Origin of the sequence: Actinocorallia libanotica (assembly GCF_039525175.1) — a bacterium.
GTDB lineage: Bacteria > Actinomycetota > Actinomycetes > Streptosporangiales > Streptosporangiaceae > Actinocorallia > Actinocorallia libanotica.
In genome coordinates, this window is sequence record NZ_BAAAHH010000027.1 from 1 (window position 1) to 55,940 (window position 55,940).

Below are 55,940 nucleotides of genomic sequence, written 5' to 3' on the forward strand. Positions count from 1 at the left end.
CCCCCGACCTGCGGAAGCAGGGCGGGGGCCGTTTCGCTTGGACCACCGGTCGTATGATCTTTGCCTTTGTCGGACCAGAGGGCGGGAGCCAGCGGTGAGGGTGGGGATCTCCGGGACGCACGGGACCGGGAAGACGACGTTGGCCGAGGCGCTGGCCGGTCGGTTGGCCGGGCACGTGATGGCGGAAGAGCCGTACCACCTGCTCGACGAGGAAGGGTATGAGTTCGGGTTCCCGCCGTCGGCCGAGGACTACCGGGTGCTCTTCGCCCGCTCGATGGCGGGCCTGGGCTCGCCGCAGGACGCGATCGTCTTCGACCGCACTCCTGTGGACTACCTCGCCTACCTTGCGGTGACCGGTGTCGATCCCGAGGACCTGGTCGGTGCGGCGGCGCTCCGGTCGGCGTTCGCGACCCTCGACCTGCTGGTCGTCACACCCATCACCGCGGAGACGGAGCGGGTGCTGCCCCGGGCCGAGATGCCCCGGCTCCGGGCGGACATGAACGACGCCCTCCTCGAACTCGTCCACGCCGACCCGTTGGACGCCTGGGCGGATGTTCCGGTCCTGGAGCTCGACGGTCCGCTCGAGGGACGGCTCTCCGCCGTCCTCAAGGCGCTGGGCGTTCGGCCCCAGGAGCCCTGACGGTTCGGTGTGCCCATGGTGTCCTCGGTCATGTAGAGGACGGCCGGCTCATAGCCGGATACCGAGGTCACGGGGACGCTGTCGCTCTCCCATGCGGAGATCCGGGCCGGAACCACCCCGGAGTTCGGCCGGATCGGCAGCCGGGCGTGCCGCAGGTCGTGCGGCCGCTCGGCCTGGACGGACTTGAGCTCGGACGGAGAAGCGGCAGGTCGAGCATGTCCGGTCTTCCACGTGGGCCTTGGGGGCGTGTCAACCTTTGGCGGAGCTCGCCGCGTGTCTGCAGGCACCGGTTCCCGGTCGGGGGACCTGCCTGAGGGAGTGTGTGTGGACTTCGTGGAGTTCGTGCGGCTGCGGGGGGACCGGCATCTGCGTACGGCGGTGCTGCTCACCGGGGACTGGCAGGCGGCGCAGGATCTGACGCAGACCTCGCTGGCCAAGCTGTACCGGGTGTGGGACCGGCTGGACACCGGCTCTGAGCCGGACGCCTATCTGCGCAAGATCATGGTGAACACGCAGCGGAGCTGGTGGCGGGCGCGCTGGAGGCGGGAGGCTCCGCTGGCGGCGGTGCCCGACCGGGCGTCGGACGACGACGCCGCGGAGCGGCAGGCCGTGGCCGAGGTGGTGCGGCGGGCGCTGCTGACGCTTCCGCCGCGGCAGCGGACGGCGCTCGTGCTGCGCTACTTCGAGGACCTGTCGGAGGCGCAGACGGCCGAGCTCATGCGGATCTCGGTCGGCTCGGTGAAGACGCACGCCCACCGGGGGCTCGCGGCGCTGCGGGCGACGCTTCCGGACGATCTGCTGGTGGCTGTCAACGAAGGAGCGGAGCGCGGGGGTGTGGAGCGGTGACAGTGTCTCCTGACAGGAACGAGGAGTACGGCATGGCCGAGCTCAAGCATCTGCTCATCGCCGCCAGCGAGGACCGGCCCCCGGGCATCGATCTGCTGGACGGCCTGGACCTTCCCGCCCGTCGCGGCCCGGTCCGCCGCCGCGGCGCCCTCGCCGGCCTGATGACCGCGGGGGCGGTCGCCGCGGGTGCCGCCGTCGCGCTGACCGTGGTCGGGACGCCGCAGAGCGCCCAGGCGACGGTCCTGAAGGCCGTCGAGCGCAACGAGGGCAAGCCTTACCACGTCGAGCTGGTCACCCAGGCCTCGCCCGGCGGGGACCCGTTCCGGCTGGCGGGCGACTTCAACCCCGAAAACGACACGGGCCGCCTCGAATCGCCGGAGGGTGGCCAGATCATCATGATCGGCGAAACCGGGTACCAGAAGCTGCCCGCGTCCATGCAGAGCTCCAAGGGCATGCCGAAGCTCGAGGCGAAGGCCTCGAAGGGCTCCGGCATGGACGAGGTCCTGCCGAAGGTGCCCAAGGGCTGGAAGCCCGTCATGGTGCCCCTCGGGGAGAACGCCTGGCTGAAGCTGCCGATGGACCACGTCAGCTGGGGCTTCGGCTCCTCGACCCGGTCCTTCGCCCAGGACCCGCAGGGCGAGCTGGACGCCATCCGCGAGGCCGACCAGGTCAAGGAGGAGGGCCCCGTCGGCGGCCCGGGCTGGAAGGGCGAGCGCTACTCCTTCACCACCCCGGCGGTCAAGAAATGGTTCGGCCGCGAGTCGAGCAGCGGCACCGTCGACATCGACTCCGCCGGCGACATCCGCGCGCTCGACGTGACCTTGGCCTACCCCGACGCGAAGGGCGGGCACTCCGTCAACTTCAAGCTCACCTTCAGCGGTCACGGCACCCCCGTGAAGATCACCGCTCCCGTCACCGAGCACCTCTACACCGAGCAGTCCCTGCACAAGCTCCTCACAGGCAAGACACTCCCCGCCGACGCCTCCTACGGCATCTCCATCTACTGACGACCCGCCCCACCCCCGGAACAACACAGGAGGGCCGCCGCGCAAGCGGCGACCCTCCAGGTTCGCGCCGGGCATGACCCTGCGCTTCGTTCCAAGTTGTTTCCGTGGCTTCTGGGGCGTTTTCGGAGGCGTGACCCTCCGGATGAGGGGTTCGGGGCCGGTCTCGCCGCGGGGCGGGTCAGGGGAGCTGGGAGCACTCGACCTCGGCGCGGCGTTCGGTCATGCCCTGCTCGACCGAACGGGTGACGCAGGTGTTCTGGGCGGGGGTCAGGGACAGCTCGCCGCAGACCGTGGCGCTGGAGTAGGTACGGCAGTCCTTGGCGGGCGCGGCCGTGGCGGAGGGCAGCAGGGCCGCGCCTCCGAAGCCGGTGGCGGCCAGGGCGAGAGTAGACGCCGCGATCAGGGATTTGGCGTTCTTGCTGACCTGCATGATGTTCCTCCTTCACTCTGCTGTCTTCAACGCTATGTCCCGTTTTGGGGCCAAAGAGGTGGTCCTGGGGAACCGTGACCACTCCTTGGCATAAGGGGCTTTTAGGGAAAGCCAGCCGAGATCCATGAGCGGTTTCCGCATTCCACGGCGCATTATTCCGGGTCACGGGAGGGGGCGCGGAGATCAGGGAGATCAGAGGGTGGGGTCGAGGTCCATGTGGAGGCGGATGAGGGTGCCCGGGGCGAGGGGGAGGACCTCTACGAGGTCGCAGAGCTGGCGGACGGTCCACATGCCGTGGCCGGACGGCTGGTCGGGGGCCGGGGGGAGGTAGCCGGTGTACCAGGCGGGGGTGGCGCTGCCCGTGTCGGTGATGTCGCAGATGACGCGGTGGACGTCGCGCCAGAGGGTCAAGGAGCGGGTGCCTTCGCCGTGCTGGAGGGCGTTGGAGGCCATCTCGTTGACGGCGAAGACGAGGCGGTCGACGCTCTCGGGAGGGAGGCCGAGCTTGATGGCGTGGGCGGCGGTGAAGGCGCGGACGGCCGAGAGGTCGAGGCCGAAGTCCATGTGGACCGGAGGGGGGAAGGGGGCGGGGGGCACGGGGTGGCGCTCCCAGGAGCCCTCGGGGCCGTCGGGCGGGGTGTAGTGGGGGCTGGGGAGGACCGAGTCGCCGTACATCAGGTAGGGGTGGGTGCGCCGGGCGTCGGCGATCACGGAGACGGGCAGTGCGCGGGTGTCGTAGGGGCACACGATCCAGGCGCGGCTGCCGGCGAACGCCTTGTTGACGGCGGCCTCGTAACGGGTCCACTCGTCGTTCTCCAGCGTGTCGCGGCCGAGCCACTCCGGTTCGCCGATGATGCGGATCCCGGGGCGGTCGGAGCGGGCCTCGACGTACCGGTGGTAGGCGGCCAGCGTGCGGCCGGGGGTGCGGTACCAGTCGGACGTCCGGGCGAACTCCACCCGGTCGGCGTCCGCGCCGAGGGCCTCCCGCAGCAGGGAGATGTTGGCCGGGGTGGTGACGGCCAGGACGGCCTCCCCCCGGGCCAGGCCCTCCCGGCAGAACGGGACGGTCGAGGCGAGGAACTGCTCGTCGGTGTCGTAGATGAGGGCGTGGTGGACCATGGAGCCGTGCAGCCCGTGGAGGGGGTTCACGCGGAGCCGACCTCCTCCGCGGCGGGGACGACCAGGGCCGCCGGCCCGTCCAGGCCCGCCAGGTGGATGACCCTGCGCAGCATCTCGGGCAGGTGGGAGACCCGCAGGACCCTGCCGTCACCCAGGGAGTCGGCGGTGCGGGCCAGGAGGCGGAGGCCGGTGAGGTCGATGAACTCCAGGGCGCTCATGTCCACCTCGACGTCCCCCGGCCACGCACAGGCCGCCCGGAGGGCCTCGGCGAGCAGGTCGGCGGTCTGCAGGTCGACGCTGCCGACCACCCGCAGCACGCGTCGGCCGTCCTGGAAGGAGGGGATGGTGCGCAGGGCGCCGTGTCCGTGCAGCGGGGCGAGCTCCACCTTCCCGGGGTGGCAGTGGTCGAAGGCGGCGAGGGCGCCGGTGTCGAACAGGCGGGCGTCGTAGTGGCAGATCGCCGAGGCGGGGTTGCCGGTGAACACCTCGGTGACCCGGCTCTCGTACTCGTGCAGCAGTTCGGCTCCGGGCACGTCGCGCAGCGCCCAGCCCATCTCGCCGGTGACGCGCAGGCCGGTGTAGCCCTCTTCGAGGCTGCCGCGCACCGCGTCGCGCAGGTTCTGGATCATGGTGTCGGGGTCGAAGCGGCCGGAGGCCAGGTAGCTCTCCCGGACGGTGACCACCTGCAGCTGTCCGCGGGCGCAGGCCGCGTCGACGTCCACCCGGGCGGCGCGCAGCCAGTTCCGTACGGTCTCGGGGCTGCTCTGGTCGGCGAAGTACAGGACCCGCTCGCCTAGGGCGAGCCCATCGGTCATGTACCGGACCGCCACCCGGCGGTTCTCAGCGTCGTCACCGAACACCAGGCACAGGTGGTCGCCGTGCCCCGCCTTCTCGACGGGGTGCTCCCGGTCTGTCGTTCGGTTCGCCATCGCTCCACGATCTCGTCGGCCTGCGGCGAAGGACGGCACGTGCCCACGCGTCGGCGCCCCGGTGGCCGTCCTCATGGTCTGAGTCCTTTCCTATGCCCCATAAGGAGGGTTTATCGCCAGATTCATTGGTTTATTTCCTAAACGTGAGAAAGGTCCCTGTCGTCGGAGGTCAGGCGAAGTCGAGTTCGGGGACGACGTCGTCGCGGCCGGTCAGCCACAGGCCGAGGGCCTCGCGGGTGCCGCGGACCTGCGGAGCGCTCCTGGGGCCCGCGGGGCGGCCGCCGTCGGTCGGCACGACGCGGTGGGCGAAGACCCGCCTGTTCAGCGCGGAGGACAGGAAGAGCCCCTCGCGCAGGACCGCGGCCGAGACGGCGTCGGGCAGCTCCCGGCTCAGGCCCTGGCCGCGCACGATGTCCTGGTGGTGCACGGCGAGATCGCCGAGGAGGAAGCGGGCGGCCATCCTGGTGGTGGGGCTGGGGCGTACGGCCCAGGTGGCGGCCCAGTCCATCAGCCGGGTCCGGGGCATCTCGCGGACCCGCTCGGTCTGCCTGGCGTTCGCCTCGTCGAGCCGGCGCGCGAACGTGCGGGGGTCGCCGAGGATCAGGCCGCCGTAGGAGGCGGCGAAGTAGTCGATGCCGATCAGGTGGCCGAGCACGTCGCGGGGCGACCATCCGGCGCAGAGCGTCCTGCCGTGGTCGAACTCCTGGTCCGACAGTCCCTCCAGGGTGGTGATGACCCGGCGTCGTTCGGCGCGCAGTTCCTCGATCATGGACGCTCCTCTCGGTGGGGTTTTTCACCTTAGACATGGTTGATCCCGATAAGCGGGCGGGGGTGCCGGGCGGCACCGCGGGGGCCGAATGCCGCCGGTGCGGGAGGGCCGAATGCCGCCGGTGCGGAGGGCCCGGGGGCGGTTTCCTTGAAATGTCAACGAAACCGACCACGGGAGGAAACATGAAGGGCGCGGTGGCACTGGTGACCGGGGGAAGCCGGGGCATCGGGGCGGCGACGGCGTTGCGGCTCGCCCGGGAGGGCGCCGACGTGGTGGTGACCTACCGGGAGGGGAAGGACGCCGCCGAGGTGGTCGTCCGGAAGATCCGGGAGTCCGGCGTGCGGGGGCTCGCGGTGCGGGCCGACGCGGCGGACGCCGCCGAGGCGGCCGGGACGGTGCGCCAGGCGGTGGAGGCCTTCGGGCGGCTGGACGTCCTGGTCAACAACGCGGGGGTCGGCGTGCTGGGGCCGCTGGAGGATCTCGCCCTCGCGGACGTCGACAGGGTGCTCGCGGTGAACGTCCGCGGCGTGTTCCTCACCTCGCAGGCGGCCGCCACGGTGATGACGGCGGGCGGTCGGATCATCACGATCGGATCCTGCATGGCCCAGCGGGTGCCGGGTCCCGGCGGGACGCTGTACGCGATGAGCAAGTCCGCGCTGATCGGGATGACCAAGGCGCTCGCCCGTGAGCTGGGCGGCCGCGGCATCACCGCGAACATCGTCCACCCCGGGCCGATCGACACCGACATGAACCCCGCCGACGGCCCCTACGCCGCCGGGCAGGCGGAGCTGACGGTCGCCGGGCGGTTCGGCACGGCCGACGAGGTCGCCGCGATGGTCGCCTACCTGGCCGGTCCGGAGGCGTCGTACGTCACCGGAACCGAGCTCTCCATCGACGGCGGCCACGCCGCCTGACGGAGGAGGAAAGGCGGGCGCCGTCCGGGACGCGGACGGCGCCCGCCCTCGTCCCGCCCGGACGAGAGAAACGCGTGTTTGATCCTGTTCTCTAGAACTTTGCTCTATTTTCTGACATCTCTAGATCGCATGAGACTCGTGATGTCGGTGTGCGCGATGGTGCTGGTGGCGGGATGCAGTGCGGGCGGCGGGGGAGACGGCGCGCCGCCGGAGGCCGCCGACGCCCCGCGGAGCGCCGAGACCCCGCAGAGCGACGTGGCGGTGGCCGATCCGGGCAAGACGATCGCGCAGGCCGCGTTCGACGGGCCCAAGGGCAGGTTCGAGCTCGCCGTGGTGAGCCTCACCGCGCGGGGAAGGCTGGCGAACCTCACCCTGACGCTGACCCCGCACTACGAGGGGAAGGAATCGGCGCTGGCCTTCATCTACTTCGGCGGGAACGCTCCGGTGGTCTCGCTGGTCGATCCGGTCAACCTCAAGCGCTACCTGGTCGTCAAGGACTCCGAGGGCAACAGCCTGGGTTCGGGGAACGAGAACTACAACATCGGCCGGCCGAACACGCTGAACTACACCTTCGCCGCGCCGCCCGAGAACGTGGCGTCCGTCGACGTCCAGTTCGACGACTACCCGCCGTTCCGCGACGTCCCGGTCAGCCGATGAGGCGCCTGGCCGCCGCCTTCCTGCTGGCCGCCGCCCTGCCGGGCGCCGTCGCGGCCGCCGAACCGGGCGCGGACCCCTCGATCGGCGCGTCCCCCCTCGACCTGGCGCCCGTGGTGGCGGAGATCCTCCTGGCGGAGTCGGTGATCCCCCTCGAAGAGGAGGAGCGGACCGAGGCCGGCACCACGATCCGGATCAGCTCCGACGTCCTGTTCGAGTTCGACTCGGCGACGCTCACGCCCGCGGCGGCGGCGCACCTCGCCAGGCTGGCCGAACGGCTGAAGGGGAGCGAGGTCGAGATCGGGGGGTTCACCGACTCCCTCGGCGCGCCCGCCTACAACCGGGAGCTCTCCCAGCGCCGCGCGAACACCGTCAAGGACGAGCTCGCCCGGCTCGGCGCCACCGGCCTCACCGCCCGCGGCTACGGGGAGGCGCGTCCCGTGGCGCCCAACGAGATCAACGGCAAGGACAACCCGGAAGGCCGCGCCAAGAACCGCCGCGTGGAACTCGTCTTCGGCTCCTGACGCCTGCGCACCGCCCGCTGACGGAGCACGGTCAGCGGACGGTGCGGTGACGGTCAGCGGCGGGGCGCACAGTCGGGGCATGACGAACACAGAGGCGTTGCGGCTCGACGAAGTCCGCAAGGTGCACGGGGCCGACGGCAACCAGGTGGTGGCGCTGGCGGGGGTCACCCTGAGCCTGCCCGCGGGGACGTTCACGGCGGTCATGGGGCCGTCCGGGTCGGGGAAGTCCACGCTGCTGCAGTGCGCGGCGGGGCTGGAGCGGCCGACCGGAGGGCGGGTCTTCGTGGCCGGGCACGAGATGAAGGGCGACGAGACGGAGCTGACGAAGTTCCGAAGGGAGCACATCGGCTTCGTCTTCCAGCACTTCAACCTGCTGCCCGCGCTGACCGTCCTGCAGAACGTGACGCTGCCGCTGAGGCTGGCCGGCCGGCGTGTCGACGAGGCGCGCGCGGCGGAGGTCCTGCGGGCCGTCGGGCTGGGGGACAGGCTGTCGCACCGGCCGCAGGAGCTGTCCGGCGGGCAGCAGCAGCGGGTGGCGATCGCGCGGGCGCTGGTCGCCTCACCGTCGGTGATCTTCGCGGACGAGCCGACCGGAGCCCTGGACACCCGCAGCGCGCGGGCCGTCCTGGCGCTGCTCCAGCAGGCGGTGCGCACGTACGGGCAGACGCTCGTGATGGTCACGCACGACCCCGTCGCCGCCGCGCACGCCGACTCCGTGCTGTTCCTGGCGGACGGGCGGCTCGTCGGACGCATGATCGACCCGACCGCGGAGGCCGTCGCCGAGCGGCTGACCCACCTGGGCGACGAGCTCGTCCGCAAGGGGGCCTGAGATGTTCGCGCTGGCCCTGTCCTCCCTGCGGCACCGCACCGCCGTCTTCGTCGCGGCCTTCCTCGCCTTGTTCTTCGGCGCGGCGCTGGTCATGTCGTTCGGGTCGCTCACCGACACGGCGCTGGGCGCGGGCGTCGACGCGGCGAGCGAGGAGACCCTGGTCATCATGGGAAGCGTCGTCGGCGGCTGGAGCCTGCTGCTGGTGGTCTTCGCCGTCACCTCGACCGTCACGCTGGGCGTCCGGCAGCGGACGAAGGAGATCGCGCTGCTCAAGAGCGCCGGGGCGGTGCCCGGCCAGCTCACCCGGATGATCCTCGCCGAGGTGCTGGTGCTGGCGCTCGTCGGCGCGGCCCTGGCCGTCCCGCTCGGGACGGCGGGCGGGAACCTGGTGCTGGGGCTGCTGCAGGACAGCGGCCAGGTCGAGGCCGGGATCGCGCACTCCTTCGGCGCGGTCGCGCTCGGGCAGGGCTTCGGGATCACGCTGCTGTCCGCGGCGGGCGCCGCGCTCATCACCGCGCGCCGCGTCACCCGGATGCGGGTGACCGAGTCGATGGGAGAGGCCGCGGCGCCGCGGGCCCGGATGACCGGGTGGCGCGTCGGGGCCGGGCTGCTGTTCCTCGCCGGCGCGGCGTCCCTGGCCGTGCTGACCGTCACGCTCGGCAAGGGCGCGGGCTTCGAGGCCCAGCAGTACGCCGGGACCGCCGACATCCTCTTCGCGCTCGGACTGGCCTGCTTCGCGCCGGTGATCGTCCGGAGGCTGCCGCTGCCCGGCTTCGGCACGGCGGGCGCGCTGGCCCGCGAGACGCTCCGCGCCCGCAGCGCGCCGCTCGCCGCCGCGCTGACCCCGGTCGTGCTGTTCATCGGCATGGGCGTCGGCACCCTGTACATGCAGGACCTCGACGGCGAGGCCTCGGCCGGCCTGCTGCCCGAGGAGGGCCAGCGGACCATCGAGACCCTCAACTACGTCGTCACCGGCATGGTCTCCCTGTTCCTGTGCATCATGCTGATCAACACCCTGGTGGCCTCGACGGCGGCCCGCACCCGCGAGTTCGCCCAGTACCGCCTGGCGGGCGCCACCCCCGGCCAGGTCCAGCGGATGGCCGTCCTGGAGGGGCTGGCGGTCACCGTCGCCGGGGTGGTCTTGGGCACCCTCGCCTCCCTGGTCACCATCCTTCCCTTCTCCTACGCCCGCACCGGGACCTGGACGCCCGACCTCGACCCGTTCATCTACCCCGCGACCGTCGCCCTCACCGCGGCCGTCGTCCTGGCCACGTCCCTGCTCGCGACGCGGCGGGCCCTGGCCGTCCCGGTGGTCAGCGCGGTCGCCGTCTGACCGGCTCCGCTCCGCCCCGCCCCCGTGTACCGCGGGCGGGGCGCACGGCGTCACGGCCTCGTGGGAGAGGGGGCTCGCTCACTCCGGCCGGGCGTCCACCGGCGGTGCCTCCAGGGACGACAGGAGCGCGGTGATCTCCGCGGTGCGGGAGTGGTCCATGCGGTAGGCGCGTGCGGCCTCCGCGGCGGCGGTGGCGTGGGCGAGGGCGGCGGTGCGGTCGCCGCGGTCGCGGGCGAGGAGGGCCAGGCCCAGCCGGGCGCGGGCGCGGAGCTCGGCGGTGTACCAGCGGGGAGGGCAGTCGGCCAGGGCGCGTTCGTAGTGGGCGGCGGCCGCGGCCGCGTCGCCTTCGAGCCGGGCCGCGTCGCCCAGGCCGCACTGGGCGGCGGCGAAGGTGTTCTGGAGGCCGGCGCGGCGCGCCTCGTCCGCGGACGCGAGGTAGGAGGCGCGGGCCTCGTCGCGGCGGTCGAGGACGGTCAGGATGTCGCCGCGGCGGTACAGGATCTCCGCGGTGTCGCTCGCCGAGCGCAGCTCGCGGACGAGGACCAGCGCCTCCTCCAGCAGGTCCAGGGCGCGCGCCGGGTCGCCCGTCTCGTGGGCGACGCTGGCGAGGGCGTCGAGCGCCTGGGTCGTCCCCCAGCGTTCACCGAGCGAGCGGAAGGTGGCCAGCGCCCGGTCCATGTGCGGCTCGGTGAGCTCGGGGCGTCCCTCGAACAGGTGGAGGTAGGCGGCGCCCATCTCGACCAGCGCCTGGTTCCACGGATGCCCGACGAACTGGTGCCCGCGCCGCTCCATCAGCCGGTCGACCTCCTCGGCGCCGCCCGGCGGCCCGGCGGTCAGCGCCCACATCGCGAGCAGGAAGGGCTGCCGCAGCGGCCGGCGGATGCCGTCGAGGAGCCGTTCGCTGCGCTCCACCAGGGACGGCAGCTCCGGCACCTCCTGGTTGCCCAGGGCCACCAGCGCCACGGCCACCACGTACTCCTCGTCGAACTCCGGCGGAGGCGCGTCGCCGAGCGCCTCCAGCAGCCGCAGCCCGGCCTCCGAGCCTTCGCTGCGGATGCCGCGCAGCCACCAGTAGGCGGACAGGACGCCGATCAGCCGCAACGCCAGAGGGACGTCGGTGTCGAGGGCCCAGCGGAGGGCGGCGTGCAGGTTCTCCTGGTCGGTGTCGAGCCGTTCCAGCCAGGTCAGCTGCTCGGCTCCGCGCAGATGGCCGTCGGCTTCGCGGGCGAACTCCAGGAAGTACGCCGCGTGCGCCCGCCGCAGCTCCCGCTCCTCGCCGGTCGCCGCGAGCTGCTCCGCGCAGTAGGCGTAGATCGTCTGGAGCATCCGGTAGCGGCCGGAAGGCGTGCGCTGCAGGAGGGAGCGGTCGGCGAGGTCGAGCAGCAGGTCCTCGTCGCCGCCGCAGACCTCCCGGGCGGACACGGCGGTGAACTCGCCGGTGAAGACGCTGAGCCGGCGGGCCAGCCGCTGCTCGTCCGGGCCGAGCAGGTCCCAGCTCCACTCGACGACCGCGCGGAGCGTCTGGTGCCGGGGATTCTGCGTGCGGTCGCCGCGCGACAGGAGCCGGAACCTGTCGTCCAGGCGGTCCGCGATCTCCGTCACGGACAGCGCCCGCAGCCGTGCGGCGGCGAGCTCGATGGCCAGCGGCTGGCCGTCGAGCGCCTCGCAGATGCGGACGACGTCCTCCAGGTTGGCCGCGGTGACCGCGAAGGCGGGATTCGCGGCGGACCCCCGGTCGATGAACAGCCGGACGGCCGGGGCCGAGACGGCCTCCGCCAACGTCGCGCGGACGCTGGGCACGGGCAGCTGGCGCACCGGCCAGATCGTCTCGCCGGTGATCCCGAGGGCCTCCCGGCTGGTGGCGAGGACGCGCAGCCCGGGGCAGGCGCCCAGAAGACGCCGCGCCAGCGTGGCCGCCGCGCCGATGACATGCTCGCAGTTGTCGAAGATGAGCAGCACGGGCCGGTCACCGAGCGCGGTTTCCAGGAGCGCGGCGGGTCCGAGCCGCTCCCCGGACGGCAGGACGCCCGCCTCCCGCAGCCCGAGAGCGCCCATCACCGCCCGGGCCAGGACGGTCTCGCCCTCACCGGCGGAGACGGCCGCGAAGTCCACGAACGTCGCCCCGGCCCTGCCCCCCGCCTCGATCGCGAGCCGCGTCTTGCCCGTGCCGCCCGGACCCGTCAGGGTCACCAGGCGGCCCTCGCCGAGCAGGACCGCGATCCGCGCCAGGTCGTCGTCCCTGCCGACGAAGCTGGTGAACTGCGCGGGCACCCGTGCCCGGCCGGACGCCTCCGCCGCCCCCGGTCCGGCCGCGGTTCCCGTCCCAGGAGCCGTTCCCGTACCGATCGCCGTTTCCGGTCCGGGAACCGCGCCGAGTGAGGCGCGCGGGTCGTCCGTCGCCATCGGTCCGGCCACGGGCTCCGGTTCGCCGCGGAGGATCGCCAGGTGGACCTCCGCCAGGTCGGCGGACGGGTCGGTGCCCAGCTCGTCCGCGAGCATGCGGCGGGTCCGCTCGTAGAGTTCGAGAGCCTCGCTCTGTCGGCCCGAGCCGTACAGCGCCCGCATGAGCAGGGCCCGGGGCCGTTCGCGCAGGGGATGCGCCTCGACGAGTTCGCGCAGCGGGGAGACGAGGTCGCGGTGGCCTCCGAGCTCCAGGCGGGCCGCGGCGCGGTCCTCGACGGCGGTGATCCGCGCCTCCTCGAAGCGCAGCGCGTGTCCGCGCAGTTCGGGCGCGTCGGCGAGGGCACGGCCGCGCCACAGGCCGAGGGCCTCGTCCAGGAGCCGCGCCTTCGCGGCGGCGTCCCGCCCGGCCGCCTCGGCGACCAGGCGCAGGAACCGGTGCGCGTCCACGGCCTGGGGATCGACGGCGAGCCGGTAGCCGGCTCCCGACGCCTCGACCTCGGCCAGGCCCTTGAGCGCCCGGCGCAGCCGCGACACCTGCGACTGCAGCGCGTTCCCCGCGCCCGCGGGCGGCTCGTCCCCGTACAGGCCGTCGATGAGCGCCTCGACCGGCACCGCCTTGTCCGCGTTGAGGGCCAGCAACGCCAGCAACGCCCGCACGCGCGGCCCCCCGACGGAGATCGCGTCGCCCCGCTCGTCCCAGATCGTCACCGCGCCGAGAATCCCGCACCGCATGCGCATGACCAAGATTGTCCACCAAACGGGACGATCCCGCTCGACCCGTGCTCTTCGGCCTCGGGCCGCGTGGTCAGAGGCCGAGGACGGAGACGGGCCGGGTGCCCGGCGGCGGCTCTTCGAGGCTGCGGGCGAGGATGCCGAGGGTGGCGCGGAGGCCGGCCTCGGGGATCACGGGGAAGATGCCCGTGCCGCGGTAGGCGTCGTCGATCTGGCTCCAGTCGTAGTAGGACGTCACCAGGGTGCCGGTCTCGCTCGGCGCCAGCCGGTAGCCGTAGAGGTGGCGCAGCGGCGGCTTGATCGCGCCGTGGATCGTCCACTGGATGTGCGCGTCCTGCTCGAACTCGGTGATGATCACCGTGACGTCGTACTTGCCGAGCGGGAAGTCGTTGAGCGACTCGCGGTCCATGTGCACGACGAACGTGTCACCGGCCTTGCGCACCGGTTCGCCCTCCGCCGACTGCAGCATTCCGGAGCTGTCGATGAGAACGTGCCCGGCGGGGTCGCTCAGCACCGCGAACACCTTCTCCGGGGCCGCGGCGATCTCTCTGCTCACTTCGAAGCGCTCATTCGACATGTCCGACATCCTGGCACGCAGGGAAATGCGGTGGCCTGCCGGGCGCGACCGAAGTCGAGTTCGGAACCGGGAGCGCGAGCCCCTGCCCGGGCGGGAGTCGAGCGGTCCGAAAGGCTACGCTCGGCTGGAGCGGAGCGGGAGGCCGGTGAACATGGGGGCTGAGGCGAGAAGAACGGCGGTCCGGTACCGGCACCAGCAGCCGGTCGGGATGCTGCTGCGCGAACTGCGGGAAGAGCGAGGCCTCAGCCAGTTCGCTCTCGCGCTGCAGACCGAGGTCTCCCAACGCCACCTGAGTTTCGTGGAGACGGGCAGAGCCAACCCCAGCCCCGACCTCATCGGAAAACTCGCCGACAGGCTGCAGTTGCCGCTCCGCGAACGCAACCGCCTGCTCCTGGCCGCCGGACACGCCCCCGTCTACCGCGAGACGACCCTCGACTCCGTCGAACTGGACGCCGTACGAGCCGCCGCCCACCACATCCTCCGCGCCCACGAACCCACCCCGGCCCTGCTCGTCGACCGCCTCTGGAACGCCCTGGAGATGAACAGCGGCGTCGTCCTCCTGGCCCAGCTCGTCGACCCGTCCCTGCTGGAGCCGCCGGTGAACGTCATGCGCGTCACCCTGCACCCCGACGGCCTGGCCCGCCACATCACCAACCTGCCCGAAGTCCGCGCCCACCTCCTGGCCCGCCTCCGCCGCCAGATAGCCGTGAGCCTCGACGACACCCTGGCCGACCTGTACGACGAGGTGGCCGCCTACCCCGGCGGCACCCCCTCCCACCCCGCCCCCGCCGACACCGCCGCCGACGTCCTCGTCCCCCTGCGCCTCCGCGCCGCCGACACCGAACTCACCTTCTTCAGCACCATGACGGTCTTCGGCACCGCCGTCGACATCACCGTCGCCGAACTCGCCATCGAGTCCTTCTTCCCAGCCGACGACAAGACAAGAGAGGCCCTCAGAGCCCTCACCCCGTCCCCCGAGGACTGACTCCCTCCGGAAACGGCACTTTCACCCCCTCACAATGCCCACCAGCAATACAGACGCAGACCGTCCGCCCGAGCCCGCCGGGCCAGCCCGGCCAGATCCTCCAGGACGCCGGCCGCCATGTCGGCGTCGACACGGGCCTGCCGCAGCTCAGGAGTCCCGGACCACGATCCGGCCGAACGCGCGAGGTCACCCCGCGTCGCAGCGACGAGAGCCTCGGCCAACGTGTCCGACAGGCTGAACACGAACGGCCCCTCGCCTTCGGGCGGAGACAGCAACTCCCCGGCCCGCGGTCGCCGACAGGCCTCCGCATAGCTGCATCCCGTCATGATGGCTTCGAGCTGCGCCATGGCCACGACCGGATCGATGTTCTTGAGAAAGACCACGTCATGCGCGGCCCGACTCGGCCCCCCAACCACCTGGATCACAGCGACCGCGGTCGGGTCGTCAGCAGCGGAAAAATAGTCGCACAACGTCATATCGCCGATCCTGACACCCGCACCGCGAACCAGACCACGTCGATGGCTTATCCAGTGATCTTGTGCCAAGCCGCGTGGGAGAGGTCCATCGAAGTCGCCTCCATGGCTTGACTCGGCGTCTCCTTCGGGCGGCCCTCTACAGTTACAGCCGTGCAGAACCCTGAGATCGTCGTCGTCAGTAAGCCGTCCGGGCCGGAGGGGCCGGTGCGTACCGGGGAACTCCTGGCAAAGGACAAGGGGATGCTCACCGTCCGGTGGGAGGACGACGGGTCGGAGGAGGAAGTCCGGATCAGCGCCACCACCACGTTCATGCCGCGGGGGAGCCTGCGGCATGAGGCGTTCGCCGACCCGGGGAGGCTCGCCGAGCGGCTGCGGCAGGACGCGGTCGGGGTTTTCGCCCAGGTGCTGAGGGAGGGCGGCGGCCGTCAGCGGGCGGCGGACCTCAAGAAGCAGCTGGTCGAGCTCGGGCTCGACTCCGTGACCGTGGACAAGGCCTGGCGGCGCGCCCATAAGCGGCTCGGGGAGTTCGAGGAGGTCACCGAGACGAACAACGCCTTCCGGTGGCGGCCGGTCCGCCGTCCGGAGCCGGAGCCGGAGCCGGAGCCTGCGGCGCCCATCTCCGCCGACACGGTCGGCGACCTGGCGGAGGACGAAGAACGCCCTTCCGGTGAGGACTCCAGGGAGTCCGCGAAGCGGTGGGCGAGCGAACTGGCCCAGGCACCGGACCGGCAGAAGCTCGCGCAACTGCTGGCGCTCCCCGACGAGCTCATCGCGCACCTGCCCCCCGAGCAGGTCGCCGCCGCGTTCCGGCGCCTCTCCCGGACCGACCCCCATGTCGCCGCATGGCTGGCCGCCCTGGAGAAGGACACACCGCACGTCTGAACCAGCCCCGAACACGAACCCGCCGGGCGCTTCCGGCCGGAAGCGCCCGGCGGGAAGGCCCGTAGGGAAGTCGGTTCAGACCTCCCAGAGGGTGCTGATGGGCATGGCGCGAAGGCGGGGACCGAAGGAGAGGGTCTGGGGGCCGGTGTAGAGGACGATGCCGGTGAGGAAGTCGTCACCGAGGCGGTCGGCGAGGTGGCGGAGGCCGCGGAAGTCGCCGAGTTGCTGTCCGAATGGTCGCTTGGTAGCTGTCCGATCGGTCGCCAGTGTGCTGTCCGATCGGGCGGGGGTCAGATCGTGGGGACGATCATGGGGGTGCGGGTGACGGGGTCGGGGACGACGAGGTTGGGGAGGTCGAAGACCTTTTCGATCAGGGGGGCGGTGACGATGTCGGTGGGGGCGCCCTCGGCGACGATGGCGCCGTGCTTCATGGCGATGAGGTGGTCGGCGTAGCGGCAGGCCTGGTTGATGTCGTGGAGGACGGCGATGACGGTGCGGCCCTCGTCGCGGAGGCGGGCGAAGAGGGAGAGCAGCTGGTACTGGTGGGCGATGTCGAGGTAGGTGGTGGGCTCGTCGAGGAGGAGGTAGGAGGTCTCCTGGGCGAGGACCATGGCGACCCAGACGCGCTGGCGCTGGCCGCCGGAGAGGTCCTCGACGCGGCGGTCGGCGAGATCGGTGACGTTGGCGGCGGCCATGGCCTCGGTGACGGCGCGCTCGTCGTCGGGGGACCAGGTGGACAGGAGGCTCTGGTGGGGGTAGCGGCCGCGGGCGACGAGCTGGCGGACGAGGATGTTCTCGGGGGCGTCCGCCGACTGGGGCAGGAAGCCGATCTTGCGGGCGAGCGCCTTGGGGCGGGTGCGCGCCACGTCCTGGCCGTCGAAGAGGACGGCGCCCTCGGCGGGGGAGAGCAGCCGGACGAAGGAGCGCAGGAGCGTCGACTTGCCGCAGGCGTTGGCGCCGACGACGGCGGTGAAGGCGCCGTCGGGGACGTCGAAGGTGAGCGCCGTGGAGATCACGCGGTCGCCGTAGGCGAGCGTGAGGTTGCGGGCGGAGAGGCGAGATTTCACGATTTTTTCGTCTCTTTGAAGAGCAGCCAGATGAAATAGGTGCCGCCGACCGCGGTCGTCATGACGCCGACCGGCAGGGAGACCGGGGCCAGCAGCATCTGGGCGGCCAGGTCGGCGGTGAGCAGCAGGACGGCGCCGGTCAGGGCGGCCGGGACGAACGGGACGCCGGCCGCGCCGGCCAGGCGGCGGCCGATCTGCGGGGCGGCCAGCGCGACGAACACGATCGGCCCCGCGACGGCGGTGACCGTGGCGGTGCAGCAGACGCCGACCAGCACCACCAGCGGGCGCAGCACGTTCAGGTCGACGCCGGTGGAGGCGGCGAACTCGTCGCCCAGCACGCTCTGGTGCATCGCCCGGGACAGCACGGCCATCAGTGCGAAGAGCACGGTCAGGACGGCGATGCCGGGGCCGAGGTCGTCCCAGCCGACCCCGTTGAGGGAGCCCGCGCTCCAGCTGGTCATGGCGATCGCGACCTCGAGTTCGGCGCGCAGCACGATCCAGGAGTTCACCGCGGTGAGGATCGCGTTCATCGCGATGCCGATGATGATCAGCCGCAGGCCGCTGATCCCGGACTTCCAGGAGAGCAGGTAGATCGCCGCGGCGGCCAGCAGCCCGCCGGCGATCGACCCCGCCGCCAGCGTCCCGGCGCCGCCCGACAGCAGGACGGTCACCAGCAGCGCGCCGGTGTAGGCGCCCGCGTCGAGCCCGATGATGTCGGGGCTGCCCAGGGCGTTGCGGGTGAGGTTCTGGAAGACCGCTCCGGCGACGCCCAGCGCCGCGCCGAAGAGGAGCGCCGCCGTCACCCGGGGCAGCCGCCACTCGAGGATGACGACCGACGAGTCTCCCTGCCCGGTGAACGCGGCGAACACCTCGCCCGGCGTGGCCCAGGTGGCCCCGAAGCACAGGCCGAGCAGGCCCAGTGCCAGCGCGAGGACGATGAGCACGAGTGACGAGACGAGCGTCCGGCGTTCGATCCGGGCGGAGAGGCGTCCCGTACGCAGCACGAGAGGAGTCATAGGGCGGCGGTTCCGTAACGTCGTACGGCCCAGATGAGCACGGGGCCGCCGAGGAAGGCGGTGACGACGGCGACGGGCACCTCTCCGGTGCGCAGCAGGACCCGGGAGATGATGTCGGCGGTCAGCAGCAGGACGGGGCTCAGCACCATCGTGTAGGCCAGGAGCCAGGGGATGGAGCCGGAGGCCAGGCGCCGGGCCAGATGGGGGATGATCAGGCCGACGAAGGCGACGGGGCCGGCGACCGCGGTGGCGGTCGCGGCGAGCAGCGTGATGAGGACGAGGACCGCCACGCGGGTGCGCAGGACGTGGGCGCCGAGGGTGGAGGCGACCTGCTCGCCGAGGGCGATCGCGTTCAGCGGGCGTGCCACGAGCATGCTCCCGGCCAGGGCGACGAGGAGCACCACCAGCGGGATGAGGAAGGGCGTCTGCTCGCGTCCGGCGAGGGAGCCGATGTACCAGAAGCGGTACTTGTCGAGGACGTCCGGCTGGAGGATGCGCAGGCCCAGGGAGACGCCGGCGAGCAGCGTGCTGAGGGCGGTTCCGGTGAGGATGAGCCGCAGCGGCGAGGAGCGGCCGACGGCGTAGACGACGACCGCGGCGATCACGGCTCCGGCGGACGCCAGCAGCAGCTGGGTGACCTGGGAGCCGGCCAGCCCGAAGGAGGCACCGATCGTGATGGCGAAGGCGGCGCCGCCGGTGACGCCGAGGAGCCCGGGTTCGGCGAGGGGGTTGCGGGTCAGCGTCTGGACGAGCGCGCCCGCCGTGCCCAGGGCGGCGCCCACGCAGACGGCGAGGACGGTGCGCGGCCCACGGATGTCCCGGACGATGACGTGGTCGTTGCTCCCGGTGTAGTCGGTGAACGCCCGCAGCACCTCGGCGGGCGCGATCGCCTGCGCTCCCACGCAGACGCTCGCGCCCACCAGCGCGGCGAAGAGGAGAAGGGATCCGGCGAGGATGACGACGCGCCGGGCGAGGTCAGTCCTCAAGGTCGGCTACTCCGCGCTTCCAGTAGCCGGTGAACAGGGAGTCGAGCCTGCCCTTGCTCCAGGCGCGCAGCGGCTTGATGTCGTCGGCCTCTCCTGCGGCGAACAGGAACGTCCGCGTGTCGGGGAGGTCGAGGGCCTGCACGGTCTCGGCGAGCGAGGACCGGGTGCCGGAGCGGACGAGCCAGGTGACCGAGACGCCCGCGCGTTCGGCCAGCGGGTAGGCGTGGTCCGCCTCGTCGTCGGTCTCGATCACGAGGTGGGCGGAGGTGTCGGCGGGTGACTCCTCCAGCCAGCGGGCGGCCGCGGGCAGCGCGGTGGTGTCGACGGCGAACACGTAGTGGTCGTAGTTGTGCGGGAAGGCCTTGGCTCCGGGCGGACCGGCGATGGCGACCTCGTCGCCGACCTGGACGGTGGTCGCCCAGGCCGAGCCGACGCCGCCCTCGTGCACCACGACGTCGATGTCGAGTTCCCCGGCCGCGGCGTCGTACCGGCGCGCGGTGTACCGGCGCGCCGGCGGCGAGGGGCGCGGCCAGTCGAGGGACAGGTCCTCGGTGGGGACGGGCAGCCGGAGAGCGCCGTCCGGGTCGGGCAGGACGATCTTGAAATGGTCGTCGGCCTGGTAGGAGTGGAATCCCGCCAGGCCGGGTCCGCCCACCGTCACGCGGATGATGTTCGGCGTCACGTGGGCGCGCCGCAGGACGGTGGTGGTGCGGATGCAGATGGGGTAGCCGATGCGGACCACGCCGCTTCCCGCCTGGTGGTGGGAAGCGACGCGCTCACGGGGGTTGCTGCGATCCATGCGGGTTCCGTCAGCCCTTCAGAAGCGGGGCGAGCGCCTCGTCGACCGCGTCGAGGGTCTTCATCGCGGAGGCGTAGGTCGCGGCCTCGGTGTAGCGCAGCGGGAAGACCTTGCCGGCCTTGACCGCGGGCAGCTCCTTCCACAGCTTGGAGTCCATGGCGTACCGGACGGACTCCGGGACGGTGCCGTCGGCGCTCACCGTGTAGGTGATCGCGTCGGCCTCGCCGAAGCTCTCGGGGAGCTCCTCGATGGAGGGGTACTCGCTGACGTCCTCGCTGCCGCCGCCCTTCTCCTTCACCTCGCCGTAGTAGGTGACGCCGACGTCGCTGGGGATGTTGGTGCCCCAGGAGTGGGCGAACTCGCGGTGGAACGTGCCGGACGCGGCCTCGCCGTAGCCGCCGAGGTGCCCGAACTTCACGTCCTTCAGGACGTCCTTGTACTTCTCGCCGATCTCTTTGGCCTTCGCCTCGTACGCCTGCTTGTTCTTCTCGAAGCCGTCGAGCCGGCCGGCGGCGTCGGACTGCTTGCGGGTCAGTTCGCGCCAGGCGTCGGGCAGGGACGGGCCGATGGCGACGACCGGCGCGATGGATTCGAGCCGCTTCACGTCGACGTCGGCGAGGACGGGGGCGGGCACGCCGATGACGATGAGGTCGGGCTTGACCCCGGCGATGGCCTCGTAGTTGGTCTCGGCAGCGCTCTCACCGGCGACCTTCTCGAGCTTGTCGTAGGTGGCGCGGTCCTCGTCGGTCATCATGGGGAGGCCGCGCTGCCAGCTGGAGATGCCGACGAGGGCGGCGTCCGCCTCGATGAGGGCGGGGACGGCGTAGCCGGTGGCGACGACGCGCTTGGGGTCGGCGGGGATGGTGATCTCGCCGTTGTCGGCGGCGAAGACGCGGGTCGCCGACTTGGCGTCGTCGGACGACTTGTCGTCGGAGCCGCAGCCGGTGGCGGTCAGGGCGAGGGAGAGGGCCAGGACGCCGACGAGGCGCCAGGGCTTGCGAGAGGACATCGGGGGTTCCTTAGATACATGCAGGTGAACGGCACCGGGAGGGCCCGGAAGCGCTACTTAGGCTAGCCTTACCTTCCCTCTGGGGGATATCGGTGAGAGGTCAACCTGTGTCGGTCAGGGGACATTCCGCCTGTTCAGGATGTCGTGTCCGCTTCTTCCCGGGCCAGGGTCGCCCGGCGCAGGCCGGGCACGCACACCGCCAGCAGCAGCGCCGCGACCGCGCAGACCGCTCCGTTGACGACGGCCGCCCCGCCCGGGTTGAACCAGCGGGCCAGCGCCGCGGCCTCGGCGCCCGCCAGCACGCGCCCGGCGGTGTCCTCGGCGTTGAGCACGCCGTTGATCCTGCCGCGCAGCCCGTCGGGGGTGTGGTGCTGCACCAGGGAGTACTCCAGCACCTCGTAGACGATGCCCGCGGCGCCCGTGACGGCGAGCATCACGAGCGCGACGGGCAGCGCCCCGCTCAGCCCGAAGCCGATGGTCGCGAGCCCGCCGGTGAAGGCCGCGCCCAGCAGCACGAGCCCCGGACGGCGGGTGCCGCCGATCCACCCGCTGGTCATCGAGACGATCATGGCGCCGACCGCCGGAGCCGTGTAGAGCAGCCCCAGCACCATCTCGTCGCCGCCGAACCGCTCGTCGACGAACTCGGGGAACAGGACGGTCGGGACGCTGAACAGCGCGGTGACCGCCCCCATCGCCAGCAGCCCGCCCACGGTCGGATGCCGCACCGCGAACCGGAAGGCCGCGCCCAGCGAGGTCGCGTCCTCCCCGCCCCCGCCCCGCTTGGGCGGCAGCGGACCCACCCGGACCAGCAGCAGCACGGTGAGCGCCGTGGAGACGGCCGTGACGGTGTACGCCCACGCCGGATTCCACAGCGCGATGACGACGCCGCCGAAGAAGGGCGCGACGACGGAGCCGATATGCCCGGTCAGCGAGATGAGCGTGCCCGCCGCCGGAAGCTGCCGGGGCCGCACGAGCGTGGGCGTCGCGGCCATCAGCGCCGTCGTGCTGACCCCGTTGGCCAGTCCGTTCCAGGCGACGCACGCGTAGACGGCCCAGACGGAGGGCTCGTCGAGGAACGCGTTGGCGGCCAGCCCCACGAAGCCCAGGCCCGCCGCGGACCGGGACGCGATGATCAGCGGCCGCCGGTCCATGCGGTCGGCCACCACCCCGCCGGCCAGCGACCCCAGCAGCATCGTCAGGCTCATCACCATCACCGTGACGGCCACCCCGAACGACGATCCCGTCAGGTCGTACACCTGGTCGGAGAGCGCCACCGCGGCCATGCCGATGCCCAGCAGCGACACCGTCCGCGCGATGAAGATCGCCCGGAAGGGCGGGCTCTCCCGCAACGGCGAGGTGTCGAGCACGAAGTTACGCAGCCGCATGACCGTCCTTCTCCAAGGTTCGTGCCGCACGCGGACTCCACGCGGACGGCGGGGTTCGTGAGAGGGAAGGGTCAGTCGTCAAGGTCGGCCACACCGCGCTTCCAGTAGCCGGTGAAGAGCGAGTCGAGCCTGCCCTTGCTCCAGGCGCGCAGCGGCTTGATGTCGTCGGCCTCTCCTGCGACGAACAGGAACGTCCGCGCGTCGGGGAGGTCGAGGGCCTGCACCGTCTCCGCCAAGGCGGACGCGGCATCGGAGCGGACGAGCCAGGTGACCGAGACGCCCGCGCGTTCGGCCAGCGGGTAGGCGTGGTCCGCCACGTCGTCGGTCTCGATCACGAGGTGGGCGGAGGTGTCGGCGGGCGACTCCTCCAGCCAGCGGGCCGCGGCGGGGAGCGCCGTGGCGTCCACGGCGAACACGTAGTGGTCGTAGTTGTGGGGGAAGGTCTTGGCTCCGGGCGGACCGGCGATGGCCGCCTCGTCGCCGACCTCGACGTCGGACGCCCAGGCCGAGCCGGCACCGCCCTCGTGCACCACGACGTCGATGTCGAGTTCCCCGGCCGCCGCGTCGTACCGGCGCACCGTGTACTTGCGCGAGACGGGGGACGGGTGCGGCCAGTCGAGGGTGAGCTCCCCGTTGGGGACGGGCAGCCGGAACGTGCCGTCCGGGTCGGGGAGGATGATCCTGACGTGGTCGTCGGCCTGGTAGGAGTGGAACCCCTCCAGGCCGGGTCCGCCCACCGTCACGCGGATGATGTTCGGCGTCACCCGGGTGCGCCGCAGGACGGTGGCGGTGCGGATGCAGATGGGGTAGCCGATGCGGACCACGCCGCTCCCCTCCCGGTGGTGGGAGGCGACGCGCTCACGGGGGCTGCTGCGGTCCATGCGGAAATCCTTCGTACGTGCAGGTGGGGGGCCTCCACGGAATCGGAAGCAGCATTTAGGCTAGCCTTACCTTCTCTTGGTGGAATATCGATGGGAGGTCAACCCGTGTCGGTCAGCGGTCAATTCCCTACCGATCCGGACTGGTGCGAGGACTACGGATACCGGCTCGGCAAGCCCGACGGCATCATGGTGATGAAGTACGGGTCGACCCGGGCTCTGGCGTTCGGGGAGGGGCGCGACGACTTCCTGCACCAGCTCTACTGGTCGCCCGACGGCATGCTCGGCACCCTCTCGGAGGCGGACGGCAGGTTCGTCGGCCCCGGGGAGGCCTTCTGGGTGCGCAAGGCGGTGGGCCACGAGGTCAGCGGGGGCGCGGGCCAGACGACGTACCGCGTCCTGCTGCGGGAGGTGCCCCCGGTGCTGAAGGGCGTGCGGGTCGCGGTGGTCTCGGTGGGCGACGAGGTGGCCCGGCTCATCCAGTACCTCGCCACCGCGGGCGTCTGCGAGGACGAGGCGCTGGAGGCCCGCGCCCGCATCATGGCGGGCCTGCGCACGACCCGCGAGCTCGCCGACCGCTGCGTGGACGGGCGCGGCTTCGCGATGGTCGTGGCCCGGTCCCTGACGCGCGAGCCCGCCGACTCCACCGGGCTGGAGGAGTGGGCCGCCCGGCTGTGCACCAGCGTCAAGACCCTGCAGCGGGACTTCGACCGCGAGTTCGGCATGTCGTACACGCAGTGGCGCACCCGGCTGCGCCTCCAGGCGGCGCGGGTGCTGCTGAAGGGGCCGCAGCCGGTCACCCAGGTCGCCCACCAGGTGGGCTACGCGAGCCCGTCCGCGTTCATCCAGGCGTTCGCGAAGGAGTACGGCCACACGCCGGGGGAGTACGTGCGCCGCGGATAGGGCGCCGCCTGCGGGTCGTCCCCCGCCGCCCGCGGGCCGTCGCCCGTCAGCCGCTGAGGGTGGCCATCGCCCGCTCCGGCTCCCAGTGGGCGCGCAGCGAGGTGATGAGCCCTTCCTCGTCGACGGTGTAGACGATCACGCAGTCGACCAGCATGGTCGCGCCGTGGCCCAGCGTCATGGTGAGGGTGGCGATGTTGGCGCAGCAGGGGCCGTTGGCGAACGAGTCCTTCACATGGAACCGGATGCCCTGGACGGGGCCGACGAAGTCGTCCCAGAACTTCGCGATGCCCGCGTGGCCGCGGTGGCCCTCGCCTTCGGGGTCGAGCATGGAGGGGCCCACGGGGTCCTCCACGAGCGCGTCGGCGGAGAAGGCGGCGAGCCACTCGTCGCGTTTCCCGGCGGAGGCCGCGGTCATGGAGCGCAGGGCCGCGCGGCGGGCGGGATGGTCGCCGTCCGGCGCCTCCCACAGGACGGCCGAGGAAGAAGTCACAGCAAAACTGTAACGTGTTCTCGTTTTGGGTCAAGGGGCGGCCGTCCGATGTCCCGCCAGGACCGCGCGGGACCTGGCCGCGAGGGCGCGCCGGTCGTCGACGCCCGGGAGGGGGCGGATCGCGGGCCGGAGGTCGAGCCGGGCGGTGAGCGCGTCGGCGGTGAGCACCCGGTGGAAGGAGGCGGTGAAGGTCCCGTCGCCCACGTAGGCGGCGACGGTGGTGGGCGCGCCGCGTTGCAGATAGGCCAGGGCGACGGGGCGGACGGGGGCGCGGGCGTCCAGCGCGGCCTGGAAGACCGCGCGGCGGAAGGGGCCGCCGGCGCCGCCGCACCGGGTGGTCCCCTCGGGGAACACCATGACGGACGTGCCGCCGCGGAGCAGGTCCGCGAGGGCGGCGACGGTGCGTGGGAGCGCGTGGAGGCTCCCGCGGTCGATGAAGCGGGTGCCGCAGCCACGGGCGAGGGCGCCGAGGAGGGGCCAGCGGGCGATCTCCTGCTTGGCCAGCATGGTCACCGGCTCCACGGACAGCAGAACGAGCACGTCGAGCCAGGAGACGTGGTTGGCGACGACCAGCGTGCCGACGCCTCCGGACACGCTCAGCCCGCCTCCGGGCGCCTCCCGTCCGTCCTCGCGGACGTCGACCCGGACGCCCATCGCGTCGAGCAGGGAGCGGGCGCGGCGGCGGCGTTCGTCCGGCGCGGCGAGGCGTGCGCGCGCCGGGAGGGTCCCGGCCAGGTGGTCGGCGACGGCGGCGAGGCGGACCGCCGCCGCGGGGAGGGGGACGGACGGGCTCGCGGCGGGCAGGCAGGCGGTGGTGCAGGGCGAGACGGGGGTCCAGGCGTTCACCGCGCCTCCCCGAGGAAGTGGCGGCGGTAGCGCTCGTGGACGCCGTCCAGATCCAGCAGGACGAAGAAGTCGACGGTGCCGAAGTCCGGGTCGTGGTGCGGGGCGCCGCAGATCCAGGCGCCGAGCCGCAGGTAGGCGCGCAGGAGCGGCGGGAGGTCGGGGTAGCGCGGCGCGGCGTCGGGGACGCGGGACGGCGTCCAGGGCGTGCGGGGGCGGACCCGGAAGGCCGCGGGCGCGGCATGCCCGCCCTCGCCGAACCGCAGCGCCGTGGTCGCGGCCGCCTCCCCTTCCGCGAGGGGGACGGAGGCGCAGCCCGCGAGGTAGCGGTGCCCCGACAGCAGGGCGTAACGGGCGATGCCCGCCCACATCAGGTTGACGACGGCGCCCGTACGGTGCTCGGGGGCGACGCAGGCGCGCCCCATCTCCACCATGGTGGCGCGGACGGGAGCCGGGAGCGGGCCGAGGTCGAACTCGGTGCCGGCGTAGGAGGCGCCGCCGCGTCCCGGGGGGAGCAGGCGGTAGGTGCCGACGACGTCGCCCGTCGCCGTCTCGGTGACGATGAGGTGGTCCGCCGCCGCGTCGAACGGATCGGCGTCGTGGCCGGCGAGGAGCGTGGCGGGCCGCGCGCCCTGCTCCTGGCAGAACACGCGGTGGCGCAGCCGCTGGGCGGCGCGGACCTGGTCCTCGGTCGCGGCGATCGAGAGGGCGTAGGCGTGCCGGGCGGCGTCCTGAAGGGGGGTGACCGTCATGCGCAGCACGATCACCGGGCAGGACGCCCTCCCGGCCAAGTCCCGCGTTCCATTCCCGGAACCGCGGGTGAACCCTGTCCGCCCGGCTCAGCCGTTGACCTTGGCGATCACCGTCTCGGCGAAGCGCTCCAGCTTCTCGACCTTCTTGGCGAGGGGCTCGGTGTCGGGCCCCTTGATGTAGGGGACGCGGAAGCCGACGATGACGTCGGTGACGCCCTTGTCCTCCAGGCGCTTCACGCCGTCGGGGGAGTAGGCGTCCATGGAGATGACGTGCAGCTCGAAGGGGCGGTCGGCGGTGCCCTCCTCGGCGCGCAGGGCCGCGAGGCGGGCCAGCAGGGCGTCGAGCTCCTCGCCGTCCCCGCCGCCGTGCATCCAGCCGTCGCCCAGCCGGGCGGCGCGGCGCAGCGCGCGGTCGCTGTGGCCGCCGACGAGGATCGGGATCGGCCTGGCGGGAGTGGGCGACATCTTCACGGCGGGGAAGTCGAAGAACTCGCCGTGGTACTCGAAGTAGCCGCCCGCGGTGAGGCCGCGGACCACCTCGATGCACTCGTCCATCCGCTTGCCGCGCCGCTCCCACGGCACGCCCATCACCTCGAAGTCCTCCCGCCACGGGCTCAGCCCGACGCCCAGGGCGAGCCGGTCGCCGGTGAGGCGGGCGATCGAGCTCGCCTGCTTGGCCACCAGCACCGGCGGGCGCACCGGGAGCTTCAGCACGAACGGTGTGAACCGGATCTTCGACGTCACCGCGCCCATGGCGGCGATGAGGGTGAACGTCTCGATGAACTCCTTGTCCTCGAGGAACTCACGGTCGCCGTCCGCGGTGTAGGGGTAGCGCGAGTCGGACTCCCGCGGATACACCAGCGAGTCCGCGACGTTGACGCTGGCGTAGCCCGCGGCCTCGGCGGCCTGCGCCAGCGGCAGGTAGTAGGAGGGATCGGTCATGGCCTCGGCATAGGTGAACCGCATGGGGCCGGAGCATAGTAGAACCTGTTTCAGCTGTCTGCGGTCGTCCCGCTCAACGGTTGCGCCAGCGGCAGGCGCAGGACGAACCTGGCGCCGCCGGAGGGGCCCTCGTCCACGTACAGGCGGCCGCCGTGGGCCTCGGCGATCTCGCGGGCGATGGACAGGCCCAGGCCGGTGCCGCCGGGGTCCTTGCGACGCGCCTCCTCCGCGCGGTAGAAGCGCTCGAAGATGCGCTCGCGCTCGGACTCGGGGACGCCGTTGCCGTCGTCGACGACCTCCAGCACCGCTTCGGAGTCCCGCGCCTCGACCAGGACCTGGACCTGGCGGGTGCAGTGCCGGTCGGCGTTGGTCAGGAGGTTGGCCAGCAGGCGGGACAGCCGGATGCGCGAGGCGTTCACGGTCACCCCGGGGCCGGAGCAGCTGAGGACCTGGTGCTCGAAGGCGTGGCGCTTGAGCTCCTCCTCGAGCTGGACGCCCAGGTCGACCGTCTCGAAGGGGGAGCTCTTGCGGGCGTCCAGGTGGGCGAGCTCCAGCAGGTCGCAGACGAGGTCGTTGAGCCGCTGGGCGTCCCGCAGCACCGAGTGGAGCACCTCCTTGGCGTCGGCGTCCGGGTCGGAGAGCGCCTCCTCCAGGCGCAGCTGCAGTCCGGTGAGGGGGCTGCGCAGGTCGTGGGAGACGTCGGAGACGAACCGGCGCTGGCGCTCCACCGCCTCCTGCAGGGACGCGGCGATCCTGCGCTGCCGCTCGTGCGCCTGCTGGAGCCGCTCGTTGAACTCCTGGAGCTCCCGGGAGCGGGCGTAGATGTGGCTCTCCATCGCCTCCAGCTCCGCGCGCGTCCTCGTCCCCGCCACCCTGCGGGCCTGGCGCAGCCGCTGCAGGAAGGCGGTGACCTCCTCGACCTGGTGGATGACGTACTTCGGCTTCCCGTCCGGCCCGAAGACCGGCGCGGCGACCTCGCTCCAGTAGCGCTCCGCGAACTCGCCAGGCCGTCCGGGGACCTCGAGGTTGTACTTCAGCAGCGCCACGACATCGCGTTCGCCCGACTTCAGAGCCCGCTCCAGCGAGCAGCGCAGCGCACGGGCGCTGTGGGAGTCCGGGTCGGTGGGGTCGTCGGGGAAGAGGTCGAGGAGGAACCTTCCCACCACTTCCTCGGCGCGCCTTCCCGCCGACGCGAGAAAGGCGTCGTTGGCCGCCACGACGACGAGGTCGCCGTCGATCAGCGCGGCCGGGGAAGGACCGTCCCGGAAGACGGCCATGTAGTCGATCTCGCGATCTTCCATTCAAGGCACCCTTCGCGGAGCTTCAACGGAACGAAAACGAGGAAACGCGGCATTCCTATTCCGATTTTCGCGCCGGGTCGGAAGACTTTGCACTCCCGCCCGCACTTCATTCCCTTCTCCCGGCCGCCGGAGAGAATGGTGGAAGGAAAAACTATCTACCCGTGGTCCGCCGGCCCCGCCCGCTCCGGCGGCGCGCCGCCGCCCGGCGCGGCCGTCGCGGGATCCTGCTCCGGTACCCGCCTCCGGCGTCCCGTCCATGCTCTCGGAGGTGTCACGGTGCCCTGACATTTTCGGTTCACCTCTAGGGCCACCCGCATGACTGCGGGGATAATCCCCGGGTGTTCAAGACCCTCTTCGCCCGGGCGGGCACCTTCTTCTGGTACGCCTCTCTGGGGCTCCTGCTCCTGGCCCTCTGGATCCTGCTCAAGGACGCCTCGCTGGCGCCGGCGGCCGTCGCCCTGGCCGTCGGCGGGCTCCTGGCGATGGGGGTCTCCCTGCCCTGCCGCGAGACGCGGGTGGAGATCTCCGAGCACGGCATCGCCGGACACGGCCTCCTGCGCGTCCCCGTCATCGGCTGGAGCGAGGTCAGCAGGCTCAGCGCCACCCGCAGCCGGGGTCTGAACTACGTGCTCGTCGGCTCCTACGAGACCTCCGGCGACTTCCGCCTCGGCCCGCTCACCCGCAACGACGTCAGGCGCATCACCGAGATCTGGGAGACCCGCCCCGAATGACGGCGCGCCCCGCCCGGCACGATTTCGCGGCTCCGCCCGTTGGGATGGAGATCGCGGCTGAGGGTAGTGCTCCCTGGTGGGGCGGGGGCGGAAGGTGAGGAGAGCGGATGGAGATCACGGCGCTCGGATGGGGCCTGACGATCGGACTGATCGCGGCCCTGTTCGTCCTGGACCTGGGGATGGGCGTGCTGCGCCCGCACCACGTGGGGTTCAAGGAGGCGGCCGCCTGGTCGACGTTCTACATCCTGATCGCCCTCGGGTTCGGCGTCGTGCTGGCCACCCAGGTCGGCTGGGACTACGGCGGGCAGTACTTCGCCGGGTACATCGTCGAGAAGAGCCTCTCGGTCGACAACCTCTTCGTCTTCGTGATCATCATGTCGACGTTCGCGGTGCCCGACCGCTTCCAGCAGGAGGTCCTGACGTTCGGGATCCTGCTGGCGCTGATCCTGCGCGCGATCCTCATCGCGCTGGGCGCCACGCTGCTGTCGCTGTTCTCCTTCATGTTCCTGCTGTTCGGGCTGCTGCTGCTGTGGACGGCCGTGCAGCTCTTCCGGCACCGCAACGAGGACCCGCACGTGGACGACAACCTGCTGGTGCGCGCCGCCCGCAGGTTCCTGCCCGTCACCGACGAGTACGTCGACGGGCACATGATCACCAAGGTCGACGGCCGCCGGGTGGTGACGCCGCTGTTCATCGTCCTGGTCGCCATCGGCGGCACGGACATCCTCTTCGCGCTCGACTCCATCCCCGCGGTGTTCGGCGTGACGCAGGAGGCGTACATCGTCTTCGTGGCCAACGCGTTCGCGCTGCTCGGCCTGCGGGCGCTGTTCTTCCTGGTGACCGGCCTGCTGGACCGGCTGGTGTACCTGTCGACGGGCCTGTCGCTGATCCTGGCCTTCATCGGGGTGAAGCTGATCCTGCACTGGGCGCACGACCTCAGCGACGCGGTGCCGGTCATCACGACGCCGTTCTCGCTGGCCGTCATCGGCGTCATCCTGGTCGTCACCACGGTGGCGAGCCTGGTCAAGGTGCGCCGCGACCCGACGGCCAAGGCGCACGCCGGCACCGTCGTGGTGCGCCGCGCCCCCGGGCGGCCCGCTCAGGAGCAGGAGGAGGAGTGAGGCGGCTTCTCCGGTAGCCGGTGCAGGATCCGCTCGCCGCCCTCCAGGCAGTGCCTCCGCCCGTCCACGATGACGTCGACGGGGGCGGCGGTGCCCGGCCTCGCGTGGACGAGCACGTGCTCGTGGCTGATCTGGAAGTGCAGCCAGTGGCCCCGGTAGCGCAGGTCGAAGTCCAGCCACTTGAGGTTCTCGGGCAGGCAGGGGTGCAGCCGCAGCGCGTCGGCCCTGGTCTCCAGGCCGGTGTAGCAGCGCTGCAGGATGTCCACGGTCCCGGCCATCGCGCCCAGGTGGATGCCCTCCTTGGTGGTGCCGCCCTGGGTGTCGGCGAGGTCGGCGGCGAGCGCCTCGCACAGCAGCTCCCAGGAGCCCTCGCGGTTGCCGCGGGAGGACACCCAGGAGTGCACGACGCGGCTGAGGGTGGAGCCGTGGCTGGTGCGGGCCTGGTAGTAGGCGACGGTCTCGGGGATGGTCGCGGGGTCGAACGTGTAGCCGAGCCGCTCCAGCACGGGGGCGAGCTCCTCGACGCTCAGCAGGTAGAAGAGCATGAGCACGTCGGGCTGCTTGGACAGCTTGTAGCGGTTGGTGCTGTCGCCCTCGGCCTCCAGGATGAGGTCGAGCCTGCCGATGTTGCCGTACTTCCTCTCGTAGGCGGCCCAGTCGAACTCCTCCAGGTCGGCGTACCCCTCGAACTGGGCGAGCAGGCCGCCGGGCAGGAAGGGCACGTGCAGCCGCCTGCTGATGTGGTCCCACTGCCGCAGCTCGTCGGAGGTGACGCCGAGCCGCTGCCACAGGTCCTCGGTGTGGTGGCCGCCGAGGATCTCGTGCGCCTCCTGGACCCGGGTGAGCGTCCAGGCGGTCATGATGTTGACGTAGGCGTTGTCGTCCAGGCCCCTTCCGGGCCGGTCGGGGTAGCCGTCGTGGAACTCGTCCGGGCCCATCAAGCCGCGCAGGTGGTAGCGGTCGGCCGCGGAGTCGTACTCGGCGAGGGAGGCCCAGAAGCGGGCGATCTCGACGAGGAGCTCGGCGCCGTAGGCGGCGAGGAAGTCGACGTCGGCGGTGGCCTGGTAGTAGAGCCAGATGTTGTAGGCCACCGCGATGTTGATGTGGTACTGCCGCCGCGAGTTGTCGGCCATCCAGCGACCGGAGCGGGGGTTGAAGAACTCCCAGGGCGTCTCCTCCCGCCCGTCGCTTCCGCTCTGCCAGGGGAAGAGCGCGCCGGCCGCTCCGGTCTCGCGGGCCAGGAGCCGGGCCTGGGGAAGGCGGCGGTAGCGGTACAGCAGCAGTGATCTGGTCAGCTCCGGCACCCGCAGGTTGAGGATCGGGAAGACGAACAGCTCGTCCCAGAAGACGTGGCCGCGGTACCCCTCGCCGTGCAGGCCGCGTGCCGGGACGCCCACGTCGAGGTCGGCGGTGTTGCGCGACAGGGTCTGCGTGACGTGGAAGACGTGGAGGTTGACGGCGCGCCGCTCGGCCGTCCCGTCGTCGCCCTGGAAGGACAGGTGGAAGCGCTTCCAGAGGTGCTCCCAGGCCAGGAAGTGCTCGGAACGCAGCGCGTCGAAGCCGGGGGACGCGTCCAGCTCGATGCGGGCGGCCTCCAGCGGCTCGGAGATGGCCTTGTCCCGCGCGGTGAAGACGGTGACGATCTTGTCGGCCGTCACGGGAACGCCCGCGGAAGTGGGGAGGGACAGCTGGTGCCCCGCCTGGCGGGGGCCTTCGATGTCCTCTATGGCGGCGATGGCGGGGCGGTCGTCGCGGCGCAGAAAGGTCCGTGCGGCCATGGCGACGCGGATGTCGGACTGGTTGGTCTCGGCGACGATCCAGTGCGCGTCGTCCTGGTGGCCGGTGGCGAACTCGTGGAGGTGCTCCTTGGCGAGCGCGTCGAACGCGGCGACGTTGTCGTTGCGCACCTCTCCGTCCAGCAGGCTGCGCACGTGGAGCATCCCGTCCCAGTCGATGGGGGTGATGACGGTGCGCAGCGCCACGGTGTGCGGCCGGTTCAGGGCGACGAGCCGCTCCTGGAAGAGCCGGGTGCGCCGGTGGCCGGGATCGCGGACGAACGCCTCCCGCAGCAGGAGGCCGTGCTGCATGTCGAGGACCTCGTGCCAGTGCTCCACCTCGTACGCGCCGGGCGCGAACCAGGGGCCGTCCTCGGCGCGGAAGGTGAGGGGCAGCCAGTTCATGACGTTGACGAGGCTCTCGTCGTCCCTGGTGCGGCCGTGGACGTGCGAGGTGAGCCGGTTGTAGACGCCCGCCAGGTAGGTGGCGGGGTAGCGGACGCCGTCGGCGGTGTCCTCCGGCGCCGCGCCGCGTGTGGCCAGGTAGCCGTTGCCCAGCGTCAGCAGCGCCTCCCGGGTCCCCTCATCGGTGGGGTCGGCCTCGGTGTAGGAGAGCAGCCACTGGCTGTCGGGCGTCTCGCACAGGGAGCAGACGAGGTGCGTGGTCATGCTGCCGTGCTGCCCGGAGAAAGCCTTGGTCAAAACCGGATGTATCTCACTGGGGAGATGTTCAGCCCTTGTGGGAGCGGATGGCGTCGCGGACCCGGTCGGTGATCGCCGCGATGGGTCCGAGCAGCATGTTCTTGGTCGCCGACTCGACGCCGGGGCGCGGATGGGTGGGGGCGGTGGCCTCGGCCGCCTTCACCGCGGCGGCCATCGTGCGCAGCTGGCCCTGGCCCAGGCGGTCGCGCAGCTGGGCGAACTCGTAGCGCTCCTCGTAGCGCGCGTGGCTGAGGACGGCCATGCGCAGCCGGTCGAGCATCGACATGAAATTCGGGTCGTCGGTGTCCATCTTCTCCAGGGTGGCCAGCATCTCCTTGGCCTTGCGCTCCTCCTCGAGCCGGTCGTCGATGAGCCCGTCGCCGCCCGGCAGCGCCTTGCGCGCCGCGGGATGGACGATCTCCTCCTCCGCGGTCTCGTGAACGGCGAGCAGGTGTACCAGTTGCCCGAAGAATTCCTTGCGCTCCTGGCCTTCGGCCATCAGCGTCCGCATGAACAGCTGCCGGATCTGCGCGTGCTGCTCGACGAGGAGGTCGATGACGTCATTGCTGGTGGAGGTCTGAGCCATGGTGCTTCCTTCCCTGATGCCGGTGATCTGGCCCTACCCTGGTTCTTTTCCCTTATGGCCGGATGATCTGTGATGAAGGTAATGATTTTTTTATTGTTATTGGGGCGGTGAAAGGCGGGTAGAGGCGGGATGAATCTCATGGGTCGTATCGAAGCCATCCATCCGAAAGGAATGATCACATGGCGTTCAATCCGCTCGAACATCGCGGAATCCCCCTCGAAAAGCAGGTACGCAGCTGGCGGGAGTTGAACATCGATCCGATCGACCCCGACAACGCCGACCCCTACACCCGGTGCCGCGTCATCACGATGAACGGCATCGAGGTGGAGGCCGCCCTGTTCAACCACCACCTCAACCGGGTGTGCGCGGACATGGAGGTCAAGCAGAAGCTCGCCGAGGTGCGCTACATCGAGCAGCAGCAGCAGAAGGCGGTCAACTGGCTGCTGCCCGGCCAGTCCTCGGTGCTGGAGACGACCCTCGCCTACGAGCAGGTCGCGGTGGACCTCACCGGCTGGGTCGCCCGCATGGAACCCGACCCGTACCTGAAGCAGGCGTACGAGTTCGGGCTCCTGGAGGACTTCGACCACCTGTACCGGTACGCCAACCTCTTCGAGATGATCGAGCACCGCAAGGCCGAGGAGATCGTGGACGGCCTCACCGAGGTCATGCCGGGCCGCCCCACGATCCAGCACCACAGGCACCCGGCCGACAACCTCAACGAGCCCTACGACCGCACCACCGCGGCCCCTCTGTCGAAGCTGCACGCGCTGACCATCATGGCGGCCGAGCAACAGACCATGAACTACTACATGAACGTGGGGCCCCAGTACATGGAGCCGATCGCCCGGAGCCTCTACCAGGAGATCGGGATGGTCGAGGAGGAGCACGTCACCCACTACGAGTCGCTCGTCGACCCCGGCGAGACCTGGTGGGAGCGCCTGGTCAACCACGAGTACAACGAGTGCTACCTCTACCACTCGTTCATGGAGACCGAGAGCGACCCCCGGATCAAGGCGATCTGGGAGCTGCACCTCAACATGGAGCTCGCCCACCTGCACGTCGCGTGCGACCTGATGCGCACCTACGACGGGCGCGACCCCGAGAGCATCCTCGCTCCCGAACTGCCCACGCCCGTCACCTTCGAGCCGAACAAGCAGTTCGTCCGCGACCTGCTGGCCACCCAGATCGACCTCACCAAGCTCGGCACCGGCTACGTCTGGGAGGCGCACGAGCGCTTCGAGAAGATCCAGCGGGAGCTGATGGGCGGCCACCCGCCGGCGAGCGAGGAGGTCATCACCGAGCACCGCGACCGCATGGGCGGCGACTACCGCCTGGAGACCGAGGGTCCCCACCCGGTGGAACGCCTCCGCGACTGACCGCGCCGCGGAGGGCTCTCAGTCGCCGGTGAGGTCGCGGTGGTGGAAGGCCAGGAGGCCGAGGGCGGCCAGGGCCAGGGCGAGGGCGGTCAGGACGGTGGCCGCCAGAGGGGTGAAGGGCTCGGCGGGGACGGGGTTCAGGTGGTGGAAGGGGGAGAGGGACAGGATCCACCCGGGCCAGTCGAGGCCGGGGCCGATCATCTCCAGCAGGTAGGCGGTGAAGGCGGTGGCGGCGGGGAGGGCCACGGCCAGGCGGGGGGCGAGGCCGTAGACGAGGAGGGCGAAGCCGAGGAAGAAGGCGATGGCGGGGAGGGGGTTGAGGGTGGCGCTCAGGACGTCGGCCAGGGAGACGCCGCCGTCGGTCAGGGCGATGCCCGCCCACATGGCCAGGCCCGAGGCGAAGGCGATGAGGACCGCGCCGGCGGCGGTCAGCGCGAGGTGGCCGCCCAGCCAGTGCCCGCGGGTGACGGGGCGGGTGAGGACGGCGTCCAGGCGTGCGGCCGACTCCTCGGCCCGGGCCGCTCCGACGCGCCAGCAGGCGTACAGGGCGGTGAACAGGCCGAGCATCGTGCCCATCATGCCGACGAAGGAGAGGACGACCTTCTCGGCGTCCCAGCCGATGGCCTCCAGGGTGGCGCGGTAGGTCGGGTCGTCGGCGACGAACCGGACCACCGCGTCGACGAGCAGACCCGTGACCAGCGCGTAGGCGCAGATGCCGACCGCCCAGCCCAGCAGCATGCCCCGGGTGGTGCGCCAGGCGAACGCGGTGGGACCGCCCAGGAGGCGGTCCCGGGGCGGGCGGCTGTCCTTCTCGGTGAGCAGGGCGCCGCCGGTGTCGCGGGCGTGCCGCAGCCGGGACGCGGTCACGGCCAGGGCGGCGGGCACGAGGAGGAGCAGCGCCAGGGCGATCCAGTTCGGGTCGCGGTAGGCGTGGAGGGCGTCCATCCAGCCGTACGGGGTGGCCCAGCGCAGCCAGGCGAGCGCGTCGTCGCTGTTGGCGATCATGCGCAGCACGTAGAGGACGCCCAGGGCCACCGCGGTGAGGGCGGTGACCCGGCGGCGCATCGTGAACAGCTGCGCCAGGACGGCGGGGGTCCCGGCGAAGGTCCCGGCGAAACCGGCGACGCCCAGGCCGAAGACGACCGAGCCGCCCGGTGAGGCGTCCGCCGCCGACAGGGTCGCCGCGACGGCGGCGCCGACCAGCAGGAGCCCGCCGCCGATCACCAGGAACTGCAGGAGCAGCACCCGGCCCGCGGAGACGGGTCCGGTGAGGACGAACTCCGCGCGTTCGGACTCCTCCTCGCCGCGCAGCAGCCGCCCGGTGGCCAGCAGCGCCCAGATCGCGGCGATCGACTGCATCATCCAGCCGCCGTCCCAGGCGACGAAGCCGCCGACGGTGTCGACGGCGTGCGGGAAGCCCTGCATCATGCGCACGGCCGGGCTGTCCTGGAACTCCCCGAGCCGGGCGCGGGACGCGGCGTCGGGGTAGGTCGCCGCGTAGCTGACGGCCTCGACGAGGGCGAAGAGCGCGAGCCCGAGCGCGAGCAGCAGCACGCCCCGCCGGACCAGGCGGACCATCAGCCGCAGCACGGCGCGGTCGGCGGCGCCGGGGGCGGGCACGGCGTGGTGGGTGCGGGTCGCGGTGGTCACCGGCCGCCCCTACCTGTCGAGCCGGGCGGTGAGCCCGGTCTCCGGCCGCGCGGGCGACTCGTAGTAGGTCATGAAGACCTCTTCGAGGCTGGGCTCGTGGCTGCGCAGCTTCACCAGTCCGGTGCCGGCGAGCCGTTCCAGCAGGGGACCGGGCGGCCCCGTGAGGGTCACCCGCACCCCGTCGGGCAGCGGCTCGACCGAGGCGACGCCCGGCACGTCCGACAGGTCGGGCGCGGGGCCGTCCAGCGTCGCGTCGTAGACGGTGGCGTTCAGGCCGCGCAGGTCGGCCAGGGTGGCGACCTCGATCAGCCGCCCGTCGCGCAGGATGCCGACCCGCTCGCAGACGTCCTCGACCTCGGCGAGGATGTGCGAGGAGAGGAAGACCGTCTGGCCGCGGCGGGCGGCCTCCCTGGTCAGCGCCTGGAACTCGGCCTCCATCAGGGGGTCGAGCCCGGCGGTCGGCTCGTCCAGCAGCAGGAGGTCGGGGCGGGTCATGAACGCCGCGACCAGCGCGACCTTCTGCCGGTTGCCCTTGGAGTAGGAGCGGGCCCGCAGGCTCGGGTCCAGCCGCAGCCGCTCGATGAGCTCGTCCCGGTAGGCGGTGTCGACACGGCCGGACAGGCGGCCCAGATAGGTGAGGATCTCCATTCCGGTGAGCTGCGGCCACAGCGCCACGTCGCCGGGCACGTAGCCCAGGTGCCGGTGCGCGGCCCGCACGTCGCCGACCGGCACCCCCATGATCCACGCCCGGCCGGAGGTGGGCCGGATGAGGTTGAGCAGCAGCCTGATCGTCGTCGACTTCCCCGCCCCGTTCGGCCCGAGGAATCCGAAGATCTCCCCGCGGGGCACCTCCAGGTCCAGGCCCTCCAGGGCGACGGTACGCCCGAAGTGCTTGCTCAGCCGCTCGGTCCTGATCGCCTCGTCCGTCACCCGGCACCTCCGGTCTCGGCTTCGCGTGCCTCCAGGCTAGATCGGAGTCGCGGGAAGGGCCATGGCCCGAGGTCCCGGAGTGCGGGAAGTTCGCGGGTGGGTGGTTGGGGTAGTGACGTCCTCGACGGGGTTTTCGAGAGGGTGGGGGCGATGACGAGGACGCAGCCGCGCGGGCGGGTGGAGCCCACCCGGTACGCCGCCCAGTCCCCGCCGGTCCGGCGGGAGCCCTTCTGGGGCGGCGCGGTGCGCGGGGGCTTCGCCGCCTTCAGCCGGTTGCGCGGCGGCCACGTCTTCCATCCGTCCGGGAACATGTACGTGGCGACGCTGACGATCGACCGCGGCGACTTCCTGCGCGGCGCGGCGCGCAACCGCACGTACGAGGTGGTGGCCCGGTTCTCCCGCGCCCTGTCCCTGCCGGGCGGCCTGCCGGACATCCTGGGGATCGCGCTGCACGTCCCCACCGAGGAGGGGCTGATCGACCTGCTCTTCGCCACGACCGGCCGCCGGGTGGGGGCGCGGCACGTCCTGCTGCCCCGCCGCTCGTTCACCTCCGGCGCGTACACCACCCTGATGCCGTACGCGGTCAGGGGCAGGACGGCGCTGCTCGGCCTGTTCCCGCAGGGGCACCGGCGCGTCTCGGCCCGCCTGGACCGGCTCGACGAGGCGGTCGCCGCGGCGCCGCTGTCCTTCCGCCTGGCCAGCGCCTCCCTCCTCGGCCGCTGGCGGCCGCACGGCACCCTGCGCGTCCACACCCTCTGGACGGGAGAGGACCTCGGGGCCTTCGACCCCGAGCTGCACAACGTGCCCGAACTGCACCCGACGGGACCCTTCCAGACCTTCCGCAGAGAGGCGTACCGGGGTTCCCGCCGGGCGCGGGGGGAGTGAGCCGTCAGGTGAAGTAGCGCAGCCAGACGTACGCCCAGGCCATCACGGTGCTCAGCACGGTGACGATGACGCCGTAGCGGGTGAACTGCCAGAAGGAGATCCGGTTGCCCGTCTGGGCGGCGATGCCGATGGCGACGACGTTGGCGCTGGCGGCGATCGCGGTGCCGTTGCCGCCGAAGTCCGCGCCGAGCGCGAACGCCCACCACAGCGGTTCGCCGTCACCGGCGGGGAGCTGCGCGACGACCTCCTCCACGATGGGCGCCATCGTGGCGGTGTAGGGGATGTTGTCGAAGAACGCGCCGAGGACCGCGGAGCCGAAGAGCAGCGAGGTCGCGGCGGCCAGCGGCTGGTCGGCGAAGGTGTCCACGGCCCAGGTGCCGACCGCCTCGATGACGCCGGTGTGGACGAGGCCGGAGACCATGATGAACAGGCCGAAGAAGAAGACCAGCGTGTGCCACTCGACCTCTTCGAGGACCTCGGCGGTCTCGGCCCTGGTGACCAGCAGCATGACGCCCGCGCCGATCATCGCCACGATCGACGGCTCGACGTGCAGCACCGAGTGCAGCGAGAAGCCCGCGATGACCAGGGCCAGCACGATCATGCAGCGGACGAGCAGCCCGGTGTCCTTGATGGCGCGGCGCTCCTGCAGCGACATGATCTCGGCGGCGCGCTCGGGGTTGTACTGGAACGACCTGCGGAACATCACGCGGGTCAGCAGCACGAACACCACGAACACGATCACGACGATCGGCGTCATGTGGACGAGGAAGTCGTTGAAGCTCAGCCCGGCGCGGCTGCCGATGATGATGTTGGGCGGGTCGCCGATGAGGGTGGAGGCGCCGCCGATGTTGGAGGCGAGGATCTCGGCGATGATGTAGGGCACCGGGGAGATCGCCAGCCGCTTGCAGACCACCACGGTGACCGGGACGACCAGCATGATCGTGGTGACGTTGTCCAGGAACGGCGAGGCGATCGCGGTGATGACCATGAGCATGACCATCAGCCGGTAGGGCCTGCCCCGGGAGCGTTTGGCGGCCCAGATGGCCAGGTAGTCGAAGGCGCCGGTCTGCTTGACGATCCCGACGATGATCATCATGCCGAACAGCAGGAACAGCACGTTCCAGTCGACGCCCTCGTGCTCGGAGAAGAAGACCTCGGCGCCGGGCGTCAGGCCGAGCACGGTCATGATGCCGGCCGCGACCAGTACGATCTTGACTTTGTCTATTTTTTCGGTAGCTATAAGGCAGAATGCGACGGCGAAGATGGTGAAGGCGAGGATTGCGGTCATAGGGAGGCTCTCCTCACTCCCCCGGGGGGCCGGCCAGCGCCAGGCTCCCGACCAGCCGGTCCAGGGTCACCGCGCCCAGCAGGGCGCCGTCCTCGACCACCGCCACCAGCGGGCTGCGCAGCCGGGCCATCAGCGCCGCGACCTCCAGCAGTGTCGCGTCGGGGCGCACGGTCGCCGGCCGGCTCGCGCCCGAGAGCATGCAGTCGCCGACCGTCAGCCCGTTGATCTCCTCCCAGAAGAGGTCGGCGTGCGCCTCGTCGACCGCGCGGCTCAGCGCGGGGTCGTCCCAGTAGGCTCGGGGTATCAGGAGCCTCAGCACCTGGGTGCCGGGGAGCACCACCCGTGGCCGGCGCCGTTCGTCCACGATGATCAGTCCGGGTACCCTGCCCAGTCCCATCACCCGCACCGCGGTGGCGACCGTGTCGCCGAAGGTGACGGTGGGGACCTGGACGGCGATGTCGCGTGCCTGCATGGCTGATCCGCCTTCCGTTCGGTCTTTCGCGAGAGCAAAAAAAGAGTCATCATCAAGTCTTAAAAAACGGACGTTTGGTGACTATCCGTACAAGACCTCATTTCTCGCGGTGGTGACCCGTAGCCGGGAGGGGCGGGGATCCCGCGGCGTGCCCGAGGATGGGGGTGCGCCCGCATGGACACCGGTGCGCGCAGGGGACACCCTGGAGAGCGGGGAACGAGGAGAAGGAGAACGCCGGTGGAGTCACCGACCCGGATCCTGCTGGCCGACGACCACGCGCTGGTCCGCCAGGGGCTCCGGCTGATCATCGATGCCGAGCCCGACCTGAAGGTGGTGGCCGAGGCGTCCGATGGGGCGGAGGCGGTGCGCGCCTGCGACCCCGAGAAGGTGGACCTGGCGATCCTGGACATCGCGATGCCGCGCATGACCGGCCTGCAGGCGGCCCGTGAGATCTCCCGGCGCGCGCCCGGCGTGAAGCTCCTGTTCCTGTCGATGTACGACAACGAGCAGTACTTCTTCGCCGCGCTCAAGGCCGGCGCCAGCGGTTACGTGCTGAAGTCGGTCGTGGACCGAGACCTCATCGAGGCCTGCCGCGCCGCGATGCGCGGGGAGCCCTTCCTGTACCCGGGCGCGGTGACCGCGCTGATCCGCGAGTACCTCAGCCGGGAGGAGGGCGCGCCCGAGAGCATCCTGACGCCCCGCGAGGAGGAGATCATCAAGCTGGTCGCCGAGGGCCACTCCTCCAAGGAGATCGCCGAGACCCTGACGATCAGCGTGAAGACCGTGGAGCGCCACCGCACCAACATCCTGGCCAAGCTCGGGATGCGGGACCGGCTGGACCTCACCAAGTACGCCATCCGCACGGGGCTCGTCGAACCCTGACGGCGTCCCCCGCAGGTCGTACGCCGGTCCCCCGCCGGGTTGATCCCGCGCGGTCGCGCGCGTACGTACGCTGCGGGGATGACCGTGAAGAAGGTGGCGGAGCGGCTGAGGCGGCATCCGCAGGTCGTGGATCTGCTGTGGACTCTGCCGCTGCTGGCGTACGCGCTGCTCGTCATGCGGCACTCGCCCGAGCCGAAGATCCACCTGCTGCTGATCTTCGGGCTCCTGACGCCGCTGGTGTGGCGCCGGAGGTGGCCGCGCGCGGTGTTCACGGTCGTCGCCCTGGTCTCCTTCGCCCAGTGGCTGGCCGGGATGGCGCCGCAGGTGGCGAACATGGCGGTGCTGATCGCGCTGTACACGATCGCGACGCGGTCGAGGCTCCCCTGGGCGCTGGCCGCGGCGGGCGTCTGCGTGTTCGGCTTCTCCCTGGTGACCTTCGACGGAGACCAGTCCGTCCGCGACTCGCTGAGCGCCATGGCCACCATGACGGTGTTCATCGTGGCGACCCTCGTCTTCGGCGTGTACCTGGGCACCCGCCGCGCCTACCTGCAGAGCCTGGAGGAACGGGCCCTGCAGTCCGAGCAGGAGCGCGACACCCAGGTGCGCATGGCGATGGCCGCGGAGCGGGCCAGGATCGCGCGCGAGCTGCACGACGTCATCGCCCACAACGTCAGCGTCATGGTCGTGCAGGCTGACGGCGCCGCGTACGCCATCGACACCGACGTGGACCGGGCCAAGAACGCGCTGGAGACGATCTCCGCCACCGGAAGGCTCGCGTTGGGCGAGATGCGGAGGCTGCTCGGGGTGCTGCGGGAGAGCGACGACACCGGTGCCTACACCCCGCAACCCGGGGTCGAGCAGCTCGACGATCTGGTCGAGCAGGTGCGCGACGCCGGCCTTCCGTTGGATTTCACGGTCGAAGGCGAGCCGAAGGAGCTGCCGCAGGGATTGCAGCTCTCGGTCTTCCGTATCGTCCAGGAGGCTCTCACCAACACCTTGAAGCACGCGGGACCGGGCGCGAGCGCGCGCGTACGGCTCCGCTACGACAATGGCGCGGTGGAGATCCACGTCCAGGACGACGGCCGCGGCACCGCCATGGCCGAGAACGACGGGAAGGGGCACGGGTTGGCCGGGATGCGTGAACGCGCGGCGCTGTACGGGGGGACGGTACGGGCCGAACCCGTCCCCGGCGGCGGGTTCGAGGTGGCCGCGCGGCTTCCCGCGGGGGAGGCGGGCCGGTGATCAAAGTGGTGCTCGTCGACGACCAGGAGCTGGTCAGAGCCGGATTCCGGATGGTCCTGGACGCCCAGCCCGGCCTGGAGGTCGTGGGCGAGGCGGGCGACGGCGCCCAGGCCGTCGAGCTGCTGCGCTCGACGCGGGCGGACGTCGTGCTCATGGACGTGCGGATGCCCCGGATGGACGGCATCGAGGCGGCACGCCGGATCGCCCCCGGCGGGCCCAAGGTGATCATCCTGACCACCTTCGACCTGGACGAGTACGCCTTCGCCGCGATCAAGGCGGGGGCCGCCGGGTTCCTGCTGAAGGACGCCAGGCCCGCCCAGCTGATCGAGGCGATCCACGCGGTGCACTCCGGCGACGCGGTGGTCGCGCCCAGCACGACGCGCCGCCTGCTGGAGCGCTTCGCCGGCCACCTGCCCGAGCCGGGGGGCGCCGCGCCCGCCGTCGCGGTCGAGGGGCTGACCGACCGGGAGCGCGAGGTGATGCTCCTGGTCGCCAAGGGGCTGTCGAACGCCGAGATCGGCGAGCGGCTGTACGTGGCGGAGGCGACCGTCAAGACGCACGTCGGCCGCGTCCTGACCAAGCTGGACCTGCGCGACCGGGTGCAGATCGTGGTGTACGCCTACGAGAACGGCCTGGCGCGCGGCGCGTCCGGCTGAGGTCGTACACCACAGGTCGTAGCGCGGCGGGATGACCGCGCCCTGGAAGATCCCCCGCAGGGCGCACGGGCCGGAGACCTGAGCGCGATGGCAGCGGACCCGCCCGTCTCTAGCGTCGTTCACGTCCTGATTTCTCTCTCCGACCTCGTAGAGGAGCCAGCCGTGACCGGCATCGCCTCCAGCCCTCCCGTCCGGGAGCCGAGCCCGCCCGCGCCCGTGGTCGCGGCCGTCGACGTCGTCAAGACCTACGGGCGCGGCGACGCGGTGGTGCACGCGCTGCGCGGCGTGAACATCGGCTTCGCGCGCGGCGGCTTCACCGCGATCATGGGCCCGTCGGGCTCCGGCAAGTCCACGCTCATGCACTGCCTCGCCGGGCTCGACACCGTCACCTCCGGCTCGGTGCTGCTCGGCGGCGCCGACCTCACCCGGCTCGACGACCGGAAGCTGACGCTGATGCGCCGCGAGCGCATCGGGTTCATCTTCCAGAGCTTCAACCTGGTGCCCACGCTCACGGCGCGGCAGAACATCCTGTTCCCGCTGGAACTGGCCGGCCGCACGCCCGAGGCGCCGTGGTTCGACCGGATCGTCGACGTCCTGGGGCTGCGGGAGCGGCTGGACCACCGCCCGTCGGAGCTGTCGGGCGGCCAGCAGCAGCGGGTGGCGTGCGCGCGGGCGCTGCTGTCCCGGCCCGAGGTGATCTTCGCCGACGAGCCGACCGGGAACCTGGACTCGGTGACCGGCCGGGAGGTGCTGGAACTGCTGCGCCGCTCGGTCCGCGACCTGGGCCAGACCATCGTCATGGTCACCCACGACCCGGTCGCCGCCGCGTTCGCCGACCGCGTCGTCTTCCTGCGGGACGGCCTGATCGTCGACGAGCAGCTCCGCCCGACCGCCGACGGGGTGCTGGACCGGCTCAAGCGGCTGGAGAACGCATGATCAGGATCGTTCTGTCGCGGCTGGGCGCCCAGCGCGGCCGGCTGCTGCTCACCGTGGTGGCCGTCGTCCTCGGCGTGGGCTTCATCAGCGGGACGTTCGCGCTCGGCGACCTGATGCGCGCCGGTTTCGCCCGGGAGTTCGCCGCCTCCGCCGACAAGGTCGACGTGGCGGTGCTGCCGAAGGGAGACGGCGAGAGGCTTCCCGCCGGGATGCTGGAGAAGATCCGCGCGCTGCCGGGAGTGACCGACGCGCGGGGCCTCGTCCGCGCCGAGGCGCCGCTGCTGGGCAGGGACGGGCGCACCCACGGGCACGTGCCGACCCAGGGGTTCTCGCTGCCGACCGACGGGCCGCTGCGGCGCTACACCGTGCTGGAGGGCCGGGTCCCGGCGGCGCCGGACGAGGCGGTGCTGAACGAGAGCCTGGCGGAGGACACCGGGTTCCGGCCCGGCGAGAGCATCCAGGTGCTCGACGCCAAGGAGCGCAGGCACACCTTCCGGCTGGTCGGCGTCGTCGACGTCGGCATCGACGCGGAGCTCACCTCGCGCGGCGGGGTGGGATTCCTCGCGGAGACCGCCGTCCGCATGACCGGGCAGAAGGACTACGTCGAGATCGACGTCGCGGGCTCGGTGACGCCCGCGCAGGTCGGCGCGGCGATCGGCGGCACCGGACACGAAGTGGTCACCGGGGAGGAGCTGAGCAGCCGGCTGTCCTCGGAGGCCGGAGCCGACATCACGATGATCACCACCGGGCTGCTGGCCTTCGGGTTGATCTCGCTGCTGGTCGCCGGGCTGGTCATCGCCAACACGTTCACGATCCTGGTGGCGCAGCGGGCGAAGGAACTGGCACTGCTGCGCTGCCTGGGCGCCACCCGGCGGCAGGTCTTCGGCGCGGTCGTCGTCGAGGCGGCGCTGGTCGGGCTGGTCGGCTCGCTCGTCGGCCTGGCCGTGGGACTCGCGCTGGCCGCCGGCGGGGCCGCGGCGGTGAACGCCCTGGGCATGGACGTCCCGGTGGAGGTCTCGCTCAGCCTCCGGACGGTCGCCATCGCGCTGTCCGTCGGACTGGTCATGACGGTGCTGTCCGCGCTGCCGCCCGGCTTCCGCGCGACGAAGGTGGCGCCGCTGGCCGCGCTGCGCACCGAACCCGAGCCGGGTGAGCGCGCCTTCCGGCTGGGGCGTGCCCGCTGGGCGCTCGCCGCGCCTTCCGCCGTCGGAGGCCTGGCGCTGACCGTCATCGGGATGCGCATGGAACCGGGGGAGACCGCGATGTTCACCGTCGCGGGCGGCGGGGCGCTGACGTTCCTCGCGGTCGTCGCGCTGATGCCGCTGCTGGTGCGGGCGTTCGGCCTCCCCACGGGCGGCCGGCTCGGCCGGAGGCTGGGACTGCCGGGGCGGCTGGCCGTCCAGAACGTGCGGCGGTCCCCGCGCCGCACCGCGGCCACGACCGTCGCGCTGACCGTCGGCGTCGGCCTGATGAGCCTCTTCGCCGTGGTGGGCGCCAGCAGCAAGGCGACCGCCGACCAGAAGATGTTCGAGCAGTTCCCCATCGACTACCGGCTGCACACCGGGGTGACCGGACGCACGATCCCGCGGGGGGTCGCCGACGGGCTGCGCGAGCGGGACGACCTGTTCTCCGCGGTCACCTCGATCCGCTCCGTCGACGCGGAGTTCGGCGCGAACGAGCGGATGGTGGCGTCCATGACGCAGGGGTCGCTGGGCATCGTGGCCAAACCGGAGATGAAGCACGGCTCCCTGGAGGACCTGCGGCCGGGCACCGTCATGATCAGCGAGGGGTACGCCCTGCGCGACGGGCTCGCCATGGGGGACGCGGTGCCGCTGAAGACGGAGCACGGCACGGTGCGGGTGACCGTCTCGGTCGTCTACGCCGGGGAGGCGGGCATGCTCCCCGACATCCTCCTCCCCGAAGCGGACTTCACCCGCTACTTCGGACAGGTCGAGGACCTCGACGTCTACGTCAACCTCCAGAAGGGCGTCCCGGTCTCCGAGGCCAACGACGTCATCGACACCGCGGTCGCGGACCACCCCCGAGTCCAGGTCTCCACGGGCGCCGCGATGAAGGCCGAGTTCGCCAAGGCCATCGACATGCTCATCGGCATCTTCGCGGGCCTGCTCGGCCTGGCGATCATCATCGCCCTGTTCGGCATCGTCAACACCCTCACCCTCTCGGTGGTCGAACGGACCCGCGAGTCGGCGCTGCTGCGCGCCCTGGGCGTCAGCCGAAGGCAGCTGCGCGGCATGCTCTCCGCCGAAGCCGTGATCATGTCCCTGCTCGGCGCGGTCACCGGCGTCCTGCTCGGCACCGTCTTCGGCTGGGCCGCCACCCGCTCCCTCTTCACCAGCTTCGTCTTCGCCCTCCCCTACGGGCAGATCCTCCTCTACCTCGCCCTGGCGGTGGTCGCCGGCCTGCTCGCCGCCGTCCTCCCCGCCCGCCGAGCCGCCCACGCCCCCATCGTGGAGTCCCTCTCGGCGGACTGACCCGCTCTCCAGCACTTTCCACGCACACCACTCAGGAGCCCGAAGACCCCGGACGCCCCTACGGGGCGGTCGGGGTCTTGGGTCGTTGAGGTCGTGTGGATGGTTTTGCGGTCGTTCGGTGTGGGGTTGTGCGGGGGTGTCCGGGGTCTTGGGCTGCCGAGGTCGTGTGGGTGGTTTTGTGGTCGTTGGGCGTGGGGCCGTGTGGGGCGGTCGGGGTCTTGGGTCGTTGAGGTCGTGCGGATGGTTTTGTGGTCGTTCGGTGTGGGGTTGTGCGGGGTGGTTGGGGTCTTGGGCCACCGAGGCCGTGCGGATGGCTTTGTGGTCGTTCGGCGTGGAGCCGTGCGGGGTGGTTGGGGCCTTGGACCACCCAGGTCGTGCGGATGGCTTTGCGGCGTTTGGGGCGTGGGGATGTTCGGGGTGGTTGGGACCTCGGGCCGTCGAGGCCGTGCGGATGGCTTTGTGGCCGTTCGGCGTGGGGCCGTGCGGGGCGGTCGGAGGAACTGGGCGCTTCTGCGAGGCGGCTGCGTACTGATCCGGTGATCTTGCGTTGTTCGGTGCAGGGATCTTCGGGGAGGCCGAGGGGAGCTGGGAGCCTTCATGGGGCGTCCGCTGATCGGGGACTTGAAGTAGGGCTGTGCGGGTGGTCGGGGGTGGGCCTCCTCACGGGAGCGTTCGATGCTCGGGAGCGCGGCGCCGAGGTGGTGAGGCGACCTTGATCTTCGGTGTCCGCCGCACTGGTGTTCGGACGGTCAGGTGAGTTCGGGCGGCTCCGTGAGGGCGCCTGCCGGGTGGGGGTTTCGGGCGTTGTCGATCGGGACGGCCAGGCGGACCCGGGTGCCTCCGCAGGGGCGTCCGGTGATCGAGAGCTTGGCGCCTATCAGCAGCGCGCGCTCACGCATGCCGAGGATGCCCGAACCGTCCTTCTCCGGCGGGCCGCAGCCGTCGTCGGTGACCTCCAGGACGATCTGGCCGGGCCCGCGGGCGAGGGTCAGCCGGGCGCGGGAGGCGCGGGAGTGGCGGGCGACATTGGTGAGACCCTCTTGGGCGATCCGGTAGATCACGAGTTCGGTGTCCGGGTCGAGGTCCGGAGGGTTCTCCAGGTTCTTGGACAGCTCCAGGCCCTCCACGTTCTCGAACTCCGTGACGAGGGCGGCCAGGGCGCTGGGCAGGCCCAGGTCCTCCAGCACCCCCGGCCGCAGCCGCCGCGCCACCCCGCGCACCTCGTCCAGGCAGCCGCGGACGTTCTCGCGGACCATCCGCATCTCCTCGGTGAGCTCCGCGGGAACCCGGTCCACCACCCGTTTGAGCTGGAGCAGCACCACGGTCAGACTCTGCCCGATCTCATCGTGTAGCTCCCGCGCGATGCGCTGCCGCTCGGCCTCCTGCGCGGCCAGCACCCGGGCGGTGCTGCTGCTGCGGTCGGCTTCGAGCCGGTCGAGCATGGCGTTGAAAGTGGCGACCAGATGCCCGAGATCACCGTTGCCGCCGGTTTCCATCCTGTCCCCCGAACGCAGTGAGTCGACCCGTTCCATCAGTGCGGTCAGCCCGTCCAGGGGCGCGAGCCCGGCCCGCAGCAGGAACGCGGTGGCGGTGACCATGAGCGCCAGCCCCACCGTCAGCACCGGCAGCTCGGTGGCCAGAACGGGCGATGAGACGGTGGCGGGAGACAGGGCCAGCACCGTGGTCCCCACCGCGAAGATCAACCCGTTGATCGTGAGCAACCGCCAAAAAAGGCGATTGACCGGGCTCCCCTGCAGGTTCCCCGCCTGAATTCTCCGTGCCGTCATACCGTCCAGGGTGTCCCGAGAGCAGGCCTTTTGTCGATGAGGGGCACCCCCCAACGCCGCCGGGGAACACTCCGCACAACGACGAAAACGACCCACACGGCGAAGGAGCGTCCCCCACTGCGGTGGGGCGGTCTACGCGACGGGAGGGCCTGTCCGCACGGCCGTAGGGCCCGCTCGTGCCGGGCTGGGAAGGCTCACGCGGGCGGTGGGTGATCGTGCAGCAGTAGGACTCGTCTGTGCCGGGGTGGAGAGGGTCTACGCAGGTGGTGGGTGATCGTGCGGCAGTAGGGCCTGTCTGTGCCGGGGTGGGGAGGGTCTACGCAGGTGGTGGGTGATCGTGCGGCCGGTAGGGCTCGTCTGTGCCGGGATGGGAGGGCCCACGCAGGTGGAGGGTGATCGTGCAGCAGTAGGGCTCGTCTGTGTTGGGTGGGGAGGGCCCGCGCGGGTGGTGGGTTAGGGCCCGTTCGTGCCGGGGTGGGGACGGTTCACGCGGGTGGTGGGTGATCGTGCGGCAGCAGGGCCCCTCTGTGCCGGGTGGGGAGGGCCCGCGCGGGTGGTGGGTGATCGCACGGCGGTAGAGGACGGTTCATGCAGAGAGGGGACGGTCCGCACGGGAACGGTGATGGCTCGCGCGGTGGGGGGCTCGCATGGCGGTGGGGTGATCTGGGCGATGGTGGGCCGCGCGGCGTGGGGGGCGTCCGTGCTGGGGCGGGTGTGCGGTGGTGGGAGGCGGTCCGCGCTGGGATGGGGGGTGGTCCGCATCGGGGTGGGGGGCGGTCCGCTCGAGGTTGGGGGTCGATCCGGATGCACATTTTCTCGATGAGCGGCGAACCTGGAGGAGGAGCGCTAAACCGGAGGGAGGTTGCGATGTCCAACGAACCCGACTATTTGACCGGTTCCTTGGTGGGCGGCGTCCTGTTCGTGCTGCTCGCCTTGGCCGCGGCGGTCTGGCGGGTCGGTCCCGACGAGCGGCTGGTCGTCCGCCGCTCCGGGCGGATCCGCGCGGTCATAGGACCGGGCCTGCGCTTCGTCCTGCCCGTCCTCGACCGCGCCACCCGGGTGCCGATCCGCCCCCTCCAGGCGGAGCTGTGGTGCCGGGGCGTCACCCGCGACGGAGCGCCCGTCCTGATCAGGGGCCGAGCCGCCTTCCGGGTGAGCGACCCCGACCGGTACGCCGCCGCCCCCGACGAGGCGCTGGAACTGGCCTGCCGTGCGGCGGAGGACGTCCTGCGCCGGTCCGCCGGGACCCCCGCCCCGGCCGCCGCCCGCGACCTCGCCGCGGCGGTGCCCGAGACCGCCGGCCTGACCGCCACCGACCTGGAGCCCCTCGCTGCGGCGATCCCCCTGCCGGAGCGGCATTCCCCACACCCGACACCCGAGGAGGGACCTTGGAGCTGACCCACAGCACCCTGCCCGGCTACGGCCACATCCACCACGCCCGCACCCGCGACGGCCACCTCCTGAGCGTCACCGTCGGCCGAGACGGCCACCGCGAGCTGGCCTTCTACCCCGACGAGGAGACCGACACCCCCCTCCAGACCATCCGCCTCGACCAAGACGAAGCCGACATCCTGGCCGACCTCCTGCACACCGAGCCCTTCGCCGACCGCCTGGCCGCCCTCGAACGCGAGGTGGCCCGCCTGGCCGCCCGCCCCTGACCCGGCCCCATCCTGCTCCGCCCCGGGGGCGAGTCGACGTGTACCGACCACCTTGGAATGCGAGACGGCGTGCTTGGCGGCCAGGCCGGCAACGACCGCCTGGCCGCCCGCCCCCGACCCGGCTGCGGACACCCCGACGAGGCGAGCCCACGCGTTCGGCCGACTGGAAACGCGGGGAGACGCACCCGGCCGTCCAGGCCGGGCGTTGACCGCTTGGCCGTTCTGGAAGAGGAGGCGGTGTGCTGGCTACCGGGCCGGTTACCGACTGCTTGGCCGTCCTGGAAGGCGAGGTGGCGTGCTGGCTACCGGGCCGGGTACCGGCCGCCTGGTCGTCTTGGAAGGTGAGGTGGCGTGCTGGCTACCAGGCCGGGTACCGACCGCCTGGCCGCCTTGGCCGCCTTGGAGCGTGAGGCGGCGTACCGGCCGACCGGGTCGAGCATCGATCGTTCGGCTATTTCGGACGGGCGGCGGGTCGGTTCGGTCGGCTTGTGTTCGGTGCCGATCGCTTGGCCACCTTGGAGTTGGGGGGCGCTCGGCGGTCTGAGGCCGGTGTCGTGGTCAATCCGGGCCTTTCTCGGGGGGTCTGCTTTCGCCGGAGGGGCGGAGGAGCAGGCCGCGGCGGTAGACGGCGGACAGGTCGGCGGTGGTGATCATGCCGAGGACGCGGGGGCCGTCGGTGATCACCGCGACCAGTTCGCGTCCCACCGGAGGGGTGGTGAGGAGTTCGGCGGCGGGGGCGTCGGGAGCCAGGACGTTGCGGTCGGGGAGGGCGGTCATGTGGTCGCGGACCCGGGTGGCGTACCGCTCCTCGGGGAGGGCGGCCAGTGCGTCGGCGTGGACGACGCCGACCGGGACGCCCGCCACGTCCACGACGGGGAAGACGTTCTGGCGGGAGAAGGCGACGGTCTCACGGAGGAAGGAGCCGACCTCCTGCCAGTCGGGGGCCAGGACGGGAGCGGGAGCCATGACCTCGCCGACCCGCACGTCCCGCAGGGCGTCGCGGACGAGGCGGGCGGTCCCCTCGGCCCTGGCGGAGATCATGAGGAACCAGCCGATCAGCATCGTCCACAGGCCCGCGCCCGACCGGGTGAAGATCAGCTGGAAGGCGCCGAGGAACACCAGCGCCAGACCGACGGAGCGGCCCGCCCGGGCGGCGGCCAGGTCGGCGCGCGTCAGGTCGTGGTAGCGCCGCCACAGGATCGCGCGCAGCACCCTGCCGCCGTCCAGAGGCGCGCCGGGCAGCAGGTTGAACACGCCCAGCAGCACGTTCATCAGCGCCAGCCACGCCAGCGGCTGGGCCAGCAGCACCGGGGCGTCCAAGGCCCACGCGACGGCGGTCGCGACGCCGAACAGCACGCCCAGCGCGAAACTGGCCAGCGGGCCCGCCGCGGCGATCGCCAGGTCGGCCTGCGGGGTGGGCGCCTCGTCCTCCAGCTCCGACACCCCGCCGAGCATCCACAACGTGATCGAGCGCACCCGTACGCCCCGCCGCAGCGCGACCAGGCTGTGCGCGAGCTCGTGCACCAGCAGGCAGGCGAAGAACACCAGGGCGACCGGGATGGCGATCGCCCAGTAGACCGAGGCGGGGCGGCCCGCCTCGGCCCGGGGCAGCACCCCGGTGGCGAGGATCAGCCCGACCAGCCCCACGATGAGCAGGGCCGACCACTGGGCGCCGATCCGGATGCCGGAGACCCTGCCCAGGGGGAGGACCTTGCTCATCGCCTTCACCGCCCGTCTTTTCGATCACGGCGCGTCTCCTTCCATCATGCGCCGATCGTGTCACCGACCACAGGGGCGAAGGTCACTCTCGGTGAAGTTGTGGAAAACGTATCCGCTCGAACACCCTCGGTAATAATGAGGGAGTGGGCGAGCGCGGGAAACGGAGCGTGCCGCCGGGACGAAGGTTCCTGGCGGTGGCGCTCGTGCTGCTCGTGGCGGTGCTTCCGGCCGGATGCGGCGGTGAGGACGGCGGAGGGGCCCCGGTCGTCAACCTCTACAACGCGCCGCAGCAGAACCTCATCCGCATCGTCGAACGCTGCAACGGCCTGGCGAAGGGCGCCTACCGGATCGTGCTCAACACACTGCCGCGCGGAGCCGACGACCAGCGAGAGCAGCTCGTCCGGAGGCTGGCCGCCGAAGACCCCGGGCTGGACGTTCTCGGCCTGGACGTCACCTGGACGGCGGAGCTGGCCGAGGCGGCGTGGATCCGGGAATGGACGGGGGAGTACGCGAGACGGGCCGCGGAAGGCGCACTCGAACAGCCTCTCGGCACCGCGCGATGGCGGGGAAAGCTGTACGCGGCTCCCTACAACACCAACGTCCAGCTTCTCTGGTACCGCGCGGACCTGATCCCCGAGCCGCCGACCACCTGGTCCGGGCTGTCGGAGGCCTCCGCCCGGCTCGCCGCCGCGGGGAAGCCCCACTACGGCGAGGTCACGGGTGCCCAGTACGAGGGCATCGTCGTCTGGTTCAACAGCCTGGTCGCCTCGGCCGGCGGCCGGATCCTCAGCCCCGACGGCGAGCGCGTCGAACTCGGGCCGCCCGCCCTGCAGGCCCTGCGGACGATGCGGGACTTCGCCCGGTCCCCGGCGGCGGACCCCTCACTGTCCAACACCCGCGAGGACGACGCCCGGCTGGCCGTCGAGTCGGGGCGCGCCGCCTACGAGGTCAACTGGCCGTACGTCCACGCCTCCATGGCCGCCAACCGCCCGGATCTCGTCCGGCACTTCAAGTGGGCGCACTACCCCGGCATCACCGGAACCGGGCGCTCCCCGCTCGGCGGCGCCAACTTCGCCGTCAGCCGCTACTCCGAGCACCCCGACGAGTCGTTCCAGGCCGCCCTCTGCCTGCGCGACCCCGAAAGCCAGCGCCTGGCCGCCACCCTGGACGGCCTCCCCCCGACCATCGCATCCGTCTACCAGGCCGAGGGCATGGCCGAGGCCTACCCCATGCGCGACGCCATCCTCCAGGCCGTCGAGACGTCCGCCCCCCGCCCGCAGACCCCGACCTACCAGAACGTCTCCACCGTCACGGCCGTCACCCTCTCGCCGCCGTCCTCGATCGACCCCCCGAAGACGCTCGCCAGGCTGCGCTCCCTCATCGGGGACGCCCTCCAGAGCCGAGGAGTGCTGCCGTGAGCGACCACACCGGCGAGGGGAAGCAGGCAGAGCAGCCCGGCAAGGGAAAGCAGGTGGAGCGGCGGCCAGGGGAGAAGGAGAGGCGGGTGGGGCGGCTCAGTGAAGGGGAGCGGGCGGGGCGGTGGCCCGGCGAGGGAAAGCAGGTGGAGCGACGGTTCGGCGAGGGGAAGCAGGTAAGGCGGAGGCCGGGGGAGAAGGAGAGGCGGGTGGGGCGGCTCAGTGAAGGGGAGCGGGCGGAGCGGCGGCTCGCCTGGTGGTTGTGCGCGCCCGCGGTGCTGTTCATGGCGGTGGTGACGGCCTGGCCGATCCTCTACTCGGTGCTGCTGTCGTTCCAGCGGTACGACCTGCGCTTTCCCGGTCGGCGGGAGTGGATCGGGTCGGACAACTACGCCACGGTCCTGGGCAGTGGGTTCTGGTGGAACGCGGTGGGGGTCACGCTGCTGATCACCGTGGTGAGCGTGCTCATCGAGCTGGTGCTGGGAATGGCGCTGGCACTGGTCATGTACCGGACCCTCGTGGGCCGCGGCCTCGTCCGCACGGTCGTGCTCATCCCCTACGGGATCGTCACCGTGGCGGCCGCCTTCGGCTGGAAGTACGCCTGGACGCCGGGCACCGGCTGGCTGGCCGCTCTCCTGCCGCCCGGCCAGGCCCCCCTCACCGAGCACTGGCCCGCCATCGCGATCATCATCCTGGCCGAGGTCTGGAAGACCACCCCGTTCATGGCCCTCCTGCTCATGGCAGGCCTGGCCCTGGTACCCGAGGACGCCCTGCGGGCCGCGGAACTGGACGGCGCGAACGCCCGGCAGCGCCTCACGATGGTCACCCTGCCCCTGATGCGCCCCGTGATCCTGGCCGCCCTGCTCTTTCGCACCCTGGACGCCTTCCGCATCTTCGACAACATCTACGTCCTCACCAACGGCGCCCAGGGCACCGGCTCCGTCTCGATCACCGCCTACCACAACCTGATCAGCGGCCTGAACCTCGGCATCGGCTCCACCATGTCCGTCCTGATCTTCCTCATCACCGCCCTCATCGCCCTCCTCTTCGTCCGAGGACTGGGCGCCGGCTCCCCATCCGGAGGCCGCCGCCGATGACCACCTGCGCAGAGAAGGCCAACGACCGACCGGGAAGAACAGCCGTCGACGAGCAGACGAGTCCCGGTGACGGCGGCTATCCGAGGGAGATGGCGCCGGCGGGACGGATCGTACGAACGGGACCGGCGGCTGGTCGAGAGGCGGCTGTCCGGGAGACGGCTGGCCGGGAGGCGGATGTTCGGGAAGCGGTTGGCCGGGAGGAGGAGGCCAGTGATCGACCGGGAAGAACAGCCGTCGACGAGCAGACGAGTCCCGGTGACAGCGGCCATCTGAAGGAGATGGCGCCGGCGGGACGGATCGTACGAACGGGATCGGCGGCTGACCGGGAAGTGGTTGTTCGGGAGGTGGTTGGTCGGGAAGCGGCTGGTCGGGAGGAGGCCAGCGAACGACCGGGAAGAACAGCCGTCGACGAGCAGACGAGTCCCGGTGACAGCGGCCATCCGAGGGAGATGGCGCCGACAGGACGGATCGTACGAACGGATCGGCGGTTGGCCGGGAGGCGGCTGTCCGGAGACGGCTGGTTGGGAAGCGGCTGGTCGGAAAGAGGAGGCTGTCGGCGGGTGGGGGCGGTGCTGGTCGGGTCAGGGGAGAGAGTGGCTGAAAGGGGAGCGGCAGGGCGGTGACAGTGGGGTTGGGAGGAGGGCGGTGCTGGGGCGGGCGCAGGAAGGCGGCTCTGGTGGCGGGTAGAGGGAGGGGGTGGTGATGGCGGGGAGTTCGCGGGGGGTTCGGTGGGCGTTGGTCGATCTGCTCGTGTTGCTGTACGCGCTGGTGCCGGTGGTGTGGCTCGTCTCGCTGTCGGTCAAGACGCCGGGCGCCGTCGCGGACGGCTCCTTCGTGCCGCGTGAGTGGACCTGGCGGAACTACCGGAGCATCTTCGCCAATGATGAGTTCCTGCGGGGGCTGGTCAATTCGCTGGGGATCGGGCTCATCTCCACGCTGATCGCGGTGGTGATCGGCACGATGGCCGCCTATGCGATCGCCAGGCTGCGGTTTCCCGGTCGTTCGGTGATCTTGGGGGTCTCGTTGTTGATCGCGATGTTCCCGCAGATCTCGCTGGTGACCCCGCTGTTCCAGATCGAGCGGGCGCTGGGTCTGTTCAACACCTGGCCGGGGCTGATCCTGCCGTACGTCACCTTCGCGCTGCCGCTGACGATCTACACCTTGAGCAATTTCTTCGAGGAGATCCCGTGGGAGCTGGAGAAGGCGGCGAAGATGGACGGCGCCACCCCGCTGCAGGCCTTTCGCCTGGTCATCGTGCCGCTGGCCGCGCCCGGCGTGGTGACCGCCGCGATCCTGGCGTTCATCGTCTGCTGGAACGACTTCCTGTTCGCGATCTCACTGACCTCCTCCAGCACGGCGCGGACGGCGCCCGCGGCGATCTCGTTCTTCACGGGCGCCTCGCAGTTCGAGGATCCGACCGGATCCATCGCCGCCGCGGCCGTGGTCATCACGATCCCGATCGTGATCTTCGTGTTGTTCTTCCAGCGCCGGATCGTCTCTGGCCTGACCTCCGGCGCGGTGAAGGGGTGAGCAGCAGCAGCGGCGGCGGTGAAGGGGCGAGTGGCGGCAGCGGTGCAGGGGTGAGCAGCAGCGCAAGGGTGAACGGCAGAGCGGGGGTGAGCGGCAGCGCAAGGGTGAGTAGCAGCGGTGGTGCGGGGTGAGCGGTGGCGGTGCGGGGTGAGCGGTGGCGGTGAAGGGGTGAGCAGCGGCGGCGGTGCAGGGACAGGTCGTGGCCGGGGTTCAGGGGCGGTCGGCGGGCGGGGTGAGCGGGTGGCCGGAGGGCGACTGGTGGCGGGGACGGGGGAGCGGCGAGAGGTTCCGGGGTGGAGTGAGGCGCAGGGGCAGGCGGCGGCCGAGGTGGGGGAGTAGTCAGTGGCTGAGATCGTGCTCGATGGGGTGAGCAAGCGTTTTCCCGACGGCACCGTTGCCGTGGCGGAGCTCGACCTGACCGTTGCGGACGGGGAGTTCGTCATCCTCGTGGGTCCGTCGGGTTGCGGGAAGTCCACCACGCTCAACATGATCGCCGGGCTGGAGGACATCACGGACGGTGAGCTGCGCATCGGTGGGGAGCGCGTCAACGAGCGTTCGCCGCGGGATCGGGACATCGCGATGGTCTTCCA

The 55,940-nt window shown here is 71.6% G+C and carries 54 protein-coding genes (1 of these 54 running past the window's edge); 27 read left to right on the forward strand and 27 right to left on the reverse strand.

Translation table 11 applies throughout. From position 1 onward, the window contains the following. The first annotated feature begins 94 nt into the window (after positions 1-94). From ABD140_RS27565 to ABD140_RS27575, 3 genes are all read left to right on the forward strand, one after another. A complete protein-coding gene (locus tag ABD140_RS27565; RefSeq protein ID WP_344243920.1) occupies positions 95-640 on the forward strand; it encodes an AAA family ATPase in 546 nt (181 codons plus the stop codon). Between the two features lie 324 nt (positions 641-964). Further along, complete coding sequence (locus ABD140_RS27570; RefSeq protein WP_344243921.1) at positions 965-1,486, forward strand: SigE family RNA polymerase sigma factor; 522 nt, start codon at positions 965-967, stop codon at positions 1,484-1,486. 32 nt (positions 1,487-1,518) lie between these two features. Continuing rightward, positions 1,519-2,493 (forward strand): hypothetical protein, encoded by a 975-nt coding sequence (locus ABD140_RS27575; RefSeq protein ID WP_344243922.1) that lies wholly within the window; start codon positions 1,519-1,521, stop codon positions 2,491-2,493. A gap of 178 nt (positions 2,494-2,671) precedes the next feature. Here ABD140_RS27575 and ABD140_RS27580 read toward each other — a convergent pair whose 3' ends face one another. From ABD140_RS27580 to ABD140_RS27595, 4 genes are all read right to left on the reverse strand, one after another. Beyond that, positions 2,672-2,923 (reverse strand): hypothetical protein, encoded by a 252-nt coding sequence (locus tag ABD140_RS27580; protein ID WP_344243923.1) that lies wholly within the window; start codon positions 2,921-2,923, stop codon positions 2,672-2,674. 192 nt (positions 2,924-3,115) lie between these two features. Further along, positions 3,116-4,072, reverse strand: a complete 957-nt coding sequence (locus tag ABD140_RS27585; RefSeq protein WP_344243924.1) for an anti-sigma factor RsbA family regulatory protein — start codon at positions 4,070-4,072, stop codon at positions 3,116-3,118. After that, complete coding sequence (locus ABD140_RS27590; protein ID WP_344243925.1) at positions 4,069-4,971, reverse strand: MEDS domain-containing protein; 903 nt, start codon at positions 4,969-4,971, stop codon at positions 4,069-4,071. The genes ABD140_RS27585 and ABD140_RS27590 overlap by 4 nt, the downstream gene beginning before the upstream one ends. Positions 4,972-5,140: 169 nt before the next feature. Next, positions 5,141-5,740: a maleylpyruvate isomerase family mycothiol-dependent enzyme gene (locus tag ABD140_RS27595; RefSeq protein WP_344243926.1), complete on the reverse strand. Its 600-nt coding sequence runs from the start codon at positions 5,738-5,740 to the stop codon at positions 5,141-5,143. A gap of 182 nt (positions 5,741-5,922) precedes the next feature. Here ABD140_RS27595 and ABD140_RS27600 point away from each other — a divergent pair, with 182 nt between their 5' ends. The 5 genes from ABD140_RS27600 to ABD140_RS27620 all read left to right on the forward strand — a co-directional run bounded on the left by ABD140_RS27600 (position 5,923) and on the right by ABD140_RS27620 (position 9,994). Continuing rightward, complete coding sequence (locus ABD140_RS27600; protein WP_344243927.1) at positions 5,923-6,654, forward strand: SDR family NAD(P)-dependent oxidoreductase; 732 nt, start codon at positions 5,923-5,925, stop codon at positions 6,652-6,654. A gap of 129 nt (positions 6,655-6,783) precedes the next feature. Further along, the gene (locus ABD140_RS27605; protein ID WP_344243928.1) at positions 6,784-7,311 is read left to right on the forward strand and encodes a hypothetical protein; all 528 of its coding nucleotides are present in this window, start codon (positions 6,784-6,786) and stop codon (positions 7,309-7,311) included. Then, positions 7,308-7,832 (forward strand): OmpA family protein, encoded by a 525-nt coding sequence (locus tag ABD140_RS27610; protein WP_344243929.1) that lies wholly within the window; start codon positions 7,308-7,310, stop codon positions 7,830-7,832. The genes ABD140_RS27605 and ABD140_RS27610 overlap by 4 nt, the downstream gene beginning before the upstream one ends. A 79-nt stretch (positions 7,833-7,911) precedes the next feature. Further along, complete coding sequence (locus ABD140_RS27615) at positions 7,912-8,661, forward strand: ABC transporter ATP-binding protein (RefSeq protein ID WP_344243930.1); 750 nt, start codon at positions 7,912-7,914, stop codon at positions 8,659-8,661. A 1-nt stretch (position 8,662) separates the two neighbouring features. Further along, entirely contained in the window at positions 8,663-9,994 is a 1,332-nt protein-coding gene (locus tag ABD140_RS27620; RefSeq protein WP_344243931.1) for an ABC transporter permease, read from the forward strand. 78 nt (positions 9,995-10,072) lie between these two features. On the opposite strand, the gene ABD140_RS27625 is transcribed toward ABD140_RS27620, so the two are convergent. Together ABD140_RS27625 and ABD140_RS27630 are read right to left on the reverse strand one after the other, a co-directional pair. Further along, complete coding sequence (locus tag ABD140_RS27625) at positions 10,073-13,135, reverse strand: AfsR/SARP family transcriptional regulator (RefSeq protein WP_344243932.1); 3,063 nt, start codon at positions 13,133-13,135, stop codon at positions 10,073-10,075. 67 nt (positions 13,136-13,202) lie between these two features. Beyond that, positions 13,203-13,706 (reverse strand): SRPBCC family protein, encoded by a 504-nt coding sequence (locus tag ABD140_RS27630; protein ID WP_344243933.1) that lies wholly within the window; start codon positions 13,704-13,706, stop codon positions 13,203-13,205. A 151-nt stretch (positions 13,707-13,857) separates the two neighbouring features. Between ABD140_RS27630 and ABD140_RS27635 the strand changes: the two genes are divergently transcribed. Next, positions 13,858-14,691, forward strand: coding sequence for a helix-turn-helix domain-containing protein (locus ABD140_RS27635; RefSeq protein ID WP_344244039.1), 834 nt, complete (start codon positions 13,858-13,860; stop codon positions 14,689-14,691). Positions 14,692-14,720: 29 nt separating this feature from the next. On the opposite strand, the gene ABD140_RS27640 is transcribed toward ABD140_RS27635, so the two are convergent. Next, positions 14,721-15,167 (reverse strand): hypothetical protein, encoded by a 447-nt coding sequence (locus ABD140_RS27640; RefSeq protein ID WP_344243934.1) that lies wholly within the window; start codon positions 15,165-15,167, stop codon positions 14,721-14,723. A 150-nt stretch (positions 15,168-15,317) separates the two neighbouring features. Between ABD140_RS27640 and ABD140_RS27645 the strand changes: the two genes are divergently transcribed. After that, the gene (locus tag ABD140_RS27645; protein WP_344243935.1) at positions 15,318-16,049 is read left to right on the forward strand and encodes a hypothetical protein; all 732 of its coding nucleotides are present in this window, start codon (positions 15,318-15,320) and stop codon (positions 16,047-16,049) included. A 290-nt stretch (positions 16,050-16,339) separates the two neighbouring features. Here ABD140_RS27645 and ABD140_RS27650 read toward each other — a convergent pair whose 3' ends face one another. The 7 genes from ABD140_RS27650 to ABD140_RS27680 all read right to left on the reverse strand — a co-directional run bounded on the left by ABD140_RS27650 (position 16,340) and on the right by ABD140_RS27680 (position 23,192). Beyond that, the gene (locus ABD140_RS27650) at positions 16,340-17,119 is read right to left on the reverse strand and encodes an ABC transporter ATP-binding protein (RefSeq protein ID WP_344244040.1); all 780 of its coding nucleotides are present in this window, start codon (positions 17,117-17,119) and stop codon (positions 16,340-16,342) included. Further along, positions 17,113-18,120 carry a FecCD family ABC transporter permease gene (locus tag ABD140_RS27655; protein ID WP_344243936.1) on the reverse strand — a complete coding sequence of 336 codons (1,008 nt, stop codon included), beginning with the start codon at positions 18,118-18,120 and terminating at the stop codon, positions 17,113-17,115. The genes ABD140_RS27650 and ABD140_RS27655 overlap by 7 nt, the downstream gene beginning before the upstream one ends. Positions 18,121-18,128: 8 nt before the next feature. Continuing rightward, positions 18,129-19,118 carry a FecCD family ABC transporter permease gene (locus ABD140_RS27660; protein WP_344243937.1) on the reverse strand — a complete coding sequence of 330 codons (990 nt, stop codon included), beginning with the start codon at positions 19,116-19,118 and terminating at the stop codon, positions 18,129-18,131. Next, positions 19,108-19,917 (reverse strand): siderophore-interacting protein, encoded by an 810-nt coding sequence (locus ABD140_RS27665; protein ID WP_344243938.1) that lies wholly within the window; start codon positions 19,915-19,917, stop codon positions 19,108-19,110. Before ABD140_RS27665 ends, ABD140_RS27660 begins: the two co-directional genes overlap by 11 nt. 10 nt (positions 19,918-19,927) lie before the next feature. Further along, positions 19,928-20,926, reverse strand: a complete 999-nt coding sequence (locus ABD140_RS27670) for an ABC transporter substrate-binding protein (RefSeq protein ID WP_344243939.1) — start codon at positions 20,924-20,926, stop codon at positions 19,928-19,930. Positions 20,927-21,060: 134 nt separating this feature from the next. Further along, on the reverse strand, positions 21,061-22,311 hold the full coding sequence (entS, locus tag ABD140_RS27675) for an enterobactin transporter EntS (RefSeq protein WP_344243940.1): 1,251 nt from the start codon (positions 22,309-22,311) through the stop codon (positions 21,061-21,063). A 71-nt stretch (positions 22,312-22,382) separates the two neighbouring features. Next, positions 22,383-23,192 (reverse strand): siderophore-interacting protein, encoded by an 810-nt coding sequence (locus ABD140_RS27680; RefSeq protein WP_344243941.1) that lies wholly within the window; start codon positions 23,190-23,192, stop codon positions 22,383-22,385. Between the two features lie 90 nt (positions 23,193-23,282). Here ABD140_RS27680 and ABD140_RS27685 point away from each other — a divergent pair, with 90 nt between their 5' ends. Beyond that, entirely contained in the window at positions 23,283-24,092 is an 810-nt protein-coding gene (locus ABD140_RS27685; RefSeq protein ID WP_344243942.1) for a helix-turn-helix domain-containing protein, read from the forward strand. A 46-nt stretch (positions 24,093-24,138) separates the two neighbouring features. Here the strand turns inward: ABD140_RS27685 and ABD140_RS27690 are convergent, their stop codons facing one another. The 5 genes from ABD140_RS27690 to ABD140_RS27710 form a co-directional block, all read right to left on the reverse strand. Next, positions 24,139-24,582 (reverse strand): nuclear transport factor 2 family protein, encoded by a 444-nt coding sequence (locus ABD140_RS27690; protein WP_344243943.1) that lies wholly within the window; start codon positions 24,580-24,582, stop codon positions 24,139-24,141. Positions 24,583-24,612: 30 nt separating this feature from the next. Then, entirely contained in the window at positions 24,613-25,428 is an 816-nt protein-coding gene (locus tag ABD140_RS27695; RefSeq protein WP_344243944.1) for a lysophospholipid acyltransferase family protein, read from the reverse strand. Beyond that, a complete protein-coding gene (locus ABD140_RS27700) occupies positions 25,425-26,177 on the reverse strand; it encodes a GNAT family N-acetyltransferase (protein WP_344243945.1) in 753 nt (250 codons plus the stop codon). The genes ABD140_RS27695 and ABD140_RS27700 overlap by 4 nt, the downstream gene beginning before the upstream one ends. A gap of 87 nt (positions 26,178-26,264) precedes the next feature. Next, positions 26,265-27,143 carry a TIGR03619 family F420-dependent LLM class oxidoreductase gene (locus tag ABD140_RS27705; protein WP_344243946.1) on the reverse strand — a complete coding sequence of 293 codons (879 nt, stop codon included), beginning with the start codon at positions 27,141-27,143 and terminating at the stop codon, positions 26,265-26,267. 26 nt (positions 27,144-27,169) lie between these two features. Then, positions 27,170-28,420, reverse strand: a complete 1,251-nt coding sequence (locus ABD140_RS27710; protein ID WP_344243947.1) for an ATP-binding protein — start codon at positions 28,418-28,420, stop codon at positions 27,170-27,172. Positions 28,421-28,758: 338 nt separating this feature from the next. On the opposite strand from ABD140_RS27710, the gene ABD140_RS27715 reads away from it, so the two are divergent. Together ABD140_RS27715 and ABD140_RS27720 are read left to right on the forward strand one after the other, a co-directional pair. Next, on the forward strand, positions 28,759-29,151 hold the full coding sequence (locus ABD140_RS27715; RefSeq protein WP_344243948.1) for a hypothetical protein: 393 nt from the start codon (positions 28,759-28,761) through the stop codon (positions 29,149-29,151). A 107-nt stretch (positions 29,152-29,258) separates the two neighbouring features. Next, a complete protein-coding gene (locus ABD140_RS27720) occupies positions 29,259-30,272 on the forward strand; it encodes a TerC/Alx family metal homeostasis membrane protein (RefSeq protein WP_344243949.1) in 1,014 nt (337 codons plus the stop codon). Here ABD140_RS27720 and ABD140_RS27725 read toward each other — a convergent pair. Then, entirely contained in the window at positions 30,251-32,716 is a 2,466-nt protein-coding gene (locus ABD140_RS27725) for a glycoside hydrolase family 65 protein (RefSeq protein WP_344243950.1), read from the reverse strand. The genes ABD140_RS27720 and ABD140_RS27725 overlap by 22 nt on opposite strands. 61 nt (positions 32,717-32,777) lie before the next feature. Continuing rightward, positions 32,778-33,335 (reverse strand): hemerythrin domain-containing protein, encoded by a 558-nt coding sequence (locus tag ABD140_RS27730; protein ID WP_344243951.1) that lies wholly within the window; start codon positions 33,333-33,335, stop codon positions 32,778-32,780. A 179-nt stretch (positions 33,336-33,514) separates the two neighbouring features. On the opposite strand from ABD140_RS27730, the gene ABD140_RS27735 reads away from it, so the two are divergent. Further along, the gene (locus ABD140_RS27735) at positions 33,515-34,711 is read left to right on the forward strand and encodes a hypothetical protein (RefSeq protein WP_344243952.1); all 1,197 of its coding nucleotides are present in this window, start codon (positions 33,515-33,517) and stop codon (positions 34,709-34,711) included. A gap of 18 nt (positions 34,712-34,729) precedes the next feature. On the opposite strand, the gene ABD140_RS27740 is transcribed toward ABD140_RS27735, so the two are convergent. Together ABD140_RS27740 and ABD140_RS27745 are read right to left on the reverse strand one after the other, a co-directional pair. Next, positions 34,730-36,361: an ABC transporter permease gene (locus ABD140_RS27740; protein ID WP_344243953.1), complete on the reverse strand. Its 1,632-nt coding sequence runs from the start codon at positions 36,359-36,361 to the stop codon at positions 34,730-34,732. Positions 36,362-36,370: 9 nt separating this feature from the next. Further along, entirely contained in the window at positions 36,371-37,291 is a 921-nt protein-coding gene (locus ABD140_RS27745) for an ABC transporter ATP-binding protein (RefSeq protein WP_344243954.1), read from the reverse strand. A 150-nt stretch (positions 37,292-37,441) separates the two neighbouring features. Between ABD140_RS27745 and ABD140_RS27750 the strand changes: the two genes are divergently transcribed. Then, complete coding sequence (locus ABD140_RS27750; RefSeq protein ID WP_344243955.1) at positions 37,442-38,176, forward strand: hypothetical protein; 735 nt, start codon at positions 37,442-37,444, stop codon at positions 38,174-38,176. Between the two features lie 4 nt (positions 38,177-38,180). Here the strand turns inward: ABD140_RS27750 and ABD140_RS27755 are convergent, their stop codons facing one another. Beyond that, a complete protein-coding gene (locus tag ABD140_RS27755; protein ID WP_344243956.1) occupies positions 38,181-39,464 on the reverse strand; it encodes an ArsB/NhaD family transporter in 1,284 nt (427 codons plus the stop codon). 13 nt (positions 39,465-39,477) lie between these two features. Then, complete coding sequence (locus ABD140_RS27760) at positions 39,478-39,936, reverse strand: CBS domain-containing protein (protein ID WP_344243957.1); 459 nt, start codon at positions 39,934-39,936, stop codon at positions 39,478-39,480. Positions 39,937-40,173: 237 nt separating this feature from the next. On the opposite strand from ABD140_RS27760, the gene ABD140_RS27765 reads away from it, so the two are divergent. From ABD140_RS27765 to ABD140_RS27785, 5 genes are all read left to right on the forward strand, one after another. Further along, positions 40,174-40,818 (forward strand): response regulator, encoded by a 645-nt coding sequence (locus tag ABD140_RS27765; RefSeq protein WP_344243958.1) that lies wholly within the window; start codon positions 40,174-40,176, stop codon positions 40,816-40,818. Positions 40,819-40,896: 78 nt separating this feature from the next. Next, complete coding sequence (locus tag ABD140_RS27770; protein WP_344243960.1) at positions 40,897-42,060, forward strand: sensor histidine kinase; 1,164 nt, start codon at positions 40,897-40,899, stop codon at positions 42,058-42,060. Continuing rightward, positions 42,057-42,716 (forward strand): response regulator, encoded by a 660-nt coding sequence (locus ABD140_RS27775; RefSeq protein ID WP_344243961.1) that lies wholly within the window; start codon positions 42,057-42,059, stop codon positions 42,714-42,716. Before ABD140_RS27770 ends, ABD140_RS27775 begins: the two co-directional genes overlap by 4 nt. A 162-nt stretch (positions 42,717-42,878) precedes the next feature. After that, positions 42,879-43,652: an ABC transporter ATP-binding protein gene (locus tag ABD140_RS27780; protein ID WP_344243962.1), complete on the forward strand. Its 774-nt coding sequence runs from the start codon at positions 42,879-42,881 to the stop codon at positions 43,650-43,652. Continuing rightward, positions 43,649-46,144, forward strand: coding sequence for an ABC transporter permease (locus ABD140_RS27785; protein ID WP_344243963.1), 2,496 nt, complete (start codon positions 43,649-43,651; stop codon positions 46,142-46,144). The genes ABD140_RS27780 and ABD140_RS27785 overlap by 4 nt, the downstream gene beginning before the upstream one ends. Positions 46,145-46,893: 749 nt before the next feature. Here ABD140_RS27785 and ABD140_RS27790 read toward each other — a convergent pair. After that, positions 46,894-47,847: a HAMP domain-containing sensor histidine kinase gene (locus tag ABD140_RS27790; protein ID WP_344243964.1), complete on the reverse strand. Its 954-nt coding sequence runs from the start codon at positions 47,845-47,847 to the stop codon at positions 46,894-46,896. A 951-nt stretch (positions 47,848-48,798) separates the two neighbouring features. Here ABD140_RS27790 and ABD140_RS27795 point away from each other — a divergent pair. Continuing rightward, a complete protein-coding gene (locus ABD140_RS27795) occupies positions 48,799-49,329 on the forward strand; it encodes an SPFH domain-containing protein (RefSeq protein WP_344243965.1) in 531 nt (176 codons plus the stop codon). Then, positions 49,320-49,589 carry a cation:proton antiporter regulatory subunit gene (locus ABD140_RS27800; RefSeq protein ID WP_344243966.1) on the forward strand — a complete coding sequence of 90 codons (270 nt, stop codon included), beginning with the start codon at positions 49,320-49,322 and terminating at the stop codon, positions 49,587-49,589. Before ABD140_RS27795 ends, ABD140_RS27800 begins: the two co-directional genes overlap by 10 nt. 558 nt (positions 49,590-50,147) lie before the next feature. Here the strand turns inward: ABD140_RS27800 and ABD140_RS27805 are convergent. Beyond that, the gene (locus tag ABD140_RS27805) at positions 50,148-51,308 is read right to left on the reverse strand and encodes a site-2 protease family protein (protein WP_344243967.1); all 1,161 of its coding nucleotides are present in this window, start codon (positions 51,306-51,308) and stop codon (positions 50,148-50,150) included. A 167-nt stretch (positions 51,309-51,475) separates the two neighbouring features. On the opposite strand from ABD140_RS27805, the gene ABD140_RS27810 reads away from it, so the two are divergent. From ABD140_RS27810 to ABD140_RS27830, 5 genes are all read left to right on the forward strand, one after another. Further along, complete coding sequence (locus ABD140_RS27810) at positions 51,476-52,726, forward strand: ABC transporter substrate-binding protein (RefSeq protein ID WP_344243968.1); 1,251 nt, start codon at positions 51,476-51,478, stop codon at positions 52,724-52,726. Beyond that, positions 52,723-53,820 (forward strand): carbohydrate ABC transporter permease, encoded by a 1,098-nt coding sequence (locus ABD140_RS27815; protein WP_344243969.1) that lies wholly within the window; start codon positions 52,723-52,725, stop codon positions 53,818-53,820. The genes ABD140_RS27810 and ABD140_RS27815 overlap by 4 nt, the downstream gene beginning before the upstream one ends. After that, positions 53,817-54,443 (forward strand): hypothetical protein, encoded by a 627-nt coding sequence (locus ABD140_RS27820; protein ID WP_344243970.1) that lies wholly within the window; start codon positions 53,817-53,819, stop codon positions 54,441-54,443. Before ABD140_RS27815 ends, ABD140_RS27820 begins: the two co-directional genes overlap by 4 nt. Positions 54,444-54,555: 112 nt before the next feature. Continuing rightward, entirely contained in the window at positions 54,556-55,350 is a 795-nt protein-coding gene (locus ABD140_RS27825; protein ID WP_344243971.1) for a carbohydrate ABC transporter permease, read from the forward strand. Between the two features lie 342 nt (positions 55,351-55,692). Beyond that, positions 55,693-55,940: the start of an ABC transporter ATP-binding protein gene (locus ABD140_RS27830; protein WP_344243972.1), read on the forward strand. Its footprint extends 907 nt past the window's final position; 248 of the gene's 1,155 nt are visible here — the first part of the coding sequence; the start codon lies at positions 55,693-55,695; the stop codon falls past the right edge of the window.

Bases quoted from the DNA above. Each gene is read 5' to 3' on its own strand.
- ABD140_RS27575 (WP_344243922.1), top strand. From the start codon at position 1,519: ATGGCCGAGCTCAAGCATCTGCTCATCGCCGCCAGCGAGGACCGGCCC.
- ABD140_RS27580 (WP_344243923.1), bottom strand. From the start codon at position 2,923: ATGCAGGTCAGCAAGAACGCCAAATCCCTGATCGCGGCGTCTACTCTC.
- ABD140_RS27590 (WP_344243925.1), bottom strand. From the start codon at position 4,971: ATGGCGAACCGAACGACAGACCGGGAGCACCCCGTCGAGAAGGCGGGG.
- ABD140_RS27595 (WP_344243926.1), bottom strand. From the start codon at position 5,740: ATGATCGAGGAACTGCGCGCCGAACGACGCCGGGTCATCACCACCCTG.
- ABD140_RS27600 (WP_344243927.1), top strand. From the start codon at position 5,923: ATGAAGGGCGCGGTGGCACTGGTGACCGGGGGAAGCCGGGGCATCGGG.
- ABD140_RS27605 (WP_344243928.1), top strand. From the start codon at position 6,784: ATGAGACTCGTGATGTCGGTGTGCGCGATGGTGCTGGTGGCGGGATGC.
- ABD140_RS27610 (WP_344243929.1), top strand. From the start codon at position 7,308: ATGAGGCGCCTGGCCGCCGCCTTCCTGCTGGCCGCCGCCCTGCCGGGC.
- ABD140_RS27615 (WP_344243930.1), top strand. From the start codon at position 7,912: ATGACGAACACAGAGGCGTTGCGGCTCGACGAAGTCCGCAAGGTGCAC.
- ABD140_RS27620 (WP_344243931.1), top strand. From the start codon at position 8,663: ATGTTCGCGCTGGCCCTGTCCTCCCTGCGGCACCGCACCGCCGTCTTC.
- ABD140_RS27625 (WP_344243932.1), bottom strand. From the start codon at position 13,135: ATGCGCATGCGGTGCGGGATTCTCGGCGCGGTGACGATCTGGGACGAG.
- ABD140_RS27630 (WP_344243933.1), bottom strand. From the start codon at position 13,706: ATGTCGAATGAGCGCTTCGAAGTGAGCAGAGAGATCGCCGCGGCCCCG.
- ABD140_RS27635 (WP_344244039.1), top strand. From the start codon at position 13,858: ATGGGGGCTGAGGCGAGAAGAACGGCGGTCCGGTACCGGCACCAGCAG.
- ABD140_RS27640 (WP_344243934.1), bottom strand. From the start codon at position 15,167: ATGACGTTGTGCGACTATTTTTCCGCTGCTGACGACCCGACCGCGGTC.
- ABD140_RS27665 (WP_344243938.1), bottom strand. From the start codon at position 19,917: ATGGATCGCAGCAACCCCCGTGAGCGCGTCGCTTCCCACCACCAGGCG.
- ABD140_RS27670 (WP_344243939.1), bottom strand. From the start codon at position 20,926: ATGTCCTCTCGCAAGCCCTGGCGCCTCGTCGGCGTCCTGGCCCTCTCC.
- entS (WP_344243940.1), bottom strand. From the start codon at position 22,311: ATGCGGCTGCGTAACTTCGTGCTCGACACCTCGCCGTTGCGGGAGAGC.
- ABD140_RS27680 (WP_344243941.1), bottom strand. From the start codon at position 23,192: ATGGACCGCAGCAGCCCCCGTGAGCGCGTCGCCTCCCACCACCGGGAG.
- ABD140_RS27685 (WP_344243942.1), top strand. From the start codon at position 23,283: ATGGGAGGTCAACCCGTGTCGGTCAGCGGTCAATTCCCTACCGATCCG.
- ABD140_RS27700 (WP_344243945.1), bottom strand. From the start codon at position 26,177: ATGACGGTCACCCCCCTTCAGGACGCCGCCCGGCACGCCTACGCCCTC.
- ABD140_RS27705 (WP_344243946.1), bottom strand. From the start codon at position 27,143: ATGCGGTTCACCTATGCCGAGGCCATGACCGATCCCTCCTACTACCTG.
- ABD140_RS27710 (WP_344243947.1), bottom strand. From the start codon at position 28,420: ATGGAAGATCGCGAGATCGACTACATGGCCGTCTTCCGGGACGGTCCT.
- ABD140_RS27720 (WP_344243949.1), top strand. From the start codon at position 29,259: ATGGAGATCACGGCGCTCGGATGGGGCCTGACGATCGGACTGATCGCG.
- ABD140_RS27725 (WP_344243950.1), bottom strand. From the start codon at position 32,716: ATGACCACGCACCTCGTCTGCTCCCTGTGCGAGACGCCCGACAGCCAG.
- ABD140_RS27730 (WP_344243951.1), bottom strand. From the start codon at position 33,335: ATGGCTCAGACCTCCACCAGCAATGACGTCATCGACCTCCTCGTCGAG.
- ABD140_RS27735 (WP_344243952.1), top strand. From the start codon at position 33,515: ATGGCGTTCAATCCGCTCGAACATCGCGGAATCCCCCTCGAAAAGCAG.
- ABD140_RS27750 (WP_344243955.1), top strand. From the start codon at position 37,442: ATGACGAGGACGCAGCCGCGCGGGCGGGTGGAGCCCACCCGGTACGCC.
- ABD140_RS27755 (WP_344243956.1), bottom strand. From the start codon at position 39,464: ATGACCGCAATCCTCGCCTTCACCATCTTCGCCGTCGCATTCTGCCTT.
- ABD140_RS27760 (WP_344243957.1), bottom strand. From the start codon at position 39,936: ATGCAGGCACGCGACATCGCCGTCCAGGTCCCCACCGTCACCTTCGGC.
- ABD140_RS27770 (WP_344243960.1), top strand. From the start codon at position 40,897: ATGACCGTGAAGAAGGTGGCGGAGCGGCTGAGGCGGCATCCGCAGGTC.
- ABD140_RS27785 (WP_344243963.1), top strand. From the start codon at position 43,649: ATGATCAGGATCGTTCTGTCGCGGCTGGGCGCCCAGCGCGGCCGGCTG.
- ABD140_RS27795 (WP_344243965.1), top strand. From the start codon at position 48,799: ATGTCCAACGAACCCGACTATTTGACCGGTTCCTTGGTGGGCGGCGTC.
- ABD140_RS27805 (WP_344243967.1), bottom strand. From the start codon at position 51,308: ATGAGCAAGGTCCTCCCCCTGGGCAGGGTCTCCGGCATCCGGATCGGC.
- ABD140_RS27820 (WP_344243970.1), top strand. From the start codon at position 53,817: ATGACCACCTGCGCAGAGAAGGCCAACGACCGACCGGGAAGAACAGCC.